General features: G+C 70.1%; 46 protein-coding genes. 20 read left to right on the top strand and 26 right to left on the bottom strand.

Annotated features, from left to right (window positions below; all coding sequences use genetic code 11):
• Positions 1-808, top strand: an 808-nt coding sequence (locus MLGJGCBP_RS30380) for an ABC-F family ATP-binding cassette domain-containing protein (protein WP_160100278.1), incomplete at its 5' end; no start/stop codon positions are given.
• Positions 809-909: 101 nt separating this feature from the next.
• Entirely contained in the window at positions 910-1,125 is a 216-nt protein-coding gene (locus MLGJGCBP_RS30375) for a helix-turn-helix domain-containing protein (protein ID WP_043825986.1), read from the top strand.
• Between the two features lie 23 nt (positions 1,126-1,148).
• Here MLGJGCBP_RS30375 and MLGJGCBP_RS30370 read toward each other — a convergent pair whose 3' ends face one another.
• Both MLGJGCBP_RS30370 and acnA read right to left on the bottom strand, forming a co-directional pair.
• On the bottom strand, positions 1,149-1,715 hold the full coding sequence (locus MLGJGCBP_RS30370; RefSeq protein ID WP_015890666.1) for a TetR/AcrR family transcriptional regulator: 567 nt from the start codon (positions 1,713-1,715) through the stop codon (positions 1,149-1,151).
• Positions 1,716-1,890: 175 nt separating this feature from the next.
• Positions 1,891-4,692: an aconitate hydratase AcnA gene (gene acnA, locus MLGJGCBP_RS30365; RefSeq protein ID WP_087561266.1), complete on the bottom strand. Its 2,802-nt coding sequence runs from the start codon at positions 4,690-4,692 to the stop codon at positions 1,891-1,893.
• 306 nt (positions 4,693-4,998) lie between these two features.
• Here acnA and MLGJGCBP_RS30360 point away from each other — a divergent pair, with 306 nt between their 5' ends.
• The 8 genes from MLGJGCBP_RS30360 (at position 4,999) to MLGJGCBP_RS30325 (ending at position 13,634) form a co-directional block, all read left to right on the top strand.
• Entirely contained in the window at positions 4,999-5,607 is a 609-nt protein-coding gene (locus tag MLGJGCBP_RS30360) for an Rv1476 family membrane protein (protein ID WP_087561267.1), read from the top strand.
• A gap of 380 nt (positions 5,608-5,987) precedes the next feature.
• A complete protein-coding gene (locus MLGJGCBP_RS30355) occupies positions 5,988-7,469 on the top strand; it encodes an NlpC/P60 family protein (RefSeq protein WP_179220430.1) in 1,482 nt (493 codons plus the stop codon).
• Positions 7,470-7,673: 204 nt separating this feature from the next.
• A complete protein-coding gene (locus MLGJGCBP_RS30350; RefSeq protein ID WP_087561269.1) occupies positions 7,674-8,849 on the top strand; it encodes an AAA family ATPase in 1,176 nt (391 codons plus the stop codon).
• Positions 8,846-9,820, top strand: coding sequence for a DUF58 domain-containing protein (locus MLGJGCBP_RS30345; protein WP_124390935.1), 975 nt, complete (start codon positions 8,846-8,848; stop codon positions 9,818-9,820). Before MLGJGCBP_RS30350 ends, MLGJGCBP_RS30345 begins: the two co-directional genes overlap by 4 nt.
• Entirely contained in the window at positions 9,817-10,797 is a 981-nt protein-coding gene (locus tag MLGJGCBP_RS30340; protein WP_160100276.1) for a VWA domain-containing protein, read from the top strand. Before MLGJGCBP_RS30345 ends, MLGJGCBP_RS30340 begins: the two co-directional genes overlap by 4 nt.
• A 93-nt stretch (positions 10,798-10,890) precedes the next feature.
• On the top strand, positions 10,891-11,640 hold the full coding sequence (gene fabG1 / locus MLGJGCBP_RS30335) for a 3-oxoacyl-ACP reductase FabG1 (protein ID WP_072942052.1): 750 nt from the start codon (positions 10,891-10,893) through the stop codon (positions 11,638-11,640).
• 46 nt (positions 11,641-11,686) lie between these two features.
• Positions 11,687-12,484, top strand: a complete 798-nt coding sequence (gene inhA, locus MLGJGCBP_RS30330; RefSeq protein WP_005241845.1) for an NADH-dependent enoyl-ACP reductase InhA — start codon at positions 11,687-11,689, stop codon at positions 12,482-12,484.
• Positions 12,485-12,533: 49 nt separating this feature from the next.
• Positions 12,534-13,634, top strand: coding sequence for a ferrochelatase (locus MLGJGCBP_RS30325; RefSeq protein ID WP_160100274.1), 1,101 nt, complete (start codon positions 12,534-12,536; stop codon positions 13,632-13,634).
• Here the strand turns inward: MLGJGCBP_RS30325 and MLGJGCBP_RS30320 are convergent.
• On the bottom strand, positions 13,600-14,409 hold the full coding sequence (locus tag MLGJGCBP_RS30320; RefSeq protein ID WP_160100272.1) for a hypothetical protein: 810 nt from the start codon (positions 14,407-14,409) through the stop codon (positions 13,600-13,602). The two genes, MLGJGCBP_RS30325 and MLGJGCBP_RS30320, sit on opposite strands and share 35 nt — an antisense overlap.
• Before the next feature lie 67 nt (positions 14,410-14,476).
• Between MLGJGCBP_RS30320 and MLGJGCBP_RS30315 the strand changes: the two genes are divergently transcribed.
• The 3 genes from MLGJGCBP_RS30315 to MLGJGCBP_RS30305 are packed head-to-tail and all read left to right on the top strand — an operon-like array spanning position 14,477 to position 16,959.
• Complete coding sequence (locus MLGJGCBP_RS30315; RefSeq protein WP_087561275.1) at positions 14,477-15,316, top strand: DUF3097 domain-containing protein; 840 nt, start codon at positions 14,477-14,479, stop codon at positions 15,314-15,316.
• 8 nt (positions 15,317-15,324) lie between these two features.
• Positions 15,325-15,756: an NfeD family protein gene (locus tag MLGJGCBP_RS30310; protein ID WP_087561276.1), complete on the top strand. Its 432-nt coding sequence runs from the start codon at positions 15,325-15,327 to the stop codon at positions 15,754-15,756.
• Positions 15,757-16,959, top strand: a complete 1,203-nt coding sequence (locus MLGJGCBP_RS30305; protein WP_160100270.1) for an SPFH domain-containing protein — start codon at positions 15,757-15,759, stop codon at positions 16,957-16,959.
• A gap of 24 nt (positions 16,960-16,983) precedes the next feature.
• Here the strand turns inward: MLGJGCBP_RS30305 and MLGJGCBP_RS30300 are convergent, their stop codons facing one another.
• The 8 genes from MLGJGCBP_RS30300 to MLGJGCBP_RS30265 all read right to left on the bottom strand — a co-directional run bounded on the left by MLGJGCBP_RS30300 (position 16,984) and on the right by MLGJGCBP_RS30265 (position 26,907).
• Entirely contained in the window at positions 16,984-17,685 is a 702-nt protein-coding gene (locus MLGJGCBP_RS30300; protein ID WP_087561278.1) for a thioesterase II family protein, read from the bottom strand.
• Positions 17,686-17,689: 4 nt separating this feature from the next.
• Entirely contained in the window at positions 17,690-21,988 is a 4,299-nt protein-coding gene (locus MLGJGCBP_RS30295; RefSeq protein WP_160100268.1) for a type I polyketide synthase, read from the bottom strand.
• Positions 21,985-22,272, bottom strand: coding sequence for an acyl carrier protein (locus MLGJGCBP_RS30290; RefSeq protein ID WP_160100266.1), 288 nt, complete (start codon positions 22,270-22,272; stop codon positions 21,985-21,987). Before MLGJGCBP_RS30290 ends, MLGJGCBP_RS30295 begins: the two co-directional genes overlap by 4 nt.
• Positions 22,273-22,298: 26 nt before the next feature.
• Positions 22,299-24,044: a fatty acyl-AMP ligase gene (locus MLGJGCBP_RS30285; protein WP_160100264.1), complete on the bottom strand. Its 1,746-nt coding sequence runs from the start codon at positions 24,042-24,044 to the stop codon at positions 22,299-22,301.
• 119 nt (positions 24,045-24,163) lie between these two features.
• Positions 24,164-24,691 carry a hypothetical protein gene (locus MLGJGCBP_RS30280; RefSeq protein WP_160100262.1) on the bottom strand — a complete coding sequence of 176 codons (528 nt, stop codon included), beginning with the start codon at positions 24,689-24,691 and terminating at the stop codon, positions 24,164-24,166.
• Positions 24,688-25,269 carry a hypothetical protein gene (locus tag MLGJGCBP_RS30275; RefSeq protein WP_160100260.1) on the bottom strand — a complete coding sequence of 194 codons (582 nt, stop codon included), beginning with the start codon at positions 25,267-25,269 and terminating at the stop codon, positions 24,688-24,690. Before MLGJGCBP_RS30275 ends, MLGJGCBP_RS30280 begins: the two co-directional genes overlap by 4 nt.
• A 59-nt stretch (positions 25,270-25,328) precedes the next feature.
• Positions 25,329-26,039 (bottom strand): TVP38/TMEM64 family protein, encoded by a 711-nt coding sequence (locus MLGJGCBP_RS30270; RefSeq protein ID WP_268960785.1) that lies wholly within the window; start codon positions 26,037-26,039, stop codon positions 25,329-25,331.
• Between the two features lie 49 nt (positions 26,040-26,088).
• Entirely contained in the window at positions 26,089-26,907 is an 819-nt protein-coding gene (locus MLGJGCBP_RS30265) for a PaaI family thioesterase (protein ID WP_160100256.1), read from the bottom strand.
• A gap of 117 nt (positions 26,908-27,024) precedes the next feature.
• Here MLGJGCBP_RS30265 and MLGJGCBP_RS30260 point away from each other — a divergent pair, with 117 nt between their 5' ends.
• The 3 genes from MLGJGCBP_RS30260 to meaB are packed head-to-tail and all read left to right on the top strand — an operon-like array spanning position 27,025 to position 32,208.
• Complete coding sequence (locus MLGJGCBP_RS30260) at positions 27,025-28,941, top strand: methylmalonyl-CoA mutase family protein (RefSeq protein WP_160100254.1); 1,917 nt, start codon at positions 27,025-27,027, stop codon at positions 28,939-28,941.
• Positions 28,938-31,202, top strand: a complete 2,265-nt coding sequence (scpA, locus tag MLGJGCBP_RS30255; RefSeq protein ID WP_160100252.1) for a methylmalonyl-CoA mutase — start codon at positions 28,938-28,940, stop codon at positions 31,200-31,202. Before MLGJGCBP_RS30260 ends, scpA begins: the two co-directional genes overlap by 4 nt.
• Position 31,203: 1 nt before the next feature.
• Positions 31,204-32,208 carry a methylmalonyl Co-A mutase-associated GTPase MeaB gene (meaB, locus tag MLGJGCBP_RS30250; RefSeq protein ID WP_087561288.1) on the top strand — a complete coding sequence of 335 codons (1,005 nt, stop codon included), beginning with the start codon at positions 31,204-31,206 and terminating at the stop codon, positions 32,206-32,208.
• Here the strand turns inward: meaB and MLGJGCBP_RS30245 are convergent.
• Positions 32,197-33,228 carry a nucleoside hydrolase gene (locus tag MLGJGCBP_RS30245; RefSeq protein WP_160100250.1) on the bottom strand — a complete coding sequence of 344 codons (1,032 nt, stop codon included), beginning with the start codon at positions 33,226-33,228 and terminating at the stop codon, positions 32,197-32,199. The genes meaB and MLGJGCBP_RS30245 overlap by 12 nt on opposite strands.
• A complete protein-coding gene (locus tag MLGJGCBP_RS30240) occupies positions 33,225-33,692 on the bottom strand; it encodes an OsmC family protein (protein WP_160100248.1) in 468 nt (155 codons plus the stop codon). The genes MLGJGCBP_RS30245 and MLGJGCBP_RS30240 overlap by 4 nt, the downstream gene beginning before the upstream one ends.
• A 90-nt stretch (positions 33,693-33,782) precedes the next feature.
• Between MLGJGCBP_RS30240 and MLGJGCBP_RS30235 the strand changes: the two genes are divergently transcribed.
• Complete coding sequence (locus MLGJGCBP_RS30235; protein WP_160100246.1) at positions 33,783-34,412, top strand: maleylpyruvate isomerase family mycothiol-dependent enzyme; 630 nt, start codon at positions 33,783-33,785, stop codon at positions 34,410-34,412.
• Positions 34,413-34,533: 121 nt separating this feature from the next.
• Here MLGJGCBP_RS30235 and MLGJGCBP_RS30230 read toward each other — a convergent pair whose 3' ends face one another.
• From MLGJGCBP_RS30230 to MLGJGCBP_RS30220, 3 genes are read right to left on the bottom strand one after another with little or no spacing between them, the layout of a single operon-like run.
• Positions 34,534-35,394, bottom strand: coding sequence for a 3-methyladenine DNA glycosylase (locus MLGJGCBP_RS30230; protein ID WP_160100244.1), 861 nt, complete (start codon positions 35,392-35,394; stop codon positions 34,534-34,536).
• 4 nt (positions 35,395-35,398) lie between these two features.
• The gene (locus MLGJGCBP_RS30225; protein WP_160100242.1) at positions 35,399-36,487 is read right to left on the bottom strand and encodes a hemolysin family protein; all 1,089 of its coding nucleotides are present in this window, start codon (positions 36,485-36,487) and stop codon (positions 35,399-35,401) included.
• Positions 36,480-37,850, bottom strand: coding sequence for a hemolysin family protein (locus MLGJGCBP_RS30220; protein WP_160100240.1), 1,371 nt, complete (start codon positions 37,848-37,850; stop codon positions 36,480-36,482). The genes MLGJGCBP_RS30225 and MLGJGCBP_RS30220 overlap by 8 nt, the downstream gene beginning before the upstream one ends.
• On the opposite strand from MLGJGCBP_RS30220, the gene MLGJGCBP_RS30215 reads away from it, so the two are divergent.
• Positions 37,843-38,085: a hypothetical protein gene (locus MLGJGCBP_RS30215; protein ID WP_236581464.1), complete on the top strand. Its 243-nt coding sequence runs from the start codon at positions 37,843-37,845 to the stop codon at positions 38,083-38,085. The genes MLGJGCBP_RS30220 and MLGJGCBP_RS30215 overlap by 8 nt on opposite strands.
• Before the next feature lie 71 nt (positions 38,086-38,156).
• Here MLGJGCBP_RS30215 and MLGJGCBP_RS30210 read toward each other — a convergent pair whose 3' ends face one another.
• The 7 genes from MLGJGCBP_RS30210 to MLGJGCBP_RS30180 all read right to left on the bottom strand — a co-directional run bounded on the left by MLGJGCBP_RS30210 (position 38,157) and on the right by MLGJGCBP_RS30180 (position 47,172).
• Positions 38,157-39,593, bottom strand: a complete 1,437-nt coding sequence (locus MLGJGCBP_RS30210) for a GuaB1 family IMP dehydrogenase-related protein (RefSeq protein WP_160100236.1) — start codon at positions 39,591-39,593, stop codon at positions 38,157-38,159.
• 3 nt (positions 39,594-39,596) lie between these two features.
• Positions 39,597-40,475 carry a DMT family transporter gene (locus tag MLGJGCBP_RS30205; RefSeq protein WP_160100234.1) on the bottom strand — a complete coding sequence of 293 codons (879 nt, stop codon included), beginning with the start codon at positions 40,473-40,475 and terminating at the stop codon, positions 39,597-39,599.
• Positions 40,476-40,480: 5 nt separating this feature from the next.
• Positions 40,481-41,878: a DEAD/DEAH box helicase gene (locus tag MLGJGCBP_RS30200; RefSeq protein WP_087561297.1), complete on the bottom strand. Its 1,398-nt coding sequence runs from the start codon at positions 41,876-41,878 to the stop codon at positions 40,481-40,483.
• A 123-nt stretch (positions 41,879-42,001) separates the two neighbouring features.
• Positions 42,002-43,453: an NADP-dependent phosphogluconate dehydrogenase gene (gene gndA, locus MLGJGCBP_RS30195; protein ID WP_160100232.1), complete on the bottom strand. Its 1,452-nt coding sequence runs from the start codon at positions 43,451-43,453 to the stop codon at positions 42,002-42,004.
• Positions 43,454-43,585: 132 nt separating this feature from the next.
• Entirely contained in the window at positions 43,586-45,553 is a 1,968-nt protein-coding gene (locus MLGJGCBP_RS30190) for a DEAD/DEAH box helicase (protein WP_160100230.1), read from the bottom strand.
• 225 nt (positions 45,554-45,778) lie between these two features.
• Entirely contained in the window at positions 45,779-46,732 is a 954-nt protein-coding gene (locus MLGJGCBP_RS30185; RefSeq protein WP_087561300.1) for a M56 family metallopeptidase, read from the bottom strand.
• A gap of 26 nt (positions 46,733-46,758) precedes the next feature.
• Positions 46,759-47,172: a BlaI/MecI/CopY family transcriptional regulator gene (locus MLGJGCBP_RS30180; RefSeq protein WP_015890703.1), complete on the bottom strand. Its 414-nt coding sequence runs from the start codon at positions 47,170-47,172 to the stop codon at positions 46,759-46,761.
• A gap of 176 nt (positions 47,173-47,348) precedes the next feature.
• On the opposite strand from MLGJGCBP_RS30180, the gene MLGJGCBP_RS30175 reads away from it, so the two are divergent.
• A complete protein-coding gene (locus tag MLGJGCBP_RS30175; RefSeq protein ID WP_160100228.1) occupies positions 47,349-49,937 on the top strand; it encodes a rhomboid family intramembrane serine protease in 2,589 nt (862 codons plus the stop codon).
• Between the two features lie 6 nt (positions 49,938-49,943).
• Here the strand turns inward: MLGJGCBP_RS30175 and MLGJGCBP_RS30170 are convergent, their stop codons facing one another.
• The 3 genes from MLGJGCBP_RS30170 to MLGJGCBP_RS30160 are packed head-to-tail and all read right to left on the bottom strand — an operon-like array spanning position 49,944 to position 53,346.
• On the bottom strand, positions 49,944-50,777 hold the full coding sequence (locus MLGJGCBP_RS30170) for an ABC transporter ATP-binding protein (protein ID WP_087561302.1): 834 nt from the start codon (positions 50,775-50,777) through the stop codon (positions 49,944-49,946).
• Entirely contained in the window at positions 50,774-51,880 is a 1,107-nt protein-coding gene (locus MLGJGCBP_RS30165; protein ID WP_160100226.1) for a FecCD family ABC transporter permease, read from the bottom strand. Before MLGJGCBP_RS30165 ends, MLGJGCBP_RS30170 begins: the two co-directional genes overlap by 4 nt.
• Positions 51,877-53,346 (bottom strand): FecCD family ABC transporter permease, encoded by a 1,470-nt coding sequence (locus tag MLGJGCBP_RS30160; protein ID WP_160100224.1) that lies wholly within the window; start codon positions 53,344-53,346, stop codon positions 51,877-51,879. Before MLGJGCBP_RS30160 ends, MLGJGCBP_RS30165 begins: the two co-directional genes overlap by 4 nt.
• Before the next feature lie 177 nt (positions 53,347-53,523).
• Between MLGJGCBP_RS30160 and MLGJGCBP_RS30155 the strand changes: the two genes are divergently transcribed.
• On the top strand, positions 53,524-54,288 hold the full coding sequence (locus tag MLGJGCBP_RS30155; protein WP_160100222.1) for a hypothetical protein: 765 nt from the start codon (positions 53,524-53,526) through the stop codon (positions 54,286-54,288).
• Positions 54,289-54,572 lie beyond the last annotated feature (284 nt).

Raw genomic sequence — 54,572 nt, 5'->3', positions numbered from 1 at the left:
GAAGAAGGCGAGTGCGTTGCGCACGCAGGCCGCGAAGCTCGGCGCGAAGGCCACCAAGGCCGTGGCGGCGCAGAACATGGCGAAGCGCGCAGACAAGCTGATGTCGGATCTCGACGCGGAACGCGTGTCCGACAAGGTGGCCCGGATCCGGTTCCCCGAGCCGGCCGCGTGCGGCAAGACGCCGCTGATGGCGGAGAACCTGACCAAGGTCTACGGCTCGCTCGAGATCTTCACCGGCGTGGACCTCGCGATCGACCGTGGGTCACGCGTCGTCGTTCTCGGCCTCAACGGTGCGGGTAAGACGACGCTGCTGCGCATCCTCGGCGGTGTCGAGACGCCGGACGCCGGCGGACTCGTCCCCGGTCACGGCCTGAAGATCGGCTACTTCGCACAGGAACACGACACTCTCGACGACAACGCGTCGGTGTGGGAGAACATTCGCCACGCGGCGCCGGACACGGGGGAGCAGGAACTGCGTTCGCTGCTCGGCGCGTTCATGTTCACCGGCCCGCAGCTCGAGCAGCCGGCGGGAACCCTGTCCGGGGGTGAGAAGACGCGCCTCGCGCTCGCCGGGCTCGTGTCGTCGGCGGCGAACGTCCTGCTGCTCGACGAGCCGACCAACAACCTCGACCCCGTTTCCCGCGAACAGGTCCTCGACGCGCTCCGCAGCTACACCGGGGCCGTCGTGCTGGTGACCCACGACCCGGGTGCCGCCGAGGCGCTCGACCCGGAGCGGGTCATCCTCCTGCCAGACGGCACCGAGGACCACTGGTCGCAGGACTACCTGGAACTGATCCAGCTCGCCTGAACACCTCTCCGTAGATATCGCCGTCGCTGCGCTCTACGTAGATATCCCCGTCGCTGCGCTCTACCGTGGAAACCACCGTCGCTCGCCGACTGGAGGAGTTCATGGCTGACATCGGGGTCTTCGCCAAGAGCGCTCGGATCACGGGACCGTCGCGCGCCGATCTGCAGGCGGAGCTGAAACAGCGCTACCAGGCCGGGGCGAGCATTCGTTCCCTCGCCCGGGAAATGGGGCGATCGTACGGGTTCGTCCGCAACATTCTCGCGGAGTCCGAGGTGGAGCTCCGCGGACGAGGCGGAGCTCACCGTCGTAAGACCTGACCGGTGCCGGTGGGAGTGCGGGGTCAGTCGCGGCGTCGGACGGATTCCTCGACGAGGTCGAGCACGGCCGACAGGTTGTCACCGGCGTGCCCGGAGGCGATGCGTGCGACGAGACCGTCGAGCACCAGATCCAGGTAGCCGATGAGGACGTCGGTCGGCACGTCGTCGCGGAGGCGGCCCGCGGACTTCTGCCGCGCGAGGCGCGCCATCGTCGCCTCGGTCAGTTCCGCCGACCGTTGCGACCAGCTTCTGCGGAAATCGGCATCGTTTCGCAGCCGCCGGGCGATTTCGAGTCGGGTTCCCAGCCAGTCGAACTGGTCGGGCTGGGCGAGCATGTCCCGCATCACCTGGACGAGACCCTCGTGGGCGACCACGTCGGCCATCCTGGTCGCGTCCTCGTGGGCGAGCGCCAGGAACAACCCGTCCTTGTCCTTGAAGTGATGGAAGATCGCCCCGCGTGACAGTCCGGTCACTTCCTCGAGCCGGCGGACGGTGGCGCCGTCGTAACCGTATTCGGCAAAGCATCGGCGGGCGCCGTCCAGGATCTGACTGCGCCGGGCCGCGAGATGGTCTTCACTGACCTTGGGCAAAGTGCCTCCTTCGTCGGCCTGTGCACTGTTTTCGGCCCTTCGCGAGAAAGGTGACCTCAAGCACTGAGCGCGCACGACCAGTCATTCAAGACGGTGAGATCCGCTCGAAGTGGTCGTGCGCGCTCAGTGCCGGTTCAGGCCGGAAACACGCACAGGCGCGGAGCGCCTAGAGCGCCTAGCCCTTGATCATGTTGCGGAGCACGTACTGCAGGATGCCGCCGTTGCGGTAGTAATCCGCTTCACCGGGGGTATCGATGCGTACGACTGCGTCGAACACGACCTTCTCGCCGTTCTCCCGCGTTGCCGTGACCTTCATGGTCTTCGGGGTGACGCCCTCGTTGAGCTTCTCGACGCCTTCGATGTCGAAGGTTTCGGTGCCGTCGAGCTTCAGCGACGCAGCCGACTCGCCGGCCGGGAACTGCAGCGGAACGACGCCCATGCCGATGAGGTTGGAGCGGTGGATGCGCTCGAACGACTCGGTGATGACGGCCTTGACGCCGAGGAGGCTGGTGCCCTTGGCGGCCCAGTCACGCGACGATCCGGAGCCGTACTCCTTGCCGCCCAGGACGACCAGCGGGATGCCGGCCTTCTGGTAGTTCTGCGACGCGTCGTAGATGAAGGCCTGCGGGCCGCCGTCCTGCGTGAAGTCGCGGGTGTAGCCACCGGAGACGTCGTCGAGGAGCTGGTTGCGCAGACGGATGTTCGCGAACGTTCCGCGGATCATCACCTCGTGGTTTCCGCGACGCGAGCCGAGCGAGTTGTAGTCCTTGCGCTCGACGCCATGGGAATCGAGGTACTGCGCGGCGGGGGTGCCGGACTTGATCGGACCTGCCGGGCTGATGTGGTCGGTGGTGACCGAGTCGCCGAGCAGGGCGAGGACGCGAGCGCCCTTGATGTCCTTGACCGGAGCCGGATCCTTCGGCATGCCGTCGAAGTACGGAGCCTTGCGGACGTAGGTCGAGTTCTCGTCCCACTCGAAGGTGTCACCCTCAGGGGTCGAGAGGTTCTGCCAGCGGCTGTCGCCCGCGAAGATCGTTGCGTAGGACTTGCGGAACATGTCCTGGCTGATCGCCGTCTTGATGGTCTCTTCGATCTCCTGCGTGGACGGCCAGATGTCCTTCAGGAACACGGGGTTGCCATCGCTGTCGTCGCCGAGGGAGTCGGTTTCGAAGTCGAAGTCCATGGTTCCCGCAAGGCCGTAGGCGATGACGAGCGGCGGGGAGGCAAGGTAGTTCATCTTGACGTCGGGGGAGATGCGTCCCTCGAAGTTGCGGTTGCCCGAGAGCACCGCGGTGACCGACAGGTCGTTGTCGTTGATGGCCTTGGACACTGCCTCGGGCAGCGGGCCGGTGTTGCCGATGCACGTGGTGCATCCGTAGCCGCCGAGGTAGTAGCCGAGCTTCTCGAGGTACGGCCAGAGGCCGGCCTTCTCGTAGTAGTCGGTGACAACCTGTGAACCGGGTGCCATGTTGGTCTTGACCCACGGCTTGGTGGCGAGGCCCTTCTCGACGGCGTTACGCGCAAGCAGCGCAGCGCCGAGCATGACCGACGGGTTGGACGTGTTGGTGCAGGAAGTGATGCCGGCAACGACGACGGCGCCGTGATCGAGAACGAACTCGCCTGCGTCGGACTTGACGGTAACCGGCTTGCTCGGGCGGCCTTCTGCGCCGTTGGCGGCGGAGAGAACGTCGACTGCTCCGTCATCGGCAAACGACAGGACTGCGGGGTCGGACGCCGGGAAGGATTCCTCGACGGCCTCGTCGAGCTGGGTGTGCTCGGTCGGATAGTTCTCTTCCACGTAGTTGTGGATGTCCTTGCGGAACGCGGTCTTCGACTCCGACAACAGGATTCGGTCCTGGGGGCGCTTCGGGCCGGCGATCGAGGGAACAACGGTTCCCAGATCGAGCTCGATGTACTCGGAGAAGACGGGCTCCTTGTCGGGATCGTGCCACAGGCCCTGTTCCTTGGCGTAGGCCTCGACGAGGGCGAGCTGCTCGTCGCTGCGGCCGGTGAGGCGCAGGTAGTCGATCGTCTCGCTGTCGATCGGGAAGATCGCTGCGGTGGAACCGAATTCGGGGCTCATGTTGCCGAGGGTTGCGCGGTTCGCGAGCGGAACCTCGGCAACACCCTTGCCGTAGAACTCGACGAACTTACCGACCACGCCGTGCTTGCGGAGCATCTCGGTGGCGGTGAGCACGACGTCGGTCGCGGTGACGCCGGGCTTGATCTCACCGGAGAGCTTGAAGCCGACGACGCGGGGGATGAGCATGGAGACCGGCTGACCGAGCATGGCTGCCTCGGCTTCGATGCCGCCGACGCCCCAGCCCAGCACGCCCAGGCCGTTGACCATCGTGGTGTGCGAGTCGGTGCCGACACAGGTGTCGGGGTATGCCTGGCCGTTACGTGCCATGACGGTCGGTGCCAGGTATTCGATGTTGACCTGGTGAACGATGCCCATTCCCGGGGGGACGACCTTGAAGTCGTCGAATGCGCCCTGGCCCCAGCGGAGGAACTGGTAACGCTCGCCGTTTCGCTCGTATTCGAGGTCGACGTTGCGCTCGAGTGCATCGGCCTGGCCGAAGATGTCGAGAATGACCGAGTGGTCGATGACCATGTCGGCGGGGGAGAGCGGGTTGACCTTGTTGGGGTCGCCGCCGAGGGCGGTGACAGCCTCACGCATGGTGGCGAGGTCGACGACGCAGGGAACGCCGGTGAAGTCCTGCATGATCACACGAGCCGGCGTGAACTGGATTTCGATGCTCGGCTGAGCCGAGGGATCCCAGCCTGCAATTGCGCGGATGTGATCCGCGGTGATGTTGGCTCCGTCTTCGGTGCGGAGAAGGTTCTCGGCGAGAACCTTCAAGGAGTAAGGCAATTTCTCGGTGCCGGGGACGGCCGCGAGTCGGAAGATCTCGTAGGAGTTCTCACCGACCTCGAGGGTTCCCTTTGCTCCGAATGAATCAATACTGGTGCTCACGTCAGCTCCACTCGTCTATGTGAGGGTCGCCACCGACGGGGCTGTGTCGACGGCTGCAGGCACTGCGGGCACGGCTGATCCGTGTGCGCTGTCGTGCTAGCGATGACGGAATCGGCCCCTACCGCGGTACCTCCGGTAGTCTAACAGTACGCTTGTCCTGTGAGAATTCGGGGCGGAAACGGGCCCGTGCCCCCGGCGATTCTCCACTATCGCGGCGGGGACGCGGCCGGACGGAACGGAACTTCGGGGACACCTCACGTAGTGTTCACGCGAGGCTTACGTTCCTACAGCAAACCCGGATGAGAGATGCCTGCCCCTATCGCCACCGCACTTCCTGCCAGTGTCACGGTTCCCGTCCATTCGGCCCTCCCGTTGTCGACGGACCTTCCGGAAGACATCGACGTCTCCGACGTGGTCGCGGACGTGTCCGACGATGGGGTGTCGGCACCGTCCGACGAGACCGGTGAACTCGCCGCCGTCGTCGACCGCGCGGCCGAGCACGGCATCAAGCTGAGCATCGTGGTGCTGGACGAGGATCCCGGCCGCGACTCGCAGCTGCGCGACCTCGCGACCGAGGTCGGAGCGGAGGAGGGCGGCACCGTTCTGGTCCTGAGCCCCAGCTGGGTCGGCACGTACAGCGACTCGATCAGCCGGGTGCTGCTCGAATCGGGTCAGGACCGCACGTACACCGGCGACGCGGTGGTCTCCGCGAATCACTTCGTCGACGAGGTGGTCGAGCCGGGGCCGCCGTGGGCCCTGTTCACGGCCGTCATCGTGGCGATCGTCGTCATCGCGTCGGCCGCGACGTTCTTCGCGAAGTCGCGCCGGGCGTCCGCCTCGAACGGCGGCGGCACCGCGAATAAGGGTGACAGTGCCCCGGGTGCCGGCACGACGTACGAGCGACAGAAGCCCTGACGCCTTCCGAATTCCCCGGATAACTCGGCGGCAATTTTCACGGTTCGCCCGTGTGAGGCCGCTGCCTGCGTCGATGGGCGTAAATAGCGCCGACGATTCACAGTTCGGCATTTCCGCTGGTCAAATTACTCATGTGTTATTTGTGACTAAAGTTTCCATAGAGTCCGGAAGTGTCGTACGGTGCATTTGGCGCTCTTGGGGAAGAAGTGTCGCAGGCTGGTGATTGACGTCCAGAGTGACGGCGTTCCGGCGTAGTTCGGTGTCGCCGAAACACGGAAGGTGTGGCTGCCGCAATTTCTCCCCACGACGAGCACAGCGCGGCCTGCGCGATCGGTGCAGAACCGAGGGAGAGAGTTGTGAAGCGACAAGCACGAGCTGGAGTGGGGCACCGTAGCTTCTCCCGCAGGCGCGCTCGCGCGGCGCGCCTCTTGATCGGACTGGGCATCGTCGGCGCCCTGGTCGGCAGCACGCCCGGCCTGGCCGCCGCAGTACCGCCCCCGCCGCCGAATCCGTCCGACTCCGACATCGCACAGGCCCAGACCCAGGTGTCGGCGGGCCTCGGGCAGGTCAGCGAATTGATCAACCAGGTCGCCTCCGCGGATCAGCAACTCGCCCAGCTCGACAACGAGGTCGCCATCAAGCGCGAGGACGTGAACCGGGCGCTGGTCGATCTGCAGAACGCCCGCAGCGCCGCCGATCTGGCCGCCAGCGTGGTCGGGGCGTCCCAGCAGGCGCTGCGCGACGCCGGCGCACAGATCGAGCTGGCGCAGAAGGACTTCGACAAGTACGCCCGGTCGAGCTACACGCAGGGCACCAACGTCTCCGCGATCTCGACGTACCTCGGCGCCCAGGGGCCCGGTGACGTCCTGGACCGCGCGCAGGTGCTGAAACTTCTCGCCACCAGCCAGAACGCGGTGCTCGAGGGTCTGCAGCGCGCCCGGACCGCCCAGGCCAACAAGGATTCCGCCGCGCGCGAGGCGAAGCAGCAGGCGGACGTGGCCGCCGACCAGGCAGCGTCGAAGAAGTCGCTGGCGGAGCAGGCGATCGCGATCGCCCGGTCGGCGTTGCAGGACCAGGCGGCCAAGAAGGCGCAGATCGAGAGCAACCGGGCGGCCGCGCAGGCCCAGCTCGACGCCGCCCGCGGGAACGTCGCGGGGCTGGAGGGGCAGCGTGAGGCGTACGCGACGTGGGAGGAGCAGAAGCGCGCCGAGGACGCGCAGAAGGCTGCCATCGCCGCCGCGGCCCGGGAGGCCGCGACGCAGGCCGCCGCGCGGGTCGCCGCCAACGAGGCGGCACGCCAGCGGGCCGCGGAACTCGCCGCGGGGCAGCGGGCGCACACCACGATCGAGGACGATTCGGAGGACGAGGACTCCGCCACGACCACGCCGAAATCCACCCCCAAGTCGAAACCGTCGACCAGCGGTGAGGACCTGACGGGCAGTGAGGCCATCGAAACCGTCATCGACCGCGGCCTGTCCCAGATCGGTGTGGAGTACGCGTGGGGCGGCGGCGACGAGGAAGGCCCCACCCTGGGTATCCGCGACGGCGGTGTCGCCGACAGTTACGGCGACTTCAACAAGGTCGGTTTCGACTGCTCCGGTCTGATGATCTACGCGTTCGCCGGGATCGGCATCTCGCTGCCGCACTACACCGGTTATCAGTACACCGCGGGTGAACAGGTTCCCTCGGAGGAGATGCAGCGCGGCGACATGATCTTCTGGGGCCCGAACGCCAGCCAGCACGTCGCTCTGTACCTCGGAGACGACCAGATGCTGGAGGCGCCCGAGTCGGGAGACGTCGTCAAGATCTCCCCGGTGCGATGGGACGGCATGACCCCTTACGCTGTCCGTATGGTGTCGTGATCCATGATGTCGATGAAGTAGTCCGCGGTGCGGATCGTGCTTGGTTGCGGCGGGGGTTGCTTGCACCTGGAATAGTTGAGCAAGTACGTGAACGGGCGGAACGATCTAGGTGAAAGCGGTGGATTCTTGGTGACCTCACGTGATGATGCGGTATCGGAGGGTGCAGCCCGGAAGGAGTCGCCCGCGAAGGCCGCTCCCGAAGGTGTGCAGAACGGGGGTGCGGCCAACGGATCGGGTCCCCAGAACGCCACCGCGCCGAAGGCACCCTCACAGGATTCGGGCCCGCAGACCTCGATGACGAAGTCGGTCGCGCCCAGTCTCGCCGCCGACGTCCAGACGCTGGAACGGGCGATCTACGAGGTCAAGCGCGTGATCGTCGGGCAGGACCGGCTGGTGGAGCGGATCCTGGTCGGTCTGCTCGCGAAGGGGCACGTGCTGCTCGAGGGTGTGCCGGGTGTGGCGAAGACCCTGGCCGTCGAGACGTTCGCGAAGGTGGTCGGCGGGTCGTTCTCGCGCGTCCAGTTCACCCCGGACCTGGTGCCCACCGACCTGATCGGTACGCGCATCTACCGGCAGGGGCGGGAGGAGTTCGACACCGAACTCGGCCCCGTCGTCGCGAACTTCGTGCTCGCCGACGAGATCAACCGCGCACCGGCGAAGGTGCAGTCGGCGCTGCTCGAGGTGATGGCCGAGCGGCACGTCTCGATCGGCGGCAAGCGGTACCACATGCCCGACCCGTTCCTGGTGATGGCGACGCAGAACCCGATCGAGAACGAGGGTGTGTACCCGCTGCCGGAGGCGCAGCGCGACCGCTTCCTGTTCAAGATCCTCGTCGACTACCCGACGGTGGAGGAGGAGCGCGAGATCGTCTACCGGATGGGTGTCGACGCGCCGGAACCGCATCAGGTTCTCGATCCCGAGGAACTGGTCCGACTGCAGAAGGTCGCGAGCGGTGTGTTCGTGCACCATGCGCTCGTCGACTACGTGGTCCGGGTCATCGCGGCCACCCGCACGCCTGCGGAGTTCGGTCTCCCCGACGTCGACGGCTGGATCGCGTACGGCGCGTCTCCGCGTGCAACGCTGGGCATCATCTCCTCGGCGCGGGCGCTGGCGTTGCTGCGCGGGCGTGACTACGTGGTACCGCAGGACGTGCTCGAGGTGATCCCGGACGTACTCCGTCACCGTCTCGTGCTGTCCTACGACGCTCTCGCCGACGAGGTGAGCCCGGACGACGTGATCTCCCGTGTGCTGCAGACGGTGGGTCTGCCGCAGATCGCCGCACAGCCGACGGCGGTCCCGGCCGCTCCCGCCGGTCACAACGGACCGCCCGTCCCGTCCACGTCGGTGCCCGGACCGACGGCGATGAGCCAGCCACGGTGAGTGCGCGTACCGCCGGTGCGCAGAGTTCCGGCCCGCCGCCGTCGTTTCGCTCCGGCGAACTCCGTGATCCCAAACTGTCCGCCGCGCTGCGGACACTGGAACTGACCGTCCGCCGCCGCCTCGACGGTGTGCTGCACGGCGACCATCTGGGCCTGATCCCGGGTCCGGGCTCCGAGCCGGGTGATGCGCGCGAGTACCAGCCGGGTGACGACGTCCGTCAGATGGACTGGTCGGTGACCGCCCGGACGACGCACCCGCACGTCCGGCAGTCGGTCGCGGACCGGGAGCTGGAGACGTGGCTCGTCGTCGACCTGTCGGCGAGCCTGGACTTCGGTACCGCCGGATGTGAGAAGCGGGACCTGGTGGTGGCCGCTGCCGCCGCCGTCACGCATCTGACCAGCGGCGGCGGTAACCGGATCGGGGCGATCGTCTCCACCGGCGCCCAGACCACCCGGATCCCGGCCCGCGGCGGCCGGATCCACGCGCAGGCGATGTTGCGTCAGATCGCGACCACCCCGCACGCCCCGGACGGAGTGCGGGGCGACCTGCAGGGGGCGGTGGAGTCGTTGCGCCGGCCGCAGCGCCGCCGCGGTCTGGCCGTCGTCATCAGTGACTTCCTGGGACCGATCGACTGGGAGCGGTCGCTGCGGGCCATCTCGGGGCGCCACGACGTACTCGGTGTCGAGGTGCTCGACCCGCGAGATCTGGAATTACCCGACCTGGGGGATGTAGTGCTGCACGATCCGGAGTCCGGACGGACCCGCGAGTTCACGACGACGCCGCAACTGCGCGCCGACTTCGCGCGCGCCGCGGAGGAACACCGCCTGCAGGTGGAGCAGTCGTTGCGGCGCTGCGGTGCCCCGCTGCTCGGTCTGCGGACCGACCGGGACTGGATCTCGGACGTGGTGCGGTTCGTGTCCGCCCGGAAACACAGTTACGGGACCGCGACGAACCAGAGGTCCCGCCGGTGAGTCTTTCGCAGTTCACCTCACCGTGGTGGTTGCTGTTCCTCCTGGTCGTCGTGGCGTTGGTCGTGGGATACGTGTGGGTGCAGCGGCAGCGGCAGAAGCACACCCTGCGGTTCACCAACTACGCGCTGCTCGAGAAGGTCGCGCCGTCGCGGCCGGGCCGGGCCCGGCACATCCCGGCGCTGCTGATGGTGCTGGCGCTGGTGTTCTTCAGCGTGGCGCTGGCAGGCCCGACGGAGGACAAGCGGGTTCCGCGGAACCGGGCCACCGTGATCCTCGTCATCGACGTGTCGTTGTCGATGAAGGCGACCGACGTGGAACCGACCCGGCTGGCCGCCGCGCAGGACGCCGCGAAGTCGTTCGCCGACGGGCTCACCCCCGGCATCAACCTCGGTCTCGTCGCATTCGCGGGCACTGCGTCGGTGCTCGTCTCGCCGACCACCAACCGGGACGCCACCAAGGTCGCGATCGACAACCTGCAGCTGAGCGAGCGCACCGCCACCGGTGAGGCGATCTTCACGTCGCTGCAGTCGATCGACACGCTGGCCGCGGTGCTCGGCGGCAGTGATCAGGCGCCGCCCGCCCGCATCGTGCTGCTCTCCGACGGCAAGCAGACGGTCCCCGAGAACCCGGACGATCCGCGCGGCGGGTTCACCGCGGCCCGGCAGGCGAAGGACAAGGACGTTCCCATCTCGACGATCTCGTTCGGCACCAGCTACGGCAAGGTCGAGATCGAGGACGAACGCATCCCGGTACCCGTCGACGACCCGTCGCTGCGAGAGATCGCGAATCTCTCCGGCGGCAGCTTCTTCACGGCGTCGAGCCTGGAGGAACTGCGGGACGTCTACGACACCCTCGAGGAGCAGATCGGGTTCGAGACCACCCGCGGCGACGCCAGCCGCCCCTGGCTCGTGCTGGGTGTCCTCTCCGCCACGGCGGGGCTGATCCTCGCGCTGGTCCTGCGCCAACGGCTGCCGTGATCTGCGTTCCGGCGGAGTTCCCGGCACCAGCGCCCTGCTGACGGCCGCCCCGCGTTTCCACTCCTGCACATCTGAACAGATAGGTTGATCCGCATGTCTACCCCAGAAACTACCGACGCGTCGGTGAGGACGGTGTCCACTCCCCGGTCGGTGCTCGTCACCGGCGGCAACCGCGGGATCGGCCTCGCTGTCGCGCAGCGCCTCGCGGCGGACGGGCACAAGGTCGCGGTCACGCACCGCGGTTCGGGTGCGCCCGAGGGCCTGTTCGGCGTCCAGTGCGACGTCACGGACACCGAGTCGATCGACCGCGCCTTCAAGGAAGTGGAGGCGCACCAGGGTCCGGTCGAGGTCCTCGTCGCGAACGCCGGCATCACCGACGACACGCTGATCATGCGGATGACCGAGGAGCAGTTCACCTCCGTCGTCGACGCCAACCTGACCGGCGCGTTCCGCGTCGCGAAGCGCGCCACCCGGTCGATGCTGCGGTCCCGGTTCGGCCGGTTCGTGTTCCTCGGGTCGGTCGTCGGCCTCGCCGGCGGTCCCGGCCAGGTCAACTACGCGGCGTCGAAGGCCGGAGTGGTCGGCATCGCGCGGTCGCTGACCCGCGAACTCGGGTCCCGGTCGATCACCGCGAACGTGGTGGCCCCAGGATTCATCGACACCGACATGACCGCGGTCCTCGACGACAAGTACAAGGACATGATCACCGGCGCCGTCCCGCTGCAGCGGCAGGGCAAGCCCGAGGAGGTCGCCGCGGTGGTGAGCTTCCTGGCCTCCGACGATTCCGCGTACGTCTCCGGCGCGGTGATCCCCGTCGACGGCGGCCTCGGCATGGGCCACTAGAACTCCCACACCACTTCCCGGACTTTTCTTCACAGGAGGACACCTCATGGGCGGATTGCTCGAAGGTAAGACCATTCTCGTCACCGGCATCATCACGGACGCGTCCATCGCGTTCCACGTCGCCAAGGTCGCCCAGGAACAGGGCGCCAAGGTGATCATCACCGGATTCGACCGGCTCCGGCTGATCGACCGCATCGCGCAGCGGCTGCCGCAGCCGGTGCCGCCGGCCCTCGAACTCGACGTGCAGAACCCCGAGCACCTCGCGAGCCTCGCCGACCGCATCCGCGAGATCGCGCCGGAGGGTGTCGACGGCGTCGTGCACTCCATCGCGTTCGCGCCGCGGTCCTGCCTGGGCAGCCCGTTCTTCGACGCACCGTGGTCCGACGTCGGCGTGGCGTTCGAGGTGTCGGCCTACTCGTACGCGTCCCTGTCGAAGGCGCTGCTGCCGGTGCTCAACGACAACGCGTCGATCGTCGGCATGGACTTCGACCCCGCGCGCGCAGTGCCGTTCTACAACTGGATGGGCGTCGCCAAGGCCACCCTCGAGTCGGTGAACCGGTATGTCGCCAAGGAGGTCGGCGAACGCGGTATCCGCTCCAACCTCGTCGCGGCCGGCCCGATCAAGACCCTCGCCGCCAAGGCCATCGCCGGCACCGCCACCGACGACGCCAAGCAGATGAACGAGCTGAACACGGCGTGGGACGAGCGCGCGCCCATCGGCTGGAACGTCGACGACCCGGAGCCGGTCGCGAAGACCGTGTGCACCGTGTTGTCCGACTGGCTGCCCGGCACCACCGCGTCGATCATCTACGTCGACGGCGGCGCCCACGCGATGGCCGGCTAGGGCACTACCCGGGGAGTGCGCCCCGAACGGCACCACGGAAGATGGGGACATGAGCGCTGTGAATTCGACGGACGGTTCCGGTTCCCGGTTCGACGCCCTTCTTCTGTTGTCGTTCGGGGGGCCGGAGAAGCCCGAGGACGTGCGTCCGTTCCTGGAGAACGTCACCAGGGGCCGGGGGGTGCCGCCCGAACGTCTGGACGCGGTCGCCGAGCATTACCTGCATTTCGGGGGTGTGTCGCCGATCAACGCCCTCAACCGCGACATCATCTCCCGCGTCGAATCCGAATTGGCAAGCGCCGGAATCGATCTGCCGGTGTATTTCGGTAACCGGAACTGGCATCCGATGGTCGAGGACACGGTCGCCCGGATGGGCGCGGACGGCGTCCGCTCGGCCCTGGTGTTCCCGACGTCGGCGTGGGGCGGGTACTCGGGGTGCCGGCAGTACCACGAGGACGTCTCCCGGGCGCGGGCCGCGGCCGGGGACGGGGCGCCGCACCTGTTGAAGCTGCGCCAGTACTACGACCACCCGCTGCTGATCGGGGCGTTCGCCGACGCCGTCCGCGCGGCCGCCGCGCAGCTCCCCGCCGAGCACCGGGCAGACGCCCGGCTGGTGTTCACCGCCCATTCCGTGCCGGTCTCCGCGGACGTCAACGCCGGTCCGCCCGCGGAGGGCGGTCGCCTCTACAGCAGGCAGGTGGCCGAGGCCGCCGCGCTCACCGCCCGGGCCGCCGGCTTCGACGACTTCGATCTGGTGTGGCAGTCCCGGTCCGGGCCACCCCAGGTGCCGTGGCTCGAACCGGACATCTGCGACCACCTCGACGCCCTCGCCGGCGACGGCGTGCGCGCGGTGATCGTGTGCCCGGTGGGATTCGTCTCCGATCACCTCGAGGTGGTGTGGGACCTGGACACCGAGGCGCGGGACAAGGCCGCCGAACTCGGAATCGACTTCGTGCGCGCGGCCACACCCGGGACGGACCACCGGTTCGCGGAACTCGTCGTCGAACTCGTCACGGAGCAGCTGACCGGTGCGTCCGCTGCGCGGCTCGGAACCGAGCCGCTGCTCGGGTCCACCCTGGACGGCGCGTCCTGCGCGGTCGACTGCTGCAAGGCCGTCGTCAGGCCGTCAGGCCGTCCCGCGCACACGCATTGACGGCGGCGGTGCGCGCCGAGCGCACCGCCGAACGCAGCGGCCGCAGCAGATCCTCGAGGGTGGCCGCGCCCGACGCGGACACCGTGCGGGCCGGGGCCATCTGCTCGGCGACGGTGAGGATCGCGGCCACCTGATCGGCCGAGTCCAGGATCCGCAGCGCCCGCGGCGCGATCGTCGTCGGATACCGGTGCAGCGCGGACTTCGCCAGCGCATCGGCGATCAGTGCGCGCGGATCGGCGCCGAAACCGGAGTCGAGCATGTGCAGGGCCTCGAGCGCGGCCGCGGCGTCGCGCACCGCCTCCCGCATCGTGAACTCGGCCTCACCCAGACCGGTGTGGTGGGCGTCGAGGGGGAGCCGCTCGATCGTCGACACCGTCCACCGCAGCACGTCGGGACCCTCGACGTGCGGGACGAGCCCCGTCCCGGGACGGCCGGGCGGCCCGACGAGGACACCCTCGCCGGTGCCGGTCGCGGCGGACGCGAACCCGGTGCCCGCGGGCAGCCCGCGCACGTCCCCCGGCCCGGGCAGGACCAGCCGGATCTCGGTCTCGGGTTGCGACACGGAACGGCGCATCGTCTGCAGCAGCGCCGTCACTCCGGCGTCCTGCGGGTCGGGCCACGGCAGCCCGGTACGCCGGGCCGTGTCCTGATCCTCCGCGCAGGCGAGATGCATCGGCGCCCACGCGTGGAGGGCGTCGATGACGTCGTCGGGTGCACTGTTCCCGGCGAGCCAGGAACTGGCCCACACGGTGAGAGTGGCGCTGGGTGAAGTCACGATAAACGAGCATATGTCGGCGTGGCGGCGTGTGTGTAACGGCGCCGCTGGCATAGCGTCAGCGCCCGTGAGCGGAGGCGACAGATACGGCGACATCTTTTCCGGACACCCACGCGCGAGCAAGCCGGTGACGCCGACGGTCCCGGCCGAGCGGGACCTCGTGGTCGAGGACGCGGGCACCGGGTTCTGCGGTGCGGTGGTGGGGTTCGAACGCACCTACGACGGCGATTTCGTCCGGCTCGAGGACGGGGCGCGGCGCACCCGGTTGTTCGCCATGCGGGAGGCGGCGTTCCTGATCGACGGGAAGCCGGTCACCCTGGTGCGGCCCGCGGCCAAGCCCGCCGGTCCGGCGGCCACCCGGTCGGCGTCGGGGTCGACGAAGGTGGAGGGACTGCGGGCCCGGACCGCGCTGGCCAGCCGGATCTGGGTGGAGGGCGTGCACGACGCCGCCCTGGTGGAACGGGTGTGGGGGCACGACCTCCGCGTCGAAGGGGTCGTCGTCGAGCACCTCGAGGGTCTCGACAACCTCGGGGAACGGCTCGCCGAGTTCCGCCCCGGACCGGGACGGCGGGTCGGGGTGCTCGTCGACCACCTCGTCACCGGATCGAAGGAAACCCAGCTCACGCAGGGGCTGGGGCCGAACGTGCTCGTCACCGGGCACCCGTTCATCGACGTGTGGGAGGCGGTCCGCCCGTCGGCGGTGGGCATCTCGGCCTGGCCGAAGATTCCGCGCGGTGAGGACTGGAAGACCGGGGTGTGCCGCGAGTTGGGCTGGGGGACACCGCGCGACGGGTGGCGCCGGGTGTACTCGGCCGTCGACACGTTCCGCGACCTGGAGGCGCCGCTGATCGGGGCGGTCGAACAGCTGGTCGACTTCGTCACCGTCGGTTCCGGAGATTCTGGTTAGATGGTGTTGTGGCTGCATTGATTTGGCTGGTAGCGGGGGTGCTGCTCGCCGCCGCGGAAGCGTTGACGGGGGACTTCTTCCTCCTCATGCTGGCGGGCGGTGCGCTGGCCACTGCCGGGGTCACTGCGATCACCGACTTCCCGGTCTGGGTCGACGCGGTGATTTTCGGAATACTGTCCCTCGCCCTGATCCTCGGGGTGCGCCCGGTGTTGTTGCGCAAGTTCGAGACACCGCCGCCGACCCCGACGGGCATCGCGGCGCTCACCGGCAAGCAGGCCCTGGTGCTCGAGGAAGTCGCCGAGCACGCGGGGCAGATCAAACTCGGCGGGGACGTGTGGACGGCCCGCCCGCTCGACAGCACGGAAGTGTATCCACCGGGAACGACCGTGACGGTAATGCAAATTGACGGCGCGACCGCCGTCGTATGGAGGGGACCGTAGATGGCAGCACTCATCGTGTTGATCGTGCTCGTGTTGTTCGTTGTGCTGGTGGTGGCCAAATCGGTGGCGCTGGTGCCGCAGGCCGAGGCCGCGGTGATCGAGCGGCTCGGCCGGTACTCGCGGACCGTGTCGGGTCAGCTGACGTTCCTGATCCCGTTCGCGGACCGCATCCGGGCCAAGGTGGATCTGCGCGAGCGGGTGGTGTCGTTCCCGCCGCAGCCGGTCATCACCCAGGACAACCTGACGCTGAACATCGACACCGTGGTGTACTTCCAGGTCACCAACCCGCAGGCCGCGGTGTACGAGATCAGCAACTACATCGTCGGTGTCGAACAATTGACCACCACCACGCTGCGCAACGTCGTCGGCGGCATGACGCTGGAGGAAACGCTCACCTCGCGTGACTCCATCAACGGGCAGCTGCGCGGGGTGCTGGACGAGGCCACCGGCCGCTGGGGTCTGCGCGTCGCCCGCGTCGAACTCAAGAGCATCGATCCGCCGCCGTCGATCCAGGAGTCGATGGAAAAGCAGATGAAGGCGGACCGCGAGAAGCGGGCCACCATCCTCACCGCCGAGGGGCACCGGGAGTCGGCGATCAAGACGGCAGAGGGCGACAAGCAGTCCCGCATCCTCGCCGCGGAGGGCGCGAAGCAGGCGTCGATCCTCACCGCGGAGGGTGAGCGGCAGTCCCGGATCCTGCGGGCGCAAGGCGACCGGGCCGCCAAGTACCTGCAGGCGCAGGGTCAGGCGAAGGCGATCGAAAAGGTGTTCGCCGCAATCAAGTCCGGCAAACCCACCCCCGAACTCCTCGCGTACCAGTACCTGCAGACGTTGCCGCAGATGGCGCAGGGCGACGCGAACAAGGTGTGGCTGGTGCCCAGCGACTTCGGCGACGCCCTCAAGGGTTTCGCGAAGACCCTCGGCGCGCAGGGGCAGGACGGGGTGTTCCGGTACGAGCCGTCCACCACGGAGGAGGATCTGCCCAAGCCCGAGGACGATTCGGACGAGGTCGCCGACTGGTTCGAGACCAAGTCCGATCCGGCCATCGCGCAGGCCGTCCGCGCTGCCGAGGTCGAGGCACGGCAGCCCGTCGACGGTCCGGGACCGATCACCAAGCCCGGCGGCGCCGACGAGCATGCGCCGCTGTATCCGGGGGGAGCGCCCGGGCAGTTGCCGCCGCCCGTCCCCCCGCACGGCGGCTGACCACCCCGCCTGTTCTGACGCCGCCTACCCGGCCGCGGCGTAGCGGCGCAGCAACGGCCGGAGCACCCGGAAGAGCTGTTCGGGTGCGTGGTCGAGGTAGAAGTGATCGCCCGCCAGGAGGTGCACCCCGGACAGCCGGGTGGTGTGCCGATCCCAGGCACGTAGTTCCCGCTCGCCGACCAGCGGATCGGAGTCCCCGCCGAACACGTGCGCCGGGCAGGTGAGCGGCGGGTCTGCGGCGTCGCGGTAGCCGGTGCACAGGCGCAGATCGTCCCGCAGCGCGGGAAGATGGTGGGCCGGGAACTCCGGCAGGTCCGGGAGGCCGGCGGGAACACCCCCGGCGGCGCGCAGCATCGCGATCAGGGTCGCGTCGTCCAGGTCGTCGACCGGCGGCAGCGGCGCGGGCAGGTGCGGGGCTGCGTACCCGGACAGCAGCAGCGCCCGCGGGAGAGGGCGACCGGTCGCGCGTCGACGGCACGCGAGCCGGTACGCCACCAGCGCCCCCATGCTGTGCCCGAAGAACACGTGCGGCGCCGTGAGCTGTTCGTCGAGTTCGCAGTCGAGTGCGGCGACGAGGGATTCGACGTCGGTGAACCCGGCCCTGCCTCCGCGCCCGGGCAGGTGCACCGGCCGCACCGACACGTGCGGGTTCAGGGCGCGGTGCCAGTGCCGGTACGTCGTGGGCCCGCCGCCGGCGTGCGGGAAGCAGAACAGCTGGAGCGGCATGGCGTTACGCGGCCGCGGCGAGCGCGGCGAATTCCTCGGCGAGAGCCGCCACGGTGGACCGGATCTGGTCCTCGGTGTGGCAGGAGGTGACGAAGAAGCGCAACCGCGCGAGGTTCTCCGGCACCGCCGGGTAGAGGATCGGGTTGACGTTGATGCCGCGCCGGAGCAGCGCGCCCGACAGCGCGAGGGTGCGCTGCGAATCCCCGACGATGCAGGGGATGACCGGGGTGTCCCGGCTGTCCCCGGTGTCGATTCCGGCGTCCGCGGCGAGTTGCAGGAAGAGCCGGGAGTTGCGACGCAACCGGTCGAGGGCGTCGGGTTCGGCGCGCATCTGCCGGATCGCCGCGAGGGACGCCGCGGCATTCATCGGCGTCATCCCGACGCTGTAGACGAAGCCGGGCGTCGTGTACTTCAGGAAACGGATGAGTTCGGCGCTGCCCGCGACGTAGCCGCCGCAGCCGGCCAGCGCCTTCGACGTCGTGCCCGACCACAATTCCACATCGCCGCGGTCGACGCCGAAGTGCTCGCCGATGCCGCCGCCGGTGGCGCCGAGCACTCCGATGCTGTGGGCCTCGTCGATCATCATCAGCGCCTGGTGCTTCTTCTTCACCGCGATCATCGCGGGCAGGTCCGGGATGTCGCCGTCCTGGCTGTAGACGCCCTCGATGAGAACGAGGACCCGCCGGTACTGTGAGCGGATCGCGGTGAGCAGGGCATCGAGTGCGGCATGGTCGTTGTGCGGGAACGGCCGCCGGGTGGCGCCGGACAGTGCGCAGCCCTGCAGGATGCTGTCGTGCGCGAGGCTGTCGTGGACGACGAGGTCACCCTCCCCGAGGAGGTGGCCGATGACCGTGACGTTGGTGGCGTGCCCGCTGACCAGGGCGATGGCGTCGTCGGTTCCCAGCAGCCCGGCCAGTGCGGCCTCGAGTTCGCGGTGCACCGGTTTCTCCCCGGACAGCACGCGGCTGGCCGAGCAGGAGCTGCCGTACCGGGCGACCGCGTCCTGGACCGCGGAGACGACGGCCGGGTGCCCGGACATGCCGAGGTAGTTGTAGCTGGAGAAGTTGAGAACCTCCTCGCCGCCGATCGTCGACGTGTCCCGGGTGACGCCGTCATTGACGAGGAAGTACGGGTTGGTGACGCCGAGCCCCTCGGCGGCGGTCAGCCGTGCGTCGAGCGCCTGCACCTCCGGGAAGTCGGCGATGCGGAACTCGGGTGCCACCGCCGGTTCCGGATTCGGGACGGGCGCCACGGTGCGCGGCGACCCGGGGATACGGTGCGCCGTGACGCGGTCGATCACCTCGCCGAGCGTGCGGCCCGGTGTGAACCAGTCCGGTTCGACGACGAGCCCGGGGAAGGCGCGGCGCAACCCGCCGAACAGGTCGGTGATCATGATCGAGTCGAATCCGAGGTCGCCGGCGATCGTCTGCGTCGCCGTCAGCGCGGCCGCGGGAAATCCGCTGACCCGTGCGACTTCCGCGCGCACCCGGGCCGCGGTGTCGCCGGTCGCCGCCGCGTGACCCGGCCCGGTGTCCGGCGGCGACGCCGGGGCGGACAGGACCGTCCCGGGGACCCCGGCGGCGGCAGCGAGTACGGCGGCCTGCTCCCGGAAGAGGGCGATCAGATGGTCCATGGTGGTGTCCTCGGTCTCTGCAGTGACAGTGGGTTCGGCTGTGACGGTGGGTACTGCGGGTTCGGTGGGTGCGTCCTCGGGTGTCCAGAAGCGGGCGGTGGTCGCGAACGGGTAGCCGCGCAGTCGCCGGCGGACCCGGGCGCCCGGCTCGTACAGCGCATCCCACGCCGGGTCGTGGCCGTCCCGGTACAGGGCGGCGACGGTAGCGGGAAGCTCGTCGCCGGTGGCGGCCGGGCCGGGGCACGGCGCCAGGTGCCGCGCCGGCGAGCCCGGATGGGCGCGGGCGGTCAGCGACAACAGGATTCGTGCGGGGCCCACCTCGATCAGGTGGGTCGGATCGCAGGCCAGGGCGGCCGCGGTAGCGTCTGCGAACCGCACGGTCGCCGTGATGTGGTCGGTCCAGTAGGCCGCGTCCATCGGTTCGCCGACGTCGAGGAGCCGACCGCGGGTGGTCGAGAAGATCGGGATCTCGGCCGGGCTGTACGTGCAGGCGGCGGCGACCTCCGCGAACGCGTCCCGGATCGGCGCCATCGCGGGGGAGTGGAAGGCGTGCGAGACGGTGAGCCGGCGGACGGGGACTCCGGCCGCGGTCAGCGCGGCGCCGATCCGGTCGACCGCGTCTGCCGCCCCGGACAGCACCACGTCCCGCGGCCCGTTCACCGCCGCCAGTGCGGCCGCGGGTTCGCCGGCGAGCAGGCCGGCGACGTCGTCCGCGGTGGCCCGTACCGCCAGCATCGTGCCGCCGGCGGGCAGTTGCTGCATGAGCCGTCCCCGCGCGACGATCAGCCGGCACGCGTCGTCGAGGCCGAACACGCCGGCGTGCGCCGCGGCCGCGTATTCGCCGACGCTGTGACCGAGCAGCCACGCCGGTTCGATGCCCAGTTCCCCGAGCGTCCGGGCCAGCGCGTATTCGACCGCGAACAGGGCGGGCTGCGCGAACTCGGTGCGGTGGATCTCGTCGCCGGCACCGAACAGCACGTCCCGGACCGAGCGGCCCAGATGCGGCGTCATCCGTTCGTCCACGTCCGACAACGCCCGCCGGTACGCGCCGTGGTTCTCGTGCAGGGCTAGGGACATTCCCGGGTACTGCGCGCCCTGACCGGTGAAGAACCAGCCGACGCTGGCGGGGCGGGCCGTCCCGGACAGCGACTCGAGCAGGTGTTCGTCACCGGCCGCCGCGCGCAGCGTCGCGGCGGCCTCGTTCCGGTCGTGGGCGGGGAGCGCGAGACGGTGACGCCCGGATGCCTTGACCGTGTTGGTGCTCCAGCACACCCGGCCCAGTTCGGCGTCGGTGTGGGCGAGCAGGTCGTCGGCCAGGGCGGCGGCGCTGCGGGCGAGGCCGTCCCGGTCGTTCGACGACACGGTGAGCACGCCGCCACCGGTGCTCGCCGCGGGCGGGTCGCCGGCGGGTGCCGCGGCCAGCAGCAGGTGGGCGTTGGTGCCGCCGAGGCCGAAACTGCTGACGGCGCCGTGCACGTCGCCGCCGGGTAGTGGCATCGGCTCGGACAGGATCTGAAGACCGTTGTCCGCCAACCGGAGTCGCGGGTTGACTTCGGCCGCGCCGCGGCTGGGCGGCACCACCCGGTGGTGCAGCGCCAGGGCTGCCTTGATCAGTCCGGCCACCCCGGCCGCGCCCTCGGTGTGACCGAGATTGCCCTTGATCGACCCGATCGCGCACGGCTGCGGGCGGGGCACCGCGTGGACGTGACCGAGGGCCTTGATCTCGATCATGTCGCCGAGCACCGTCCCGGTGCCGTGCGCCTCCACGAACGCGACCTGTGCGGGCGTGACACCCGCACGCTGGTACGCCTTTTCGACGACCTGCTGCTGTGCCCAGCGGTTGGGGGCGGTGATCCCGTTGCTGCGGCCGTCGTTGTTGACGGCGCTGCCCGTGATCACGGCGTAGATCGGCAGGCCCTCCGCCTGCGCGTCCGCGAGCCGGCGCAACACGAGCACCGCGACACCCTCGCCGCGGCCGATTCCGTCGGCCGCCCCGCTGAACGGTTTGCACCGGCCGTCCGGCGCGGACAGCCCGGCCTGCGTGTAGAAGACGTTCACCGTGGGGGTCAGCGTGAGATTGACGCCCCCGGCGAGGGCCTGGTCGCAGTCCAGGGACCGCAGCGCCGCGCAGGCCAGGTGCACCGCGACGAGCGACGACGAGCAGGCGGTGTCGATCGCCATGCTCGGGCCCTGCAGGTTCAGCTGATAGGACACCCGGTTGGCGGTCATGAAATAGCCGTTGCCGCTGCCGAGTTGCGGAGTGATGCGCGGCAGGTCGCGCATCTGGAGACTCCACTCGTTGGCCATGACGCCGACGTACACGCCGGTGTTCGAACCGGCCTGGGCCCGCGGATCGAGTGCGGCGTCCTCGAACGCCCGCCACGCCGACTGCAGCAGCAGCCGCTGTTGCGGGTCCATCGCCGCGGCCTCGCGGGGTGCGATGCCGAAGAAGTCGTGGTCGAAGGCGTCCGCGTCGGCGAGGAATCCGCCGCTGCGGTTGTTGACCGAGCCGGGACCACCGGCGGCGTCGAACACGGTGTCCGCGTTCCACCGTCCGGCGGGGACGTCGGTGATGCCGTCGCCGCCGCCCATCAGCAGCGTCCACAACGCGGTGACGTCGGGGGCCTGCGGGAAACGGCAGTCGAGGCCCACGATTGCGACGTCGGTCATGAGGCCTTCCGTTGCCGCAGTGTGGTTTCGGCGACGACGAAGACGGCCAGCTCGGCGATCGTCGGATAGTCGAACACCACGGTCGGATCGAGTTCGAGGTCCCACCGGTCCTCGATCTCGCCGCACAGGCTCACCGCGGACACCGATTCGATTCCCAGCTCGGCGAGGGGGAGGTGCGGATCGACGTCGCGCACCGGCCGTTCGGTGTGGTCGGCGACCCGGCCTGCGAGCCAGCCGATGACGGGGGCGAGGTCGCGGCGGGTGATCTGCTGGGGGACGGGCATCGGGTTCTCCTGGTCGGTGATCGGGGTCAGGCGGGCACGGCGGTGGTGGTCCGGAGGCGCTGCACCGCCGGGTCGATGTCCTCGTGCAGGACGGCGTCGACGCGGGACCGGAGGAACGAGGCGCGCATCGATCTGCGCTGGACCTTCCCGCTGGTGGTGCGGTGCACGCCGCGGCGGTCGACCAGCACCACGCTCGGCGCGTGGACGTCGAAGGTCCGGGCGACGCAGAGCCTGATCCGGCGGGCGAGTGCGGGCAGTGTCAGGTCGTCGATCAGCGCGGTCCTGACCTCGTGGATCACCAGCAGCCGCTCGTGCTGCCCGGTGTCGAGCGAGAACACCACCCCGGCGGAACCGGTGAGCGCCGGATGCAGGTCCCGCACGGCCTCCTCGACGTCCTGCGGGTACAGGTTTCGGCCGTTGACGATCAGCAGGTCCTTCAGGCGGCCGGTGACGTAGAGGTGCCCGTCGTCGAACACCCCGAGGTCGCCGGTGCGCAGGTACGGTCCGTCGCCGTCGAGGGTGGCGTGGAACTTCTCCGCGGTCTCGTCGGGCCTATTCCAGTAGCCGGCGGCGACGCTGCCGCCGGAGATCCAGATCTCCCCGACCCAGCCGGGCGGTTGCTCCCGGCCGGTGTCCGGGTCGACGATGCGGATGTCGCACCCGAACGGCCTGCCGCTGCCGGCCAGCCGGGCGCCGCCGGCCTTCGGGGCCAGCTCGTGGCCCTCCAGCGCGGCCGCGTCGACATCGAGATATCTCGGGGCGCAGCCGACCTCGCTCGCGGTGGCGAGCAGCGTCGCCTCGGCCATGCCGTACGCGGTCAGGAAGGCGCCCGCCCGGAAGCCGACGGGCCCGAGCCGGTCGATCACGGCGTCGAGGGTGCGGGGCCGGATGGGTTCGGCCCCGTTCAGGGCCACCCGCACCGAGGACAGATCCAGTCCGGCCAGTTGGTCGTCGGGTATCCGGCGGGCGACGAGGTCGTACGCGAAGTTCGGGCCGAGGGTCATGTCGGCGCGGTACCGGTCGATCAGCTGCAACCAGCGCACCGGCCGTTTGAGGAAGGCCGTCGGCGACATGAACGCGAGGTTGCCGCCGGCGTAGAGCGGCGACAGCAGCATGCCGATCAGGCCCATGTCGTGGAAGTGCGGGAGCCAGCCGGCGACGGTCACCGTGTCGTCGCCACCGGTGGCGACGGCGATGGCGGCCGCGTTGTGCAGCAGGTTTCCGTGGGTCACCATCACGCCCTTCGGTTCGCTGGTGGAACCGGAGGTGTACTGGAGGAAGGCCAGGGTGCCCGCGTCGAGGACGGGCAGGCGCCAGCGGTCGGGGTGACCGAGTTCGGCGGTGTCGGTGGCGACGACGGAGACCGTGGCGTCGAGCCCGGACTCGCGGATCCAGCTGTCGAGCGGTTCGGCTACCGCGGACGTGGTGAGCACGAGGCGCACGTCGGCGTCCGCGAACATCGTTGCGACCCGCTGCATGCTGCGCGCGTCGTGCGGGACCGGGGCGGGCACGGCGACCACCCCGGCGTAGAGGCATCCGAGAAACGCGCGGAGGAAGTCGATTCCGTCGACGTACAGCAGCATCACCGGGTGTGCGGACTCGGGCCGCGTCGACAGCCACACCGCCAGCGCGCGGGCGTCGCGGTCCAGTTCGCGGTAGGTCACCGCCTCGGCGACGAGTTCCCGGCCGACCTCACGGTGGTAGACGTAGGACCGGTCGTCGCCGTACACGGCGACCTGGGCGCGGACGTGTGACACGAAATCGGTAGGCACGGATGTTCTCTCCCTCGGACTGGACGAGTACGACTCTCGTCCGCGCCGAGGCGGGAACCCAGCACCCCCAGGGCTGGTCTCGCGCACCCCCGGGGTGAAGGTTTCCGGACCCGGAGGGGTTACGTGATGAGGGCGCGTCCCGTTCCGCACACCGCGATCGCCCAGAGCACGCTGGTGAACGTGCCGATGATGAATTGTTCCGACGCGTGCGGTTCGCGCAGTTCCGGGTAGCGGGCCAGACCCTTGACCGCCAGGACGACGGCGATGCCCTCCGGCCAGGCGGCGAGGATCGAGACGGCGACGGCGGCACGCTCGAGGAGGCCGATGATCCGTCCGCCGCGCAGCGGGCCGGCGTCGGGCCGCGGGTCGGATCCGGCGTCGGGCTGGCGGCGCGCGATGCGGAACGCGGCCAGTACGAGGGGCGCCCCGCCGGTGGTCGCGGCTGCGACGCACAGGATGAGGGTCGCGGCGAGGGCGAACCCGGTGACCGGTGCGGCGGCGGACGCGGCGACCGCCGCGACGGCCAGGGCGAGCACGACCACGATCGGCGCCGCCCACTGCGACATCCAGCGGGGGGCTCGGGGTGCCGCGAGCACCAGCGGTGCGAGCGCGGCGACGCCGAGGGCGAGGAGGGCGAGGGTCGTCACGTGTCCGCCTTGCGTAGGAGTCGTTCGGCCAGTCGTCGTCCCGCGGTCTCGACGTGCCAGCCCGCGGTGGAGAGGCGTTGGGAGACGGCCTGCTTGCTGATGCCCAGCGCGCGGGCCGCTTCGGTCTGGGTGGCGCCGCGGCGCATCTGCTCGACGGCCTCGCGGCCCTCCTCGGTGCGGCGCGCGACGAGGACCGCGACGAGGGCGAGCGCGGTGTCCGCGTCGGCGGCGGCGTCCGGGTCGGTGCCCTCGACGGCCACCCGGCCGGGGGCGCTCTTGGCGCGGTCGACGGCGATCCGCGCGGACTCGAACGCGGGGCCGCGTCCGGCCCGGGTCTCGGCGGGGAGGGGTTCCTCGACGGGTCCGGCGCCGATGCCGATGCTCCAGTGTTCGCGGGCGACGAGGTCGAGGGCGAGGTCGACGACGGTCGCCGGGTCCGCGACGACGGCCTGGACCTCGTCGCCCGCGGTCCGCTGGAACGGGCGGACGAGGTCGCGGTTCGCGAATTCGGTGAGGAGTTGGGCGACACGGTCGAAGTCGCGGCGACTGCCGCGCTGGTCGACCGTCAACACGTACATGAGTCAAGGTTAGAAACTGGATATTTCAATGTCAAGACTCATAGCTTGACTTTGAGAGTTCAAGGCTGCGGGATTGACTCGTCCTCGGCGGGGCGGTCGACGGCCGGTTCCGGCGCCTCGTCGCCGGAACCGTCCAGCGGCCGCCGGGAATCCACCACCAGTCCGGCGATGCCGAGGGCGATACATACCGCGGACAGCACCAGAAGTCCCGGCTTCGTCTCCCCGGTGAGGGCGTCGCCGAGCACGACGATGCCGACGGTTCCGGGCAGCACACCGATCACGGTGGCCAGCACGTACGGGACCAGCCGGATCGAGGACACGCCGGCGCAGTAGTTCACCACGGAGAACGGGACGAACGCGATCAGCCGCAGGGACCCGACGGCGAGCCAGCCGCGCCGGGCGATCCGCTCGTCCACCCGCCGGATCGTCGGGTTGGAGATGCGCTGCCACACCACGTCCCGGCCGACGGCACGCACCAGGTAGAGGGCGAGCACCGCGCTCAGTGTCGAGGCCAGCACCGCGATCGCGATGCCCAGCCACGCGCCGAACAGCAATCCGGCACTGAGCGTGAACACCGTGCGGGGGAACGGGAACACCGTCACCACCGCGTGCACGGCGAAGAAGACGAGAGGGAACGCGGGACCGACGGAGTGCGCCCATTCCCGCACCTGCAGCACGGACGGATGCGGGGCCAGCAGCGCCACGACGACCAGCGCGACTGCCAGTACTGCGACGCCGATCACCCTGCGGTCCCCGAGGCGTCTCTTCACAGGGCACCAGGCTACCCGGGAGACCGGTGCGGGGCGCCGCGAGCGCCGGTCAGGGCAGGCGGCGGCGCCCGGTCACCGTCGCCTCGACGCAGACCCGCCCGCCCGACGTCCCGGCCACCCGGGTCGCCGCCACCGCGCGGCCCGCCCGGATCACGTCCGCGGTGAACGTCGTGTCGCAGTCCAGGGGAACCGAGCGGAAATAGTTGATCCGCACGGAGGCGGTGTCCATGTCCGCGCCCTGCCTGCTCAGGGCCGCGCTCGCCGCGAGGTCCATTGCGCAGGCCTGGACGCCGCCGTGCACGAACCCGAGTTTGTTCGCGATCAGCGGGTTCGCCGGCACCACCACCCGGGCACCGGCGTCCTCGATCCGCCCGCCGATCCAGTCGAGCGGCGCGACCCCCGGTTCCGGGAAGTCGGGAAGGGGCGCTCCGTCCGGCGCCGGCGCAGGCAGGTCCACGAAGTTGCCCCACAGGGTGCCGGTGGCGATCAGGGTGCCCGCCGCATCGTGGACGCTCGCGGTGGAGGTGCCGCCGTCGGCGGTGACCGCGAGGAGTCGGCTCTCCGCCCGCAGCGTCGGGCCCTGCCACCGCCGGGGCGTGACGACGTCCATCGACAACTCGGCCGTGACCAGGCCGTCGCGTGTTCCGCGCCGGTCCCACACGGTGAATCCGAGGAGGTCGTCGAGCAGCACGGCGAGGACGCCGCCGTAGGAGATGTCGGCGGTCTTCGCGGCGAGCGCGGAGATGTCCATGCTCATACGATTGAGTGGTTCGCCGCGGTCGTCGACGTCCCGGGTCGGTGCACCGAGCCCGAACAGCCGCTGGGTGTTCGTGCGACCGGTCACCGCCGGTTCGTGCGCAATGCTCATGACCTGAGGTTATTCATCGTGTGGTGATCCTCACGATAGGGGGCGCCGAACTGCGGCTAGCATCACAGTCACACAACGTATTGATCGATCGCTCATCAGGGAGAGGAAGCCGACACCGTGTCACTAGCTTCAGAAACCGAGGAAGCTGCGCGGGCGTACGCCGACTGGCAGCACTCCGTGGCCGGAGTCCTCGCGAAGTCGCGTCGGATCGACGCCGCGGAACTCGGTCCGGAACCCCAGAAGCTCCTCGAGACCGTCACCTACGACGGTGTCACCGTCGCACCGCTGTACAGCCCCCGCGACGAGCGCCCGGAGCAGCCCCTGCCCGGCACCTTCCCTTACGTGCGCGGCGCCGACGCCACCCGCGACGTCAACGCCGGCTGGCTGGTCAGCGCCCGCTTCGGTGACGGCGCGGAGGCGGCGGACGTCAACCGCTCCGTCCTGGACTCCCTGGAGAACGGTGTCAGCGCCCTGTGGCTCGCCGTCGGCGGCGCCGACCTTCCCGTCCGGTCCCTGGAGACGGCCCTCGACGGTGTGCTCCTCGACCTGGCCCCGCTGACCCTCGACGCCGGCACCGACGCACCGCTCGCGGCGCGGGCGCTGTTCGCGCTGCTCGACGCGCGTGCCGCCGCCGGAGACGGGGTCACCGACCGCACCGCGGTGCGCGTCGACCTCGGGGCCGCACCGCTCACGAGCGCGTTCGCCGGCACCGCCGACGTGGAACTCGGTGACGCGGTGACCCTCGCCACCGAGTCCGCGGCCCGGTCCGAGAGCGTGCGGGCGATCGCCGTGGACGGCACCGCATTCCACGACGCCGGCGCCTCCGACGCCGAGGAACTCGGCGCGTCGATCGCGGCCGGTCTCGAGTACCTGCGGGTGCTCACCGCGAGCGGACTGACCATCGGGCAGGCGCTCGGGCAGCTCGGCTTCCGGTTCTCGGCCACCGACGACCAGTTCCAGACCATCGCCAAGTTCCGTGCCGCGCGGCTGGTGTGGGCGCGGATCGCCCAGGTGTGCGGCGCCTCCGACTTCGGTGGCGCCCCGCAGCACGCCGTCACGTCCGCCGCCATGATGGCGCAGCGCGACCCGTGGGTGAACATGCTCCGCACGACCCTCGCCGCGTTCGGTGCCGGTGTCGGCGGCGCGGACGCCGTCACGGTGCTGCCGTTCGACTCCGCGCTGCCCGCCGGGGCGCTGGGGGTGTCGAAGACCTTCGCCGCGCGCATCGCCCGCAACACCCAGCTGCTGCTGCTCGAGGAGTCGCACCTCGGCCGGGTGCTCGATCCCGCGGCCGGGTCCTGGTACGTCGAGGACCTCACCCAGCAGGTGGCGGCCAAGGCGTGGGAGTTCTTCCAGCAGATCGAGGCGGCCGGCGGCTACCTCGCCGCCCTCGACGCGGGCCTGATCGGCGAACGCATCTCTTCCACTCGCGCGCAACGTGATTCGGACATCGCGCACCGCAAGACCACGGTCACCGGGGTCAACGAGTTCCCGAACCTCGGCGAGGCCCCGCTGCCCGCGGGCGCCTCCGACATGGGCCGCGTCGCCCGGTACGCCGCCGCGTTCGAGGCGCTGCGGGACCGCTCCGACGCGTACCTGGCGGCCCACGGTGCGCGACCTGCCGTCTTCCTGGCCCCCCTCGGACCCGTCGCCGAGCACAACGTGCGGACCACGTTCAGCGCGAACCTGCTGGCGTCGGGTGGCATCGAGGCCCTCAACCCCGGACCCCTCGCGATCGGTGACGGCAGCATCGCCGCCGCCGCGAAGGATTCCGGCGCCGGGATCGCCGTGATCTGCGGTACCGACAAGCGGTACGCCGCCGAGGCCACGGCCGCGGTGGAGGAACTGCGCGCCGCCGGAATCGGCACCGTGCTGCTCGCCGGCCCGGAGAAGGTCGTCGCCGACGCGGACGGCGCCGCCCGGCCCGACGGATTCGTCACCGCCCGCATCGACGCAGTCTCGGTCCTGTCCGGCCTGCTCGACACCATCGAGAGCCCGAGCGACTCCTCGGGCGACACAGGGAGCAAGAAGTGACTACTCGCGAGGTCAAGCACGCGATCGGCAGCTTCGCCGAAGTGCCACTGGAGGATCCGCAGTCTCCGCAGCCGTCCGCTCCGACGCCGGAGCAGACGGACGAGCTGATCGCGTCCGCCGCGGCGGCGAACCACTACAGCCCGGAACAGGTGGTGTGGTCCACCCCCGAGGGCATCGACGTCAAACCGGTCTACACCAAGGCCGACCGGGACGCCGCCGAGGCCGAGGGCTACCCGCTCGGCAGTTTCCCGGGCGCCGCACCGTTCGTGCGCGGGCCGTACCCCACCATGTACGTGAACCAGCCGTGGACGATCCGCCAGTACGCGGGCTTCTCCACCGCCGCCGAATCCAACGCCTTCTACCGCCGCAACCTCGCGGCCGGGCAGAAGGGTCTGTCGGTGGCGTTCGACCTGGCCACGCACCGCGGCTACGACTCCGACCACCCGCGCGTGCAAGGCGACGTCGGCATGGCCGGGGTGGCGATCGACTCGATCCTGGACATGCGTCAGCTGTTCGACCACATCCCGCTCGACAGTGTCAGCGTCTCGATGACCATGAACGGTGCGGTGTTGCCGATCCTCGCGCTGTACGTCGTGGCCGCCGAGGAGCAGGGTGTCGCCCCGGAGCAGCTGGCCGGAACCATTCAGAACGACATTCTGAAGGAGTTCATGGTCCGCAACACCTACATCTACCCGCCGAAGCCGTCGATGCGGATCATCTCCGACATCTTCGCGTACACCAGCGCGAAGATGCCGAAGTTCAACTCGATCTCCATCTCCGGCTACCACATCCAGGAAGCCGGAGCCACCGCCGACCTGGAGTTGGCGTACACCCTCGCGGACGGTGTCGAATACATCCGCGCCGGCCTCGATGCGGGCATGGAGATCGACAAGTTCGCGCCGCGGCTGTCGTTCTTCTGGGCGATCGGCATGAACTTCTTCATGGAGGTCGCGAAGCTCCGCGCCGGCCGCCTGCTGTGGAGTGAACTGGTCGCGAAGTTCGAACCGAAGTCCGCGAAATCGTTGTCGCTGCGCACCCACTCGCAGACGTCCGGCTGGTCGCTGACCGCGCAGGACGTGTACAACAACGTGGCCCGCACGTGTGTCGAGGCGATGGCGGCGACGCAGGGGCACACCCAGTCGCTGCACACCAACGCACTCGACGAGGCCCTCGCCCTGCCGACGGACTTCTCCGCCCGCATCGCCCGCAACACCCAGTTGCTGCTGCAGCAGGAGTCGGGGACCGTCCGTCCCATCGACCCCTGGGGCGGTTCGCATTACGTCGAGTGGCTCACCCACCAGCTGGCGAACCGGGCGCGCGCGCACATCGCCGAGGTCGAAGAAGCCGGCGGCATGGCGCAGGCGATCAGCGAGGGCATCCCGAAGCTGCGCATCGAGGAGGCCGCGGCCCGCACTCAGGCCCGTATCGACTCCGGCCGGCAGCCGCTGATCGGCGTCAACAAGTACGTGCCGGACGAGGCCGACGAGATCGAGGTCCTCAAGGTCGAGAACTCGCGGGTCCGCAAGGAACAGCTCGAGAAGCTGGACCGGCTGCGCGCCGACCGGGATTCGGGAGCCGTCGAGGCGGCGCTCGCGGAACTGAGCCGCGCCGCCGCCGCCACCGAGGGTGGTATGGAGAACAATCTGCTGGCGCTGGCGATCGATGCGGCCCGGGCGAAGGCCACGGTCGGGGAGATCTCCGAGGCGCTGGAGAAGGTATACGGGCGTCACCAGGCCGAGATCCGCACCATCAGCGGGGTGTACCGGGACGAGGCCGGGAAGGTCGACAACATCAACAAGGCAACCGAACTCGTCGAGAAGTTCGCGGAGGAGGAGGGCCGGCGTCCCCGTGTCCTCATCGCGAAGATGGGGCAGGACGGTCACGACCGCGGCCAGAAGGTGATCGCCACGGCCTTCGCGGACATCGGATTCGACGTGGACGTCGGACCGCTGTTCCAGACCCCGGAAGAGGTCGCCAACCAGGCGGCCGACAACGACGTCCACGTGGTCGGTGTGTCGTCGCTGGCCGCAGGTCACCTCACGCTGGTGCCTGCGCTCCGGGAAGCACTCGCGGCGGTGGGACGCCCCGACATCATGATCGTGGTCGGTGGCGTCATCCCGCCCGGCGATTTTGCCGAACTGTACGAGGCCGGTGCCGCGGCGATCTTCCCGCCCGGGACGGTCATCGCGGACGCCGCCAGCGGTCTGCTCGAGAAGCTGGCCGCGCAGCTCGGCCACGACCTGACGGGCACCCCGGAATAGCATGGGGCGGCCTCCAGTCGACATCGATGCCCTCGCCCAGGCCGTGCGCGCCAATCAGCGCGCCGGCCTGGCGAAGGCCATCACCCTGGTCGAATCCACCCGCACCGATCACCGGGAGGCGGCGCAGCGGCTGCTGCTCGAGCTGCTGCCGGAGTCGGGGAAGGCGCACCGGGTCGGGATCACCGGGGTGCCCGGCGTCGGGAAGTCCACGTTCATCGATGCGCTCGGGATGCACCTGATCGGGCAGGGGCACCGGGTGGCGGTCCTGGCCGTCGACCCGTCGTCGACGCGCACCGGCGGGTCGATCCTGGGCGACAAGACGCGGATGGCGCGGCTGACCGTCGAGAAGGACGCCTACATCCGGCCGTCCCCGACGTCGGGGACCCTCGGCGGGGTCGCGAAGGCGACCCGCGAGACGATCGTGCTGCTCGAGGCGGCCGGTTTCGACGTGATCCTCGTCGAGACGGTCGGTGTCGGGCAGTCCGAGGTGACGGTCGCGAACATGGTGGACTGCTTCTGCTTCCTCACCCTGGCCCGCACCGGCGACCAGTTGCAGGGCATCAAGAAGGGTGTCCTCGAACTCGCCGACCTCGTCGCCGTGAACAAGGCGGACGGCAAGCACGAGCGGGAGGCGAAGGGCGCCGCCCGGGAGCTCGCCGGGGCGCTGCGCCTGATCTATCCGCACGACGCCGTCTGGACGCCTCCGGTGATCACGATGAGCGGTCTCGAGGGTGTCGGTCTCGAGGACTTCTGGAACACCGTCTGCAAGCACCGTGAGGTGCTGACCGCGGCCGGTCAGTTCGAGGAGAACCGGCGCCGCCAGCAGGTGGACTGGACGTGGACGATGGTCAACGACCAGCTGCTGCGCCGCCTCGCGTCGAACACGAGGGTCAAGGCGATCCGCGGCGACGTCGAACAGCGGGTGCGGGACGGGTCCCTGACGGCGGCGCTGGCCGCCGCCGAGATCCTCGACGCGTTCGACGGTACGGACTCCTCAGCCGACTGATTTCGCGAAGCGCCCGACCCGGTCGACGAGATCGTCGAAGAATGCGGCCGGGTCGGTGCTCACCGCGATGTCGACGTTGGGTTCCCGGTTCCAGTGGCCCACCCAGTCGGCGACCGTGGTGCCGCGGGTGAGGCGGCCGTGCAGTTCGACGTCGACGGTCGCGGGCCGGGTCCGGGTGATCGCCGGGTTCAGTGCCACGGCCGCCGCGAACGGGTCGTGCATGTGCGCGAGGAATCCCTGGTCGTGGGTGCGGTGGAAGTCCATGTAGAACCGGATGGCGTCGGACAGGTGCCGGATCACGGCGTTGCTCGCGGTCGAACGCACCTGCGGGCCGTCGTCGGGGGAGATGATCTCGGCGGGGGTGCTGCCGGCCGCCTCCGCGAGCCGCCGCACGTGGTCCGGTGTCATCTCGATCGTCTCGGTGACGTCCAGCCCGCACAGGATGGGACGCCTGCCCTCGGGGAGACCAGAGAAGGCGTCGAACACTTCCTTGGCCGCCTCGGGGTCCACCGACACGTTCCATTCGCTGGTGGGGGTGGTGTTGCCGGGGTGGTTGAACGCCCCGCCCATCACGACGAGGCGCCGCAGCAGCCGGGGCAGTTCCGGTTCCTCGCGGATCGCGAGGGCCAGGTTCGTCAGCGGCCCGGTCACCAGCCCGGTCAGCTCCCCGGGAGCGTCCCGGACCAGGTCCACCCACAGGGTTGTCGCGTCCCGCTCGGACAGCGACCGCCCGGACGCGGGCAGGACGGCGTACCCGATGCCCTGCGGTCCGTGCGTGTCCTCGGTGGTGCGCAGCGGACAGGTCAGCGGCACCCGGGCGCCGAGCGCCACCTCGACGTCCGGTGCCCCGCACAGTTCGAGCCAGTTCAGGTTGTTCACCGCGACCTGCTCGACGGGCACGTTGCCCGCGGTGCTGGCGATGCCCGCGATCTCGGCCTCCGGGCTGGCCAGCAGATACAGCAGGGCGAGGGAGTCGTCGATGCCGGTGTCGACGTCGACGATCAGCCGCTGCCCGCTCACGTCGTCACCACCGTCGGCCGGTGGTGCACGGGGAACGCGACCGACCGGGCGATGAAGCACTTCGCGTGCGCCCGGGCGTGCAGCGACTCGGCGCGTGCGGTCATCGCCGCCTCCGCGACGGTCACCGTGGGATGCAGCACCACCTCGGTGAATTCGCCTGACCCGTCCGGGTGTTCGACCACCGTGCCCGTCGGGTCGTCCCGGTAGTCGACGACGACCAAACCGGCCGCGGCGGCCAGACCCAGATACCAGAGCATGTGGCACTGCGACAGCGACGCGACGAGCAGTTCCTCCGGATTCCAGCGGGCGGTGTCGCCGCGGAACGACGGGTCCGCGCTGCCCGGCAGATCCGGTTTCCCGGCCGCCGCGATCACGTGGTCCCGGTCGTAGGTGTCCGGGCCCGACGTCCCCGCGCCGCGGTTGCCGGTCCAGGTGACCGTCAGCGTGTAGTCGTGTGTGCTCACCCGGCCATTCTTCACGGCCGCGCGATGAGTTTCGCGGGCGGGCACGGTCTGTTCACGTAGAGCATCACACGGCGACCGGAGGAGACGGACATGGCACGGGATACGGCACCGGACTGGGTCGCGGGGGAGCGGCGCGACCTGGCGTCGATGCTGGCGGGACTGACGCCGGAGCAATGGGATGCGCCGTCGCTGTGCGCGGGGTGGCGCACCCGGGAGGTGATCGCGCACATCACCATGCCGTACCGCCTGTCGACGCCGCGAATCCTGCTGAAGATGGTGAAGGCGCGCGGCAAATTCAACCGCATGTCGGACGCGCAGGCCCGCGAGGACGCTCGGACCCTGACCGCCGACGCGCTGCTGCGCACACTCGAGGAGAACGTCACGCACCCGTGGAAGCCGCCGGGCGGCGGCTTCGAGGGGGCACTGTCGCACGACGTGATCCACGGTCTCGACGTGTCGGTCGCGCTCGGCCTGGGCAGGCGGGTCCCGGACGACCGCCTCGACCGGGTCCTCGGCGGCGTCGGCCCGAAGCACGTGAAGTACTTCGGCGTCGACCTGACGGGCGTGCAGTTGACCGCGGACGATCGGGCCTGGACCTTCGGTGCGGGTGCGCCGCTGCGCGGTTCCGCCCAGGACCTGCTCCTCGTGCTGTGCGGTCGCCGATTGCCGCCGGGGCAGCTGAGCGGCGAACCGAGCGCACGGTTCACGGCGACGGGGTGAGCCCGGGCCAGGCGGGGGCGTCGCCGCCCCAGGGCCGGGCCGGGAAAGGGTAGTCGTCGAATTCGGCCAGGGCGGGCCGCGCCGTGACCAGGTCGCCGTGCGCGGTGAGGCAGCGGGGGAGTCACGGCCCCACGGCAGCGAGCAGCCGGCGGCACCGGTCGTGCAACGCGGCCCGCAGCGGGGCGGCGCGGGCGGCCAGCGCCGCCTGCTCCCGGACGTATTCGGCGCGGCCGTGCGGGGTCTCGATCGGGATCGGGGTGTAGCCGTACCCGCTGAGGTCGTACGGGCTGGCCCGCATGTCGAGTTCCCGTGCGGCGAGGGCCAGTTCGAAGCAGTCGACGGTCAGGTCCGAGTCGATCATCGGCGCCAGCTTGTAGCAGTACTTGTACAGATCCATGGACGCGTGCAAGCACCCCGGCTGCTCCCGCTCCAGCTGATCGGCCCGGGTCAGCGGCACACTGTTCCGCGGTTCGGCGGCCGGGGTGAAGAAGCGGTACGCGTCGTAGTGGGTGCAGCGCAGTTGCAGTGACTCCACCACGGAATCGGTGCCGCCCGCCCCGAGCCGCAGCGGCACACTGTCGTGCCGCACCTCCTCGGACCGGTAGACCATCGCCCACTCGTGCAGACCGAAGCAGGACAGGTGCGTGGGCCGCGCGGTGGTCGCCTCCATCAGTCGTGCGGTGAAGGCGACCGTGTCCGAGCGGCGCCGCAGGAACTCCGGGTCGACGGTGACCCCGGCGTCGGTGCGGTGATATCCGCGGAATTCGGCGTACTCGTCCCCGCCGGTGAGGACGGTGCCCCATCCGGCGTGCCAGCGGAGCAGTTGGTTCGGCCGGTAGCTGTAATACGTGAACAGGAAGTCGTTCACCGGGTGGCTCTCCCCGCGGTCGCGCCGCTCCACGTGCGGCCCGATCAGCGCGGACACCCTCGCCCGGTGCCGGTCGCGGCGAGGGATCCATTCCGACGCGTCCAGAACGTTCATCCGATCAGCTCGTTCGCTGTCCCGGATTGACGCCGTTGTTCCGGTGGGTGCCGTCGCGGACGGTGCCCACGTATTCCTCGACGAGGTCCTCGAGGGCGACGATGCCGACGATCTGCCCCGACGAGTCCGCCGCCGCACCCAGGTGGGAGCTGGCACGGCGCAGACTGGCCAGTGCCTCCGCGAGCGGGGTGGTGGTCGACATCCGCGGCAGCGGGCGGATGTCCGACCGCGGAATCAGGGTGTCGGGTCCGGCCTCCTCGTCGAGGATGTCGTCGAGCACGTCCTTCAGGTGCAGATACCCGACCAGCGACCCGTCCTCGGCGCGCACCGGGTACCGGGAGTACCCGGTCTCGACGACGGCCTGCTCGATGGCGCCGAGCCGGGTGCCGCCCTCCGTCAGGGGGATGGTCCGTGCCTCGCTCAGCGGGATCATCACCTCGGTGACTGTTCGGTCCGTGGTCTCCAGCGCCTGGGTGAGCCGGCGGTGTTCCTCCGCGTCGATCAGTCCTTCGGACCGGGATTCGCCGATCATCTCGGACAGTTCGACCGCCGATACGGTGACGTCGAGTTCGTCCTTCGGCTCCACCCGCAGCATCCGCAGCGTCAGGTTGGCGCACAGGTTGTAGAACGAGATCAGTGGCCGGGCCAGCTTGATGAACATCAGGTGCACCGGGACCAGCAGCATCGCCGTCCGCTCCGGGCCCGCCAATGCGATGTTCTTCGGCACCATCTCACCGAGCAGGATGTGCAGCACCACGACGAGCGCCAGCGCGATCGTGAACGCGATCGGGTGCAGCAGTCCGGCGGGCAGCCCGACCGCGTCCAGCGGGACCTCGAGGAGATGTGCGATCGCCGGTTCGGCAACCTTGCCGAGCAGGATCGAGCAGATGGTGATGCCGAGCTGCGCGGCAGCCAGCATCAGCGACAGGTTCTCGCCCGCGAGGATCACGGTGCGGGCGCGTTTCTTGCCCTGCGACTCGAGGGCCTCGAGCCGGTCGCGGCGGGCCGAGATCAGCGCGAACTCGGCGCCGACGAAAAACGCGTTGCCCGCGAGCAGCACGAACGTGAGCAGCACACCGAACAGGTCACTCATCGTCGTCCTCCTCGCTGCGGGTCTCGGTGGTCTCGTCGGGTTTCGGGGTGAGCAGCACCCGGTCGATGCGCCTGCCGTCCATGTGGGTCACGGTGGCGACCCACCGGCCGCCGGGGTCGTGCGCCCCCTCGTACAGCGGGAGTTGCACCTCGTCGCCCTCGTCGGGGATCCGTCCGAGTTCGGTGAGCACGAGACCGCCGAGGGTTTCGTATTCCCCCTCGGGTGCGGTGTAGCCGGTGGTCTCGGAGATCTCGTCGACGCGCAGCAGCCCGGAGCAGGACCAGCTGTCGCCGATTCGCTGGACGTCGATCTCCGGTTCGTCGTGCTCGTCGCGGACGTCGCCGACGATTTCCTCGATCAGGTCCTCCATCGTGACCATTCCGGCGGTGCCGCCGTATTCGTCGACGACGAACGCGACCTGCATGCCGTCGGACCGGATCCGTTCCATCAGGGTGTCGCCGTCCAGGCTGGACGGCACCACCGGCACCTTCTGGGCCAGCGTGTTGAGGCGGGTGGTGCGGCGGCGTTGCGCGGTCACCGCGAACGCGTGCTTGATGTGGACGATGCCGACGGCGTCGTCCAGGTCGCCGTCGACGACCGGAAAGCGGGAGAAGCCGGTGCGGGCGGCGGTGTCGATCAGGTCGGCCACCGTGTCCGTGGTGGACAGGGTTTCGATCTTCACTCGCGGGGTCATCAGTTCCTCCGCGGTGCGTTCGCCGAACCGCAGCGAGCGGTTGACCAGCAGTGCGGTGCCCTTGTCGATGGCGCCGCGCTGCGCGGACGTCCGCACGAGCGAACCGAGTTCCTGCGGGGACCGCGCGGACCGCAACTCCTCGGCCGGTTCGATGCCGAGGCGTCGCACCAGCCAGTTCGCGCTTCCGTTGAGACCGTTGATGGCCCATTTGAAGATCAGCGAGAACGCGGCCTGCATCCCGGCCGTCGCCCGCGCCGTGGGCAGGGGGTGCGCGATGGCGAGGTTCTTCGGCACGAGCTCGCCGAACACCATCGAGAACGACGTCGCGAGAATCAGGGCGATCACCAAAGATGTTGCTGCGGCGGCCGATTCACTGAACCCGATCGCGGACAGTACCGGGGTGATGAAGCGGGCGAGGACCGGTTCGGACAGGTAGCCGGTGATCAGCGTGGTGATCGTGATGCCGAGCTGCGCCCCCGACAACTGGAACGACAGGGTGCGGTGGGCGTGCTGCACCTGCCGGGCCCGCCGGTCACCGGTGCGGGCGTGCGCGTCGACGGTGCTGCGTTCGAGGGCGGTGAGGGAAAACTCGGCCGCCACGAACAACGCGGTACCCGCGGTCAGGGCGAGAAAGCCGAGCAGAGCGAGAATGCTGAGCGCGATGTCCATGGGTCATCGCCGCCGAGCGGAGGAACGGGGGTCGCCGGGTTTGTCACCCGGCTCGATAGAGGAGCCCTCCGAACCGGCGGAATCGGAGTCCGATTCCACGGAGCAGGAGGGGACGACACTCCCGGAGACGGCGGGGGGAGCGCTTGCTGCGTATGTGGGTGCCGCGGGCACCGGAGTCCTCTCGTTCGGCCTCGACGGCCCGGACTGGTCCGGCGCCGAGAACTGGTGTGGTTGAGCGACCCATGATACCGGGGGATGTCCGGTTCCGTGGAACAGGACACCCACCAGCACTTCAGGATGCAGTCGTCACCAGCCGGAAGGCAGCGGGCGGCCCTCGGCGAACCCGGCGGCGGACTGCACACCGAGAACGGCCCGCTCGTGCAGTTCCGCCAGCGTCCGCGCGCCCGCGTACGTGCAGGTGCTGCGCACCCCGGAACAGATGTGGTCGATGAGGTCCTCGACGCCGGGACGTTCCGGGTCCAGGCGCATCCGGGAACTCGAAATACCCTCCTCGAACAGCCCTTTCCGGGCCCGGTCGAACGCGGTGTCGGTGGCGGTCCGCGCCGCGACCGCACGCTTGGAGGCCATCCCGAAGCTCTCCTTGTACGCGTTGCCGGACTGGTCCACGCGCAGGTCGCCGGGCGACTCGTAGGTGCCGGCAAACCACGACCCGATCATCACGTTCGACGCGCCCGCGGCCAGGGCGAGCGCCACGTCGCGGGGGTGACGGACGCCTCCGTCCGCCCACACGTGCGCACCCATCGCGCGGGCCTGCGCGGCGCATTCCTCGACGGCGGAGAACTGCGGCCTGCCCACCCCGGTCATCATGCGGGTGGTGCACATCGCGCCCGGCCCGACCCCGACCTTCACGATGTCGGCGCCTGCGTCGATCAGGTCCCGGGTGCCGGCGGCGGACACGACGTTGCCTGCGACCAGCGGCACCCCGAGATCGGCCTTCTTCAGTGCGCCGAGGACGTCGATCATCTTCTGCTGGTGACCGTGGGCGGTGTCGACGACCAGCAGGTCGGCCCCGGCGTCGACGAGGGCGCGCGCCTTCGCGGCGACGTCGCCGTTGACGCCGACGGCCGCGGCCACCCGCAGCTTCCCGTTGCCGTCGACGGCGGGCTGGTAGATGCCGTCCCGGATGGCGCCGGTGCGGGTGAGGACGCCGGCGAGGGTGCCGTCCGGGTGCACGATCACCGCGAGGGCGTCGTGCGTGCCGTCGAGGAGTTCGAACACCTCGCGCGGCGACGCGGAGACGGGGGCGGTGACGAAGTCGGTGAGCGCCACCGCGCGCAGTCGCGCGAACCGGTCGACGTCCGCGCAGGAGGCTTCGGTGACGACACCGACGGGGCGGCCGTCCTCGACGACGACGACGGCGCCGTGCGCTCGCTTCGGCAGCAGCGCCAGCGCGTCGGACACGGCCGCGTCGGGGCCGAGGGTGACCGGGGTGTCGGCGACCAGGTGCCTGCTCTTGACGAAGGACACGGTCTCCGCGACGGCGCGGGCGGGAAGGTCCTGCGGGAGGACCACCAGACCGCCACGGCGGGCGACGGTTTCGGCCATGCGGCGCCCGGACACCGCCGTCATGTTGGCGACGACGATCGGGATGGTGGTGCCCGAACCGTCCGCGGTTGCCAGGTCGACGTCGAATCGCGACGTGACCTCGGTGCGGTTCGGCACCAGGAACACGTCGTCGTACGTCAGGTCATAGGGAGGGCGATGCCCGTCGAGGAACTGCACATTTCAGGACGATACCGGGGAAATTGCGGTGGTGTCGGATGTCCGCTGGGCCTGCGACCTGGACAGTCCGATCGTGGCCACCAGCATCACGGCGACCGAGCAGCCGACCACCACGAGTCCGGGGCCTTCGACCCGCAGGCGTTCGTCGAGGACGGTCATGCCGAGGAACACGGCGGCGAGCGGTTCGGCGATGGTCAGCGCGGGCAGCGACGCGGACAGCGGCCCCACCTGGAAGCCGCGTTGCTGCAGGTACACCCCGGCCAGCCCGGCGGCGACCAGCGCCCACGCCTGCCAGCTGCTCAGCACCGCCCACAACCCGCGGGGGACGAGTTCGACAACGTACTTGGTGAACGCGACGGCCACCCCGTACAGGATGCCGCCCGCCCCGCCGAGCAGCAGGGCCCGCCACCCGGGGTCGATCTTCGTCATTCCCGCCGCGGCCGCGACCGCCACCACGGCGAGCAGGATGCCGAGGGGCACCACCCATTCCCGGAACGGGGCGTCGATGTTGCCCTCGGTCGGGTCGCCGATCACCAGGAAGATCGCGAGCGCGACGGCCAGCGCGACGGCGAGCGCCCAGGTGGTGCGGCTGAGCCGGTACCCGGAGAATTTCGCCGACAGCGGCAACGCGAACAGCAGCGCGGTGACGAGCAGCGGCTGCACCACGAGAACCGACCCCAGCGCCAGCGCCACCGCCTGCATCACGTAGCCGCCGCCGTCGCCGAAGATGCCGGCCCACCAGCGGGGACTGCGCAGCAGGGTGGACAGGAACGCGGCGTCCTCGGGGACCTCGGACGCCGCACTCTGCTGCGCGACCGACGCGCACGCGAACAACAGCGCCGCGATCAGCGCGCACACGACCGACGCGAACGGCAGGGACATGCCTCTCAGTGTGCCCCGCGGTTGCGGTGTCCGTGGGGAGTTGACGCAGGTCCGGGTTTCCGGCCGCGGCGTGCACCTGACCGGGCCGCCCCGCTGTCGCCGGGCCTGCCGCGGCGGGCGGCGCGACCCGCGGGGTCGTGCGCCTGCCTGCCCTTCCTCGGGGTGTCCTGCGCGGGCGCCCGGGTGTCCGGTGCGGCGACCGCCTTGCCGGTGGGGCGGCGGGCCCCGGTGAGCTCTGCCAGCACCCGGTCACCCGGCCGCACCGGGGTGCCGGTGATGTCGAGACCGGCCTTGCGGGTCAGCTTCTCGACCGCGTCCCGCTCGTCCTCGGTGACGAGGGTGACCACGACGCCGGACTCGCCCGCGCGGGCGGTGCGTCCCGCCCGGTGCAGGTAGTCCTTGGCCTCGGTGGGCGGATCGACGTGCACGACGAGCGTGATGCCGTCCACGTGGATGCCGCGGGCCGCCACGTCGGTGGCCACCAGGACCGGGGTGGTGCCGTCGGCGAACGAGGCCAGGGTGCGGGTGCGGTTGTTCTGGGCCTTTCCGCCGTGCAGGGCGCCGGCCGCGACGCCGGCGGCGTGCAGTTCCTGCGCCACCCGGTCCACGCCGTATTTGGTGCGCACGAACATCAACGTCCGGCCCGGTCGTGAACCGATATGTGCCACAACGGAATACTTGTCCTGCCGGTCGACGTACAGCAGGTGGTGCCGCATCGTCGGCACCGCCGCCGCGGCCGGCGCAGTCGAATGCGTCACCGGGTCGTGCAGGTACCGGCGGACGAGGGTGTCGACCTCCCCGTCCAGGGTCGCCGAGAACAGCAGCCGCTGCCCCCCGGCAGGGGTCTTGTCGAGGATCGCCGTGACCTGCGGCAGGAACCCCAGGTCGGCCATGTGGTCGGCCTCGTCGAGTGCCAGCACCGTCACGTCGTCCAGGGACACCGAGCCCTGCGCCAGGTGGTCGGCGAGGCGACCCGGCGTCGCGATCAGCAGGTCGACACCCCGCGACAGCGTCTCGACCTGCCGTTTGATCGGAACCCCGCCGACGACGTTCGCCACCCGCAACCCCACCGACAGGGCCGGCTCGTCCAGTGCGCGTTCGATCTGCAGCGCCAGTTCGCGGGTGGGCACCAGCACGACGCCGCGCGGGTACCCACGCCTGCCGGCGGCGCCCTTGAGGCGCACGAGCATCGGCAACCCGAACGCGAGGGTCTTCCCGGACCCGGTCGGCGCCCGGCCCAGCACGTCCCGGCCCTCGAGGACGTCGGGAATGGTGGCCGCCTGGATCGGGAACGGTGCGGCGATGCCGCCGCGGGCGAGGGCGTGGGTCATCACCGCGGGGAGACCGAGCGCGAGGAACGTCTCACCCACCGGTGCGGGCGAGGCGAACTCGTCTTCGGGCATATCCAGAAGGCTACCGCCTCCGCGGCGGGGCACCCGACCGCTCGGCCGTGGTCTGCCCACGGCGCGGCCCGGCCGTTACGTACCTGCGGTACGCCACGGCCGGGGACGGTCGATCGGGGAGGGTCAGGCCTGCACTTCGCTGCGGTCACCGCTCCAGAGGGTGTGGAACTTGCCCTCGGCGTCGACCCGCTCGTAGGTGTGGGCGCCGAAGAAGTCCCGCTGCCCCTGCGTCAGGGCGGCGGGCAGCCGCTCGGCGCGCAGGGCGTCGTAGTAGGACAGCGACGACGCGAACGCCGGCACCGGGATCCCCAGCAGGGTGGCGGTGGACACCACGCGGCGCCAGCTGTCGATGGCCGTCTCGATGGCGTCCCGGAAGTACGGGGCCAGGATCAGGCTCGGCAGTTTCGGGTTCTCGTCGTACGCGTCCTTGATGCGGTTGAGGAACCGGGCGCGGATGATGCAGCCGCCACGCCAGATCGTCGCCAGGTCGGCGGGGTGCAGGTCCCAGTCGTATTCGGCGCTGCCCGCCGCGATCTGGTCGAATCCCTGCGCGTAGGCCACGACCTTCGACGCGTACAGGGCCTGCCGGATGTCCTCGGTGAACTGTGCGGCGTCGGCGGGCTTGTCGGCCAGCCGGCCGGAGGCGAGACCGACCGCGGCCTTGCGCTGGTCGCGGGCACCGGACAGGGCGCGGGCGAACACGGCCTCGGCGATGCCGGTGACGGGGACACCGAGGTCGAGGGCGGACTTGACGGTCCAGCGGCCGGTGCCCTTCTGCTCGGCGGCGTCGACGATCACGTCGACGAGGGCCTTACCGGTCTTCGCGTCCTTCTGCCGCAGCACCTCCGCGGTGATCTCGACGAGGTAGCTCTCGAGGTCGCCCGCGTTCCATTCGGTGAACACGTCGGCGACCTGGTCGGCGTCGTAGCCGAGGGCGTCACGGAACAGGTTGTACGCCTCGCCGATCAGCTGCATGTCGGCGTACTCGATGCCGTTGTGGACCATCTTCACGAAGTGCCCGGACCCGTCGGGGCCGATGTGCGTGCAGCAGGGGGTGCCGTCGACCTGGGCGGCGATCGACTCGAGCAGCGGGCCCAGCGCCTGGTAGGACTCCTTCGGTCCGCCCGGCATGATCGACGGGCCGTTCAGTGCGCCCTCCTCGCCGCCGGAGATGCCGGCGCCGACGAAGTGCAGGCCACGGTCCCGGAGGGAGGCCTCGCGGCGGATCGTGTCCGTGTACAGGGCGTTGCCGCCGTCGATGATGATGTCACCGGGCTCCATCGCCGAGGCGAGTTCCTCGATGACGGCGTCGGTGGGGTCGCCGGCCTTGACCATGATCAGCACGCGGCGCGGCTTCTGCAGCGCAGCCACGAACTCCTCGATGGTTTCCGTGCGGACGAAGTCGCCCTCGCCGCCGTGCTCCTGGATGAGGGCGTCGGTCTTGGCGATGCTGCGGTTGTGCAGCGCGACCGTGTGACCGTGCCGGGCGAAGTTGCGGGCGATGTTCGAGCCCATGACGGCCAGTCCCGTGACGCCGATCTGCGCGCGGGCACCCTCAGTGTTGTCGATAGTCATGGATACAGCATTCCCTCTCGCTCGGCGGTAGTGAAATCGGCGGCTACGAAAAGCTCGACCGGCTAAGCCAAACACACGAAGGCCGGCCGTCGCATGTGCGACGGCCGGCCTTCGTGTCACGGCACTGTTCGATCAGCTGCGGCGCTCACGGCGCGGGCCGTCGAAGCCGTCGTACGAGCGACGGTCGGTGCGGCTGCGGAACCCGCCGCCGGTCGGCGCGGGACGCCGCTCCGACGTGGCCGCGGGGCGCCGATCGTCCCGACGGTCGTCCCGCCGGTCGTCGCGGCGGAACCCGCCTGCGGCGCCGCGGTTGTCGCCGAAGTCGCGGCGCGGAGCGCTGCGGTCGAAGCTGCGCTCGCCGGATCCACGGTGGCTGTCGCCGCGGTCCCCGTAGTCGCGCCGGGGTGCGCTGTCCCCGAAGTCGCGGCGCGGAGCCCGATCGGAGAACGACCGGTTGTCGCGGTCGCCGCGGTACCCACCGCGGGTGTCGCCGTCACGCTGGGGGCGGTCGCCGCGGTAGCCGCCGGACCGGTTGTCGGACTGCTCGCGGCGCGGGCCGCGGTTTTCGTAACCCCGGCCCTCGTTGCCACGCCCTTCGTAACCACCACGGCCCTCGAAGCTGCGACCACCCGACGGCCGGTCGCCGTAGCTGCGCTCACCGCGGTCACCGGCGTCGCGGCGCGGGCCGCCCCGGTCGGAGGAGCCGCGACCGTCGAAGCCGCGGTTGCCGCGGTACCCGCCGCCGTCGCGTCCGGCGTATCCGCCTTCGCGGCGGGGTCCGCGGTCACCGAACTTGCGGTCGCCGCCGCGCTCGCCGCGGGAGTAGGTGTCGCGCACCGGTTCTCCGCTGGGCGCCTTGGCGCCGGTGATGCTGGCCAGCTTCTCCGAGCCGGGGGTGACGGGCACGGCGGTGGCGTCGACGCCCGCCATGCCGGTCAGGCGGCGGAACGTGCGCTTCTGGTTGGGGAGCACGATCGCGACGACGGTGCCCTTCTCGCCTGCGCGGGCGGTCCGGCCCGCGCGGTGCAGGTAGTCCTTGTGGTCGGCGGGCGGATCGACGTGCACGACCAGGTCGATGCCGTCGACGTGGATGCCGCGGGCGGCGACGTCGGTGGCGACGAGCACCGGGGTGCGGCCGTTCTTGAAGCGTTCGAGGACCCGGGTGCGCTGGTTCTGCGCCTTGCCGCCGTGCAGGGCCTCGGCGGCGATGCCCACCGCGCGGAGGCGGTCGGTGATGCCCTCGCAGCCGAGTTTGGTGCGGGCGAACATGATCGTGCGACCTTCGCGGGCACCGATTTCGGCGAGCACGTTGTCCTTCTGGCCGCGGTCGACGAGCAGCACGTAGTGCTCCATCGTGTCGACGCTGGCGCGACCGTCCTCGGTGGAGTGCTGCACGTGGTCGGGCAGGAACTGGCGGACCAGCGACTGCACCTCACGGTCGAGGGTGGCGGAGAACAGGAGACGCTGGCCGTCGGCCGGGGTCTCGCCGAGGATGGACCGGACCTCGGGCAGGAAGCCCATGTCGGCCATCTGGTCGGCCTCGTCGAGGGCGGTGATCTCGACGGAGTCGAGGATGCAGGTGCCCTGACGGAGGTGGTCGCCGAGGCGGCCGGGGGTGGCGACGAGGATGTCGACGCCGCGGCGCAGCTGGTCGACCTGCTTGGTGAACGGGGTACCGCCGACGGCGGGGCGGACGGTCAGTCCCATCGCACCGGCGTACGAGTTGAGGGAGTCGACGACCTGGAATGCGAGTTCCCGGGTGGGGACCAGCACCAGTGCGCGGGGCCGCTTGGGGGCGGGCCGGTCCTCGTGGCGGGCGAGGCGGGCGAGCATCGGCAGGCCGAACGCGAGGGTCTTGCCCGATCCGGTCTGTGCGCGGCCGAGGACGTTGGTGCCGGCCAGCGCGTCCGGGACGGACAGCGCCTGGATCGGCGACGGGACGGTGATGGAGTTGCGGGCGAGGGCCTGCACCAGGGGTGCGGGCAGGCCGATCTCGGCGAACGTCACGGTGGCCGTGTCGGCCTCGGTGGCGTTCTGGTCAGGGGTGTCGGTCTCGGCCTGCTCGAGTGGGGCAGACGTCGTCTGGACAGCGTTGGTCACGCGGGTACCTCTCCGGGCATAGGGCGCGTCGCGGAGCGGGGGCTGTCATGCAGCACGCACAAAGGGACGAGCCAGGGCACATGTCACCTGGTCAATCCATTCGCGGAAGTGCGGGGAATTGGGCTGTGTGCCGTTTCAGTGTTGATGGGCCGCAGTGGCGACCGCCGACCAGTGTACGCGACGGGGCACCCGGTTATCGAACCCGGCGGAGTGTGAGGTGGGCGACTATACGGCGCTGAACAACCGGCTCAGTTCGGTGAGCCAGGGGACGGCGACGGCGATGGTCGGCACCACGAGGATGGCCAGGGACGCCGCGTAGGCGGCGAGCGCGACCCGGGTGCCCTGTTCGGTGGACGCCAGGCGCTGCACCCGCAGCAGGGTGCTGGGACCGCCGGCGGCCATGGCGCCCTTCGGGGCGATCGACCCCGAGCAGGCGACGAGTGCGCGGGCCAGGGCGGTCGGCCCGGTGGCGCGGACGGCGGAGTCGTCGGCGAGCATCTCCACCAGCAGTTGCACCGATCCCAGCGCGGACTTGCTGCGCACCACGGTGGGGAAGGCGGCGTTGACGGCGGTGAAGGCCTCGAGCACGAGGTCGTGCCGGGCCCGCAGGTGGGACCGCTCGTGGGTGAGGATCGCGGTGATCTCGGCGTCGTCGAGGTTGGTGAACGTGCCCTGGCTCAGCACCACCCGCTGCCGCAGCCCGGGTAGGCAGTAGGCGATGGGCTCGGTGACGTCGAGGACCCGCAGGTCGGGGGTGCGGGCGAGGGGGGACGTCGAGTCGCAGCGGTCGAGGAGGTCGACGAGCATGCGGTGCCGGGCGCGCCGGCGCCGGGTTCGGACACCGACCTGCACGATCGCGAAGATCAGTTTGGCCCCGACGAGGAGGGTGAGCGCGAACACCACCACGTACAGCAGCCACAGGGGCAGGCCGAGGGCGTCGATCTCGGCGACCGGTGCGGTGGTGGGGCGGCCGTCCGGTCCGGGGACGAGGAGCTGGCTGGCGATCGCGAGTCCCGAACTGAACGCGGACAGTACCGCGGCGAGGGCGATCGCCTGCCACAGCACGAGTGCTGCGCGGGGGGCGTGATGCGGCCATCGGGCGCGACTCAGCAGCGCAGGGACAGGCCCTGCGAGAAGAAGTGCGAGTACTCCGAAGACCAGCGCGGTGGTGGCGTCCATGTCCTACTCATCATGCATGACGAACGTCAGCCGGCGCGAACGGTTCCCGACTGATTGTCTCCTGTGGTGCGTTCCTTGGCCTCGAGCGCGGCGAGGGCCTCGCGGAGCGCGTCGGCCTCGTCGGCGCCGACCTGGCCGACGAAGTGGACGAGTGCGGCGGCCCGGCTGCCGGACTTGTCGGCCTGCTGCAGGGCGTCCACCATGAGGCTCGCGACGAGTTCCTCACGCTGGTGCACCGGCAGGTACCGGTGGGCGCGGTCGTCGCGCTGCTGGATGACGAGGTGCTTCTTCGCCAGTCGCTGGAGCACCGTCATGACAGTGGTGTACGCGAGTTCACGGCGTGCCGCCAGTGCCTCGTGCACCTGCCGTACCGTCTGCGGTTCCGAAGTGGACCACAGGTGATCCATCACTGCGCGTTCGAGTTCGCCGAGTCCAGCCATAATCCGATTCTACGGATACGACGACGCAGATACGTACTACTGGTAGTAGTAAAACTGCGTCACGGCGTGTGGTATTGGCCATAGTCCGAACGGGTGGATTACGGTCGGGTTGGCTAGCGGCCGACCCGCCGGGCAAGCTTTCGTTCTCGACATCGCGGAGAGTGGGGACCTGGCGGATGAAGACCGACGACAGCGCGGCAACCGGACACGGTACGGCAGCGAGGGTCAGGGGTCAGACGGGGCGGGCCGCGGAACGGGTCTGGGGCGGGGTGCGGGGCGCGCCGGTCAGCATCGCGCTGCTGGTGGTGATCGGGATCCTGGCGATCGCCACGTCCAGCGTGATCAGCGGCCCGTCCCACGATCTGTCCCAGCACGTCGCGATCGGGATCCGGGCGTTCCAGAACGGCTGGGTGTGGACGCTGCTCACCGCCGGGCTGTGGGGCGACGACGTCCTGGCGTACCTGTCGACGACCGTGCTGCTCCTGGTGGTGGCCGCACCGCTGGAACGCCGGATGGGGTCGGCGCGGTTCACCCTGGCCGCGGTCGCCACCCAGGTGCTCGGCGGGTTGCTGGCGCTGTCGGTGGCCGCGGTCGCGAAGGTCGTCGACGCGAACTGGGGTTTCCGGCTGCACGTGGGGATGGCCGTCGGTCCGAGCACCTGGATCGTCGGCGTCGCGATGGTGGCCAGTTCCAACATGGGCACGCTGTGGCGGCGGCGGATCCGCGTCGGTGTCCTCGTGTTCACGATCACCCTGGCGCTGTTCAGCGGTTCGCTGCAGGACGTGGTGCGGCTGGCCGCGGCCGTGGTGGGGCTGGTGATCGGCCGCTGGATCGTGGGCCGCTCCGCGCGCGGCGAGCGGATCGCGGGTACCCAGCGGGAGGGCCGGGTGCTCGTCGCGATCGTGGTGGCGGCCAGCGCGATCGGACCGATGATCGCCGCGCTGTCCGCGGAGGCGGTCGGGCCGCTCGCCGTGCTGCGCGACCTGTTCCGCGGCGTGCCCTATACGGCGGGCGAGGTCCGCGACCTGTGCGAGGTGTCGGCGGCGGACCCCGAATGCCGGCGCGGGCTGCTCGAACTGCGCCTGTCCGGGGTCGGGCCGACCCTGCTCAGTCTGATGCCGTCCCTGTTCCTGCTCACCCTCAGCGACGGCCTCCGACGGGGCCGTCGCTTCGCGTGGGTGGCGTCGGTGATCGCCCAGGTGATCCTGCTGGTGCTGTCGCTGCTGAACTTCGCGGTCCGGTTCGTCGACTCCCTCGACGAGGACTCCCTGTTCTACGGTCTCGCCGACCCGAACCTGTACCGGACGCTGGTGCCGTTCCTGACTCCGCTCGCGATCCTGATCGTGCTGCTCGCGACCCGGCGGTTCTTCGACGTCTCCGCCCCGGCCGGGACGTACCGGCGGCTGGCCGGTGTCCTGGTGGCGCTCGTCGCCGGGCTCGCCGTCCTCTACGTCCTGGGCGGACTGTGGGCGCGGCACGGGTTCGACCCCCGGCCGGGCATGACGACGCTGCTGGCCGACTTCCCGGAACGGCTGATCCCGCCCGTGTACCTGCAGTGGCTCGACCCGCGGCTGCTGCCGGAGAGCATCCCCGCGACGCTGCTGTACGAGTGGACCGGGGTGGTGTTCTGGGTCGCCCTCTGCGCGCTGGTCGCCGCGACGTTCCTCAGCCCCGCCATCGGCTCGGACTCGAAGTCCACCGAACGCGCCCGGGCCCTCCTGAAGTCGGGGAGCGGGAGCCCGCTGTCCTGGATGACGACGTGGCGCGGCAACAACTACTGGTTCTCCGCCGACGGCACCAGCTACGTCGCGTACCGGGTCATCGCCGGTGTCGCGCTGACCACCGGCGACCCCGTCGGCCCACCGGACCGGTTGCGGGACACCGTCGAACACTTCGCCGAGTTCGCCGCCGCCAACGGCTGGATCCCGTGCTTCTACTCGGTGACCGGTGAGGTCCGCGACATCACCGACGCCCTCGGCTGGAGCGGAATCCAGGTAGCGGAGGAGACGGTGCTGGATCTGGGGCAGATCGCGTTCACCGGCAAGCGGTTCCAGGACGTCCGCACCGCCCTGAACAAGGCGAAGAAATCGGGGATCACCGCCGAATGGGTCAGCTTCCCCAGCGCCCCCCGCGCGATCACCGACCAGATCACCGCGATCTCCGAGGAATGGGTGGCCGACAAGGGCATGCCCGAAATGGGTTTCACACTCGGCGGACTCGACGAGGTCGACGACCCGGAGGTGCGCTGCCTCATCGCCGTCGACGAGGACCGCACCGTCCACGGCATCACATCCTGGCTGCCGGTGTACCAGGACGGGCGGGTGGTCGGCTGGACCCTCGATTTCATGCGGCGCCGGGCGGAAGGATTCCGGCCGGCGATGGAGTTCCTCATCGCGTCCGCGGCACTGAAGCTGGAGGAGGAGGGCGCCCAGTTCCTCAGCCTGTCCGGCGCCCCGCTCGCGAAGGTCGAGCAACCGGACGGCGACGCCGACGAGCGGGAACGGTCGGAGTCGTCGAGCCTGTCGGCGGTGATGGACAGCGTGCTCGATCTGCTCGGCCGCACCCTGGAACCGGTGTACGGGTTCCGGTCGCTGCTGGCGTTCAAGTCGAAGTTCCAGCCCCGGTACGTGGCCATGCACATGACGTTCGCCGACCCGGCCGCGCTCCCCAGCATCGGCAACGCCGTCGGCAGGGCGTACCTGCCGACGGTGTCGCTGGGGCAGAGTTACCGGCTGGTGCGGACGATGATCGGCGGACGGCGCTGACGGCCGCTATTTCGTGTCCGGCCCGCCGATCGCGCCGTACACGTGGCGGGTGCCGATCGGCACCACCAGCGGGCGGTCGGACACCGGGTCCGCGATGACCGCGGCCTCCAGACCGAACACCTCCAGAAGCAGTTCGGCGGAGATGATGTCCTTCGGCGCGCCGGACGCGACGATTGTGCCGTCCCGCATGACGATCAGCTGGTCGCTGTATCGGATCGCGAGGTTCAGATCGTGCAGCACCATCACCACGGTGCGGCCCAGTTCCTCGTGCATCCGGTCCACCAGGTCGAGGACCTCGACGGAATGCGCCAGGTCCAGGTAGGTGGTGGGTTCGTCGAGCAGCAGGATGTCGGTTCCCTGCGCGAGGGCCATCGAGATCCACGCCCGCTGACGCTGGCCGCCGGACAGCTGGTCGACGGGGCGGTCCGCGAGGTCGGACACCCCGGTCAGGGCGAGTGCCTCGGCGACCTCGCCCTCGTCGTCGGAGGACCACTGCCGCAGCCACGACTGGTGCGGGTGCCTGCCGCGGGCCACCAGGTCGGCGACGGTGAGCCCCTCGGGGGCGACCGGTGCCTGTGGGAGCATGCCGAGGGTGCGGGCGACGTCCTTGGTGCGCATCGACCCGATGGCCTTGCCGTCGAGCAGCACGGAACCGTTGCGCGGCTTCAGGAGTCGTCCCAGCGCGCGCAGCAGGGTGGACTTGCCGCAGCCGTTCGGCCCGATCACGGTGGTGATCACCCCGGTCCGCACCTCGAGGTTCAGGTGGTCGACGATGACCCGGTCGCCGTACCCGAGGCTCAGGTTGTCGGCGATCAGTCGAGAGTCAGTCTGCACGGTCATGCGGAGACCTTCCGATTGTTGCGAACCAGCAGATACAGCAGGAACGGGCCACCGAGTGCCGAGGTGACGATACCCACGGGCAGTTCGACGGGCAGGATGGTGCGGGCGACGACGTCGCTGCCGACCACGAGTACGGCGCCGGTCAGGGCCGACGCGATGAGCGGCGGACCGGCGGACCGCACCAGCCGCAGCGCCACCTGCGGTGCGGCGAGTGCGACGAACCCGACCGGGCCTGCCGCGGCGGTCGCGATGCCGGCGAGGGCGACGGACATGAGCAGCAGCCGGGCCTGCGACCACTGCAGCCGCACTCCCAGCGACACCGCGTTGTCGTCGCCGAGGCGCAAGGCACCCATCGTGAACGACGAGATCACCGCGTAGCCGCCGACGAGGACGACCGCGATCGTGACGGGCCACACCTGACTCCAGGAGGCGCCGTTGAGGGAACCGTTGAGCCACACCTGGGCACGTGACGCGTCGTTGATGTCCGCCGAGATCAGCAGCCACCCGGTGACCGCGATGAGCATGGCGTTGACACCGATGCCGATCAGGATCAGCCGGTACCCCTCCACCCCGCCGCGCCACGCGAGCAGGTAGATGACCAGGGCGGTGAGGAGTCCACCGACCAGGGCGGCGAGCGGGATCCCCAGGGTGGCGAGGATGCCGACGAAGCTGCCGCCGCCGCCGAGGACGATCAGCGCGACCGCGGCGGCGCTGGCACCGGACGTGATGCCGAGGATGTCGGGGCTGGCGAGGGCGTTGCGGGCGATCGACTGGGTGATGGCGCCGGCCAGGCCGAGGGCCATGCCGATGAACACCCCGGTCAGCGACCGCGGCAGGCGGAGGTCCATGACGATGAAGTTCTGGGCCTTCGTGCCGCCGCCGAACAGCACCCGCGTGACCTCGGGGATCGACAGCGGGTAGTCACCGCGGCCGATGTTGAGGCACAGCACCAGGAACAGGGCCGCCAGCAGAGCGGCGTTGACGGCGATGCCGAGGGGGCGCAGGACCAGGGAGATCGGTCCGAGGCGGAACGCGGGGCGTGCCGGTACCCGGGCCGTCGGCGCGGCGCCGAGGTCGGGGCGCACGTCGTCTCGAGTGCTCACAGGCTTGCCAACTTTCTGCGCCGAACCAACGCGATGAAGAACGGTGCCCCGAACACGGCGAGCACGATTCCCACCTGCAACTCACCCGGCCGGACCACGACACGTCCGATGACGTCGGCGGTCACGAGCATGACGCCGCCGAGGAGCCCGGCGTAGGGGACCAGCCACCGGTAGTCGGGGCCGGTGATGGCTCGCGCGACGTGAGGGACGACGAGGCCGATGAACGCGATCGGGCCGCATGCCGCGGTGGCCGCACCGGTGAGGAGGGTGATCGCGACGATGCCGAGCGCGCGGCTGGCCGCGATGTTGGTGCCCAGCGATCGGGCGACGTCCTCGCCGAGGCTGAGGACGTTCAGGCCGGGGGTGCTGACGAGGGCGAGGATCAGTCCGAGGAGCAGGAACGGCAGCACCTGCCACAGCACGTCGAAGCCGCGGCCGGCCACCGACCCGACCACCCAGAACCGGTAGGAGTCGAGGCTGGACTGGTCGACGATGATGATGGCGTTGGTCATCGCCTGCAGGAAGAACGCGACGGCGGCGCCGGCCAGCGCCAGGCTCAGTGGGCTTGCTGCCCCGTTGCCGATCGACGACAGCCCGAACACGATCACGCTCGCCGCGAAGGATCCCGCGAACGCGAACCACAGGTATTCGCTGGGTGCGCTGAACCCGAACAGATACATCGACAGCACGACGAGGAACGCGGCACCGGCGTTGAGGCCGAGGAGTCCGGCGTCGGCGAGCGGGTTGCGGGTGTGCCCCTGGATGAGGGCGCCCGCGACACCGAGCGCCATCCCGACGACCAGGCCCAGCGCGGTGCGGGGGCCGCGGAGTGTGCGCACGATAATGTCGGTCTGTGAGCCGTCCGGGTCGAACAAGGCGTGGAAGATCTCCGCGAACGACAGCGGCCGCGCCCCGACCGCGACGCTGGCGAGCAGGACCAGCCCGAGCAGGATCACGAGGACGCCCAGCCCGATCAGTCGGCGGCGCCGGATCGCGGCGACGCTGACGTCCTTCTCGCGGACGGCGAATCCCTCGTCGGTGGCGGTGCTTTCCCGGACGACCTCGGTGCCGGTGCGCCGGAACGCCCGCTGCAGCGACCGTTTCGGGCCGATCGCGTCGCCGGTGGGGGTGTCGCGGGTGACGAGGCCGACCCAGCCCTTGCCCGAACTCTGCCCGGTGTTGCCTTCGCGGAATCCGCGGTTCCACAGGGCGAGTCCCAGCGCGATCGCAACGGCGGCGCCGCCGAACACGACCCGGTCGGCCTCCCCGCCGCCGTTGTCGTCGCGGAGGGAGTCGACGATGTACCACCCGAGAACGAGCGGGATGGCCACTATCCCGATGTCGAGCAGTCCCGCGAGTGCCCGGAGGTACAGCGGGGCAGGACCGCGCGGCACGTCGCGCTTTCCGTAGGGCTCGTCGGTCGGCAGGTGCGGGGTGTCGCTGCCGAACTGTCTCGTCGTCGTCACTGGCGGGGGAAGCTCCTGACGTGTGTGCCTGTGCACGGGATCTGCACTGATTCAACTACTTAGGTTACGGAACCCTATCCCCGTTGCCGCATCCGGCGGGGCGTCCCGGGCGTCGCGGTTCGCGGGGGTGCCTCATGTCACACGATGTCAAGTCTTGATATTTGGTTAGGCTCACCTATGTTTGGTGTGTTCCACCCCGACCGATTGGAGTGCACGGTGACTTCGACCCTGTCCGCCCCCGCGACCGCACTGGACGTGTCCTGCACACGACTTCGCGCACTGAACGCCGAATATCCGCGCATGTACGCGGTCGCGACGATGGCGGACGAGGGTAAACGCAGGTGGTGGTCGCTCGCGGACGACCTCGACGGCGACCGGGTGTCCCGGATGTGGGCGCGCTCGCTCGAGGACGTCCCCGATCCGGACGTCGCCGCCATGCAGGTGGCCACCGCACTGATCCACGCGGTGGTCGGGCGTGTCACCGCCCTCGTCGTGCTGGAGGGCCGGGCCTGGGATCCGGGGCTCGAGAACCTGTGGATCCACATGGACAGCGACGAGGGAATCGACTGGGCGGGTGTCGCCGACGACACCATGCGCGTCCTCCCGGACGATTCCTACGCCGGCGCGCCCCGGACGGTCACCGTGCCGTGCGAGCGGGCGCTGCTGCTCTGGACCGTGCATCGCAGTCTCACGTCGCTGCACGCTGTGTTCGACGCGATCGCCCGGCTGACACCGATCGACGCGACCCGATTCTGGGGGCTCGTGGGGGAGTCCGTGCTCGGTGCCGCGACGTACGTGCCGATCCTCGCCGGTGGGGGCGAGGCCGCCGCGCAGCGCCGAGGTCAGGGCATCCTGGACGCCTTCGTGGCCGCAGGGGTGCCGGTCCGCTCGAAGAGCCGAATCACGCGCCCGCACTGCGGGCGGCTGCGCTTGCTTAATTAGGGAAGCCTTGCCTATACTCAGAACAGACGTCGAACCGAAACGCCGGCGCCGAGAACCGAACTACCGGACCGCGCAGGAGTCCTGAGGGCTGCAGTGACTCCCAGGTCCATCCCACGGCGGGCCTCACGCTGAACAAAAGGGGAGGCCGCCCCTCCCTTTTCCCCATCCGGAAAGAACAACCCTGCACTCCACACACCGATTCCTCTCTCCTTTGTCGTTTTTTTTTTTTTAAAAAAAAAGTAATCGATCATAAGCCAAGTAGGATGAGACGAAAACGATATAAC

The sequence above is a fragment of the Rhodococcus sp. T7 genome (assembly GCF_009872365.1).
Taxonomy (GTDB): domain Bacteria; phylum Actinomycetota; class Actinomycetes; order Mycobacteriales; family Mycobacteriaceae; genus Rhodococcus_F.
The sequence above is the reverse complement of the archived record's forward strand: the minus strand, read 5'-3'. Positions and strand labels throughout refer to the sequence as shown.

Bases quoted from the DNA above. Each gene is read 5' to 3' on its own strand.
- MLGJGCBP_RS30375 (WP_043825986.1), top strand. From the start codon at position 910: ATGGCTGACATCGGGGTCTTCGCCAAGAGCGCTCGGATCACGGGACCG.
- MLGJGCBP_RS30360 (WP_087561267.1), top strand. From the start codon at position 4,999: ATGCCTGCCCCTATCGCCACCGCACTTCCTGCCAGTGTCACGGTTCCC.
- fabG1 (WP_072942052.1), top strand. From the start codon at position 10,891: ATGTCTACCCCAGAAACTACCGACGCGTCGGTGAGGACGGTGTCCACT.
- inhA (WP_005241845.1), top strand. From the start codon at position 11,687: ATGGGCGGATTGCTCGAAGGTAAGACCATTCTCGTCACCGGCATCATC.
- MLGJGCBP_RS30325 (WP_160100274.1), top strand. From the start codon at position 12,534: ATGAGCGCTGTGAATTCGACGGACGGTTCCGGTTCCCGGTTCGACGCC.
- MLGJGCBP_RS30305 (WP_160100270.1), top strand. From the start codon at position 15,757: ATGGCAGCACTCATCGTGTTGATCGTGCTCGTGTTGTTCGTTGTGCTG.
- MLGJGCBP_RS30300 (WP_087561278.1), bottom strand. From the start codon at position 17,685: ATGCCGCTCCAGCTGTTCTGCTTCCCGCACGCCGGCGGCGGGCCCACG.
- MLGJGCBP_RS30295 (WP_160100268.1), bottom strand. From the start codon at position 21,988: ATGACCGACGTCGCAATCGTGGGCCTCGACTGCCGTTTCCCGCAGGCC.
- MLGJGCBP_RS30290 (WP_160100266.1), bottom strand. From the start codon at position 22,272: ATGCCCGTCCCCCAGCAGATCACCCGCCGCGACCTCGCCCCCGTCATC.
- MLGJGCBP_RS30275 (WP_160100260.1), bottom strand. From the start codon at position 25,269: ATGTACGTGTTGACGGTCGACCAGCGCGGCAGTCGCCGCGACTTCGAC.
- MLGJGCBP_RS30265 (WP_160100256.1), bottom strand. From the start codon at position 26,907: ATGAGCATTGCGCACGAACCGGCGGTGACCGGTCGCACGAACACCCAG.
- meaB (WP_087561288.1), top strand. From the start codon at position 31,204: ATGGGGCGGCCTCCAGTCGACATCGATGCCCTCGCCCAGGCCGTGCGC.
- MLGJGCBP_RS30235 (WP_160100246.1), top strand. From the start codon at position 33,783: ATGGCACGGGATACGGCACCGGACTGGGTCGCGGGGGAGCGGCGCGAC.
- MLGJGCBP_RS30230 (WP_160100244.1), bottom strand. From the start codon at position 35,394: ATGAACGTTCTGGACGCGTCGGAATGGATCCCTCGCCGCGACCGGCAC.
- MLGJGCBP_RS30225 (WP_160100242.1), bottom strand. From the start codon at position 36,487: ATGAGTGACCTGTTCGGTGTGCTGCTCACGTTCGTGCTGCTCGCGGGC.
- MLGJGCBP_RS30215 (WP_236581464.1), top strand. From the start codon at position 37,843: ATGTCCATGGGTCATCGCCGCCGAGCGGAGGAACGGGGGTCGCCGGGT.
- MLGJGCBP_RS30220 (WP_160100240.1), bottom strand. From the start codon at position 37,850: ATGGACATCGCGCTCAGCATTCTCGCTCTGCTCGGCTTTCTCGCCCTG.
- MLGJGCBP_RS30205 (WP_160100234.1), bottom strand. From the start codon at position 40,475: ATGTCCCTGCCGTTCGCGTCGGTCGTGTGCGCGCTGATCGCGGCGCTG.
- MLGJGCBP_RS30200 (WP_087561297.1), bottom strand. From the start codon at position 41,878: ATGCCCGAAGACGAGTTCGCCTCGCCCGCACCGGTGGGTGAGACGTTC.
- gndA (WP_160100232.1), bottom strand. From the start codon at position 43,453: ATGACTATCGACAACACTGAGGGTGCCCGCGCGCAGATCGGCGTCACG.
- MLGJGCBP_RS30185 (WP_087561300.1), bottom strand. From the start codon at position 46,732: ATGGACGCCACCACCGCGCTGGTCTTCGGAGTACTCGCACTTCTTCTC.
- MLGJGCBP_RS30180 (WP_015890703.1), bottom strand. From the start codon at position 47,172: ATGGCTGGACTCGGCGAACTCGAACGCGCAGTGATGGATCACCTGTGG.
- MLGJGCBP_RS30175 (WP_160100228.1), top strand. From the start codon at position 47,349: ATGAAGACCGACGACAGCGCGGCAACCGGACACGGTACGGCAGCGAGG.
- MLGJGCBP_RS30170 (WP_087561302.1), bottom strand. From the start codon at position 50,777: ATGACCGTGCAGACTGACTCTCGACTGATCGCCGACAACCTGAGCCTC.
- MLGJGCBP_RS30155 (WP_160100222.1), top strand. From the start codon at position 53,524: ATGTTTGGTGTGTTCCACCCCGACCGATTGGAGTGCACGGTGACTTCG.